Here is a 57671-nt window from a genome sequence, read left to right as displayed (position 1 = left end):
TAACCCGCACTGCGCCATTGCGACTGCTGGGATGCCAATTGCAGATATAATCGAGATAAATAATCCCAATGTTGTAAAAATCGTACGCAATCAAAAAGGTGAGGCTTTATATTTTTCTAGAGCGCCAATTCCTTTTCAACGAGATGCTAATACTTTCTCTGATGCGGTAAGGTGTCTTCGTCACATCGGGATTTATGCCTATCAGGCGCACTTTCTAAAAGCCTTCGCGCAATTAGCACCTGCCCCTATCGAACAATGGGAAGCGTTAGAGCAACTGAGGGCGTTGTGGTATGGTTATTCGATTGCTGTAGAAATTTCAGCTCAGATGCCACCTCTCGGTGTAGATACCTATGAGGATTTAGAAAAAGCGCGACTAGAATGGAACAATATTAGTAAGTTTTCTAGTTAATACGTCATTATTGCAATCAAAGAGGAATTAACATGAGATTAATTTTGTTAGGTGCCCCCGGTGCAGGCAAGGGAACGCAAGCAAAGTTTATTTGCGAGAAATTTGGTATTCCCCAAATTTCAACAGGTGATATGCTGCGTGCCGCGGTGAAAGCGGGTACGCCAATGGGTATTGCAGCAAAAAAAGTCATGGATTCAGGTGGCTTAGTCTCAGATGACATCATTATTGGCCTGGTCAAGGATCGCTTAACGCAGCCTGATTGTATTAATGGCTACTTATTTGATGGTTTTCCTAGAACCATTCCTCAGGCACAAGCCATGAAGGATGCCAGTGTACCGATTGATTTCGTGTTAGAAATTGATGTGCCCTTTGATGCCATTATTGAACGTATGAGTGGTCGTAGAGTGCATATCGCCTCTGGTAGAACCTACCATACCCGTTACAACCCACCTAAAGTGGAAAATATTGACGACGAAACTGGTGAAGAATTAATTCAACGGGAAGATGACAAAGAAGCAACGGTTCGCAAGCGCCTTGAGGTCTATGATCAGCAAACCAAACCCTTGGTTGAATATTATTCTAGCTGGGCAAAAAATGGCGATGCCTCTGCACAGATTTCGCCTCCAAGTTATCGCCAAATCGCTGGTACTGGAACGGTTGAAGAAATTACCACTAAGGTCTTTAACGCATTGGTGTAAAGCTGGCTGATTGAGCCTACTCAGTCAGCTCTCCTAGTGAATTGCCTTGCCGGAACTGACTACATGGACCGGCGTAAAAGAGGGAGTTGCATAGAAACTCCCACTAAGTTATCTGCCACACAAAAAATAATAGGTCTTCATATGAAAAAACTCCTTTTCCTCTTGGGTATATTGGGCAGCTTGTCGAGTTTTGCCCATGACGTCAGTGTCACTCCACCTAGTTACGGTGTATCCGCACGCTCTGAAATATACGCCATTCCCACCCTCACGATTAGTGATTCCCAATTTTTACAAGGGGATTCGCAAGGCAAGGCCGTTACCGTGGGTGGGATTTTGCGATACCCACCGAACCCCACCAAAGTTTCTAGTAAATTACCAGTCGTCGTCCTAGTACATGGCTCTAGTGGCATTGGTGCCAACTTAGATTACTGGTCTAATACTTTTTTAGCGCAAGGTTATGCCACCTTTAATTTAGATAGCTTTACTGGTAGAGGACTGAAAGTCGTCGGTCCGAATCAAGCACAGTTGGGTCGTCTGAATATGATTATCGATGCTTACCGGATGCTAGAAATTTTAAAAGCCAACCCACAAATTGATTCAAGCAAAATTGTTATGATGGGCTTTTCGAGAGGTGGGCAAGCCACCCTATTTGCTAGCAATCAGCGCTTTCATCAACTGTGGAACAAAAGCGGCATTGAATTTGCGGCCTACATCCCTTTTTATGCCGATTGTTCTACGCAATATCTTGGTGACGATACGACTACTGGCAAACCGATTCGTATGTACCATGGCCTTGGTGATGATTACAATCCAGTCGTGCCTTGTCGTGCCTATGTGGCGCGCTTAAAAGCAAAGAATCAAGATGTGGAGTTAAATGAATTTCCATTCGGACCACATGCCTTTGATTCGCCGATTGGTAAAAATCCGCCGGTGCCATCAACCAATGCACAAACTGTCCGGAATTGCCAAATCAGAGAAGAATCTACTGGTCAACTGATCAATCTTGCTACTGGGAAGTTATTCCAATATGCCGATACCTGCGTAGAAAGAAATCCGCATGTAGGCTCTGATGTGGAAGCCACGAAAATTGCCACCCAAAAAATTAGTCAGTTTTTAGAAAATTTATTTAGTAAAAATTAACGCAGCTCTTTGAGTGCGGACTCAAACGATTCGATATCTTCAAAACTTCGGTAAACCGAGGCGTAACGAATGTAGGCGACTTTATCGAGTTTTTTGAGCTCTCGCATGACCAGTTCGCCAATCCGTGAGGTGGGGATTTCTTTCTCACCCAAACTAATGACCTTCTCTTCTAACTGGGCGATTGCTGCCTCTAGCGCTTCCGATGAGACGGGACGCTTGCGCAGCGCAAGGCGCATCGAACCTAGAATTTTGTCTCGGCTGTAATCGACTCGACTACCATCTTTTTTGACTAAGGTGGGCATCGAAAGTTCAATGCGTTCATAGGTCGTAAAACGTTTGTCACATTTTTCGCAACGACGTCTACGACGAACTGCCCGACCGTCCTCAGACACTCTAGAATCTAGAACTTGGGTCTCTTCGTTAGGACAGAATGGGCAGTGCATTAGGGCTGATTACGCTCCGTAGACAGGGAAACGTTGGGTGAGCGCTTCCACTTCGGCACGAACACGGTCAATCGTCTCGGTACTATTGGGTTGATCAAGAATATCAGCAATCCAATTCCCTACCATCACCGCTTCTGGTACTTTGAAACCACGCGTTGTCATGGCTGGTGAACCTAAACGAATACCACTCGTTACAAATGGTTTTTCTGGATCATTTGGAATCGCATTTTTATTGACCGTAATGTGTGCCAAACCTAAAATGCGCTCAGCTTCTTTACCCGTAATATTTTTCGCACGTAAATCGACTAACATCACATGGGACTGGGTCTTACCAGACACAATACGTAAACCTCTTTGAACTAAAGTCTTTGCAAGGGCATCGGCATTATCTAATACTTGCTGCTGATAGACTTTAAAGTCTGGTTGTTGTGCTTCTAAAAAAGCCACCGCTTTAGCAGCAATCACGTGCATGAGAGGACCACCCTGTAACCCTGGGAAAATCGCTGAGTTAATTGCTTTCTCGTGCTCGGCCTTCATGAGAATCACGCCGCCTCTTGGACCACGCAAGCTCTTGTGGGTCGTTGAAGTCACGACATCTGCATAAGGCACTGGATTTGGATAAAGTCCTGCTGCGATTAAACCTGAATAATGCGCCATGTCGACTAGGAAAATAGCACCGACCGCTTTAGCAACCTTCGCAAAACGTTCAAAATCAATGTGCAATGAATAGGCCGAAGCGCCAGCAATAATCAATTTTGGCTTGTGCTCATGGGCGAGACGCTCCATCGCATCATAGTCGATTTCTTCCTGAGCATTTAAACCATAAGACACACTGTTAAACCATTTGCCGCTCATATTGAGAGCCATACCGTGTGTCAAGTGACCACCTTCGGCCAAACTCATGCCTAAAATCGTATCGCCAGGTTTCAAAAAAGCTAAAAAGACTGCTTCATTGGCCGAAGCACCGCAGTGGGGTTGAACGTTGGCAGCATCAGCGCCGTACAACGCTTTGAGACGATCAATCGCTAATTGCTCAGCAATATCAACGAACTCACAACCGCCGTAATAACGTTTACCGGGATAACCTTCAGCATATTTGTTCGTCAGTTGTGAACCTTGTGCCTCTAGCACTGCTGGTGAGGTATAGTTTTCAGAAGCGATTAACTCGATATGTGCTTCTTGGCGGCCATTTTCTGATTGAATTGCTGCCCAGAGTGCGGGATCAGTTTTGGCTAGGTTGTGACTTCTTTCGAACATGTTTGGGTTCCTTGGAGGTTTAAGCTAAAATTTGATGAGACAAACATGATAAAACTTAACGGTTCATCTACAAAAGACCTTTATTTTAATAGTTTTTCAATAAACTGAAATAATTAAGTCAGTTTTTGTCATGATTGTTTGAAAATGTTTAGTAATCTTGCTTTCTACAACAGTTATCCAAAGGTTGGTAAAGCGTGTTTGCAAAGCGTTTAATTTTTTAAATATTACTCACCGTAAGATTCCCTATGCCAGTACAAGAAGATCTATCCATCATCAGTCTCGTAATGCATGCCAGTATTGTGGTGCAATTGATTCTTTTACTATTAGTTAGCTTATCGATTGGTTCATGGTCGATTATTTTTCGTAAAGGTATTTCATTAGGGGCAGTACGTCGTCAAACGGAAGCGTTTGAAAAAGACTTCTGGTCGGGAGGGGATTTAAGTACCCTACTCGAAGCGGCACAACGCAATCAAGGCAAGCATGCCAACTCCTTACAGCGGATTTTTCAAGCGGGGATGCAAGAATTTTTAAAAGGCAAAGATATCGATCCAGCTAGACGCGCCATGAAAGCCGCCTACCAACGCGAAATGGATGCCTTAGAGGCGAATCTACCTTTTTTAGCATCGGTCGGTTCTGTCTCTCCCTATATCGGTTTATTTGGGACTGTCTGGGGGATTATGAATTCTTTCCGAGGTTTAGCCAACGTGCAACAAGCGACTTTAGCGAGTGTGGCCCCTGGGATCGCAGAAGCCCTAGTAGCAACAGCCATTGGTTTATTTGCCGCGATTCCAGCAGTGGTTTTTTATAATCGTAGTGCTTCTGATGTGGATCGTTTAGCGATCCGTTTTGAAACCTTCATCGAAGAATTTACTAACATCCTCCAGCGACAATCGAATGGCAAGTATTCAGCGTAGTTCTAGAGGCGGCAAACGCCGCGCAATGTCCGATATCAACGTCGTGCCTTACATCGATGTAATGTTGGTATTGTTGGTCATCTTTATGGTGACCGCACCCTTCGTGAATCCTGGGGTCGTAAACTTGCCGAGTGTGGGTGGTGCCAAGATACAACCCCTGCCACCCATTTTTCTGAACATCAATGAACGTGAAGAAATCAAGGTGAATGAAAACGGACAAGCAACGAAAACCTTAAATAAAGCCCAGTTAGGTGCTTTTGCCCGTGAGATTGCCGATAAAAACCCTGATCAGCCAATGGTCATTGCTGCCGATAAATCGATCAAATATGAAGTAGTAATGGATGTCATGTCCAATCTAAAAGAAAACGGCGTAAAACGTGTTGGTCTTGCTGTCAAAGGTAAATAATTGATTCTTAAGCGATTCATGCGCCATGCCTGCAACTAAACGGACCTCTCTTCAACACCAAAACTGGGACTATCGGGAACCTGGCGCGAAGAAAGCCTTTTTACTGAGTTTGGCAGCTCATAGCTTCCTGGCACTGATGCTTACGGTAGGTATCAACTGGCGTACTAGTTCAACCCCAGCAGGAGTTGAGGTAGAACTATGGGATGCTCCTGTACCAACCCGCCAAGAGGTGCCTGAGGTGGAAACAGTGAAATCCAGTCCGAGCGTGGACGAGAAAGCCGAAATTGTCATCCAAAAGAAAAAAGAGCAACCTAAACCTGAGAAACCAAAGGCTGAGAAAAAACCAGTCGCGCCACCCTTAACTTTTAAACCCATCGAAAAACCCGTTGAAAAGCCGAAGCCTAAAGTGGAGCCGCCCAAGGTTGAACCTCCAAAAGTAAAAGAATCACCAAAAGCTAAGGCGACCGTTGATTCCGCCAAAGAACAGAAAGAAGCAAAAGCCAAGGCAGATGCGGAAAACGATCGTCTCGACCGAATCGAAAAGTTGCGGGCACAAGCTGGTTCTGAGGGGGGTGGCACTGGTGGGATGATTGGTTCAGGCGTAGGCACTGGAGGGACTGATGCGCCCGGATTTGCGGATAAGGTCCGTAAATTTATTCGACCAAAAATCACCTTTAACCCAGCGAATGTGGTGGGTAATCCAGCGGTCACGATTCAAGTTGAACTTGCACCGGATGGCCGCATCATTAACCAACAACTGATTAAATCCAGTGGCGTTGGCGATTGGGATAATGCCGTCTTAAGGGCGCTCGAACTAGCCGGATCTTTACCAAAAGATGATAACGGTTCAGTACCAAGACAAATTCGATTGATTTTTAGGCCAAAAGACTAAGCGGACAAGCTTTCATTACCTCACAAAAGCATCCTGAGTGAAAAAGCCCTGCTTTTCACTCATTTTTTTTAAGAAGGCAGTTAAAATAGTCTAATAGAGTTTACCAATAGTGGTTATAACTAAAACAGTAGCACTATAAAATTGATCGCCTGGCAGATCAATCACAGCGCAAGTAGTTGAAGAGCATTAGTAAAAAGGAAAAGGTGGTTCGATGAACTCATTGAAGTCGAAATATCGTTTTATAAAAGATCGTAGTACTGCATTTTGCATCCTCTGTTTATGCCTATCATTCGGTATCGCCAAGCCTAGTTTTGCCCAAATGCAAATTGAAATTTCTGGCGTTGGACAATCACAGTTCCCGATTGCAGTTCCTAGTTTTACGGCCGAAAACAACCTTACCTCAAAAGTCACCGACGTCGTCCGCTCAGACCTTGCCAATACTGGTAAATTTTTTAATATTGACCCAGGTAGCACCGTCCAAGGTATTACCGAAAATCCTGATTTATCTTTTTGGACGGCCAGACGTGCGCAGGCCTTAGCGGTTGGTGATGTCAAAGCCCTCGCTGGTGGCATGTTTGAAGTGACTTATCGTTTATATGACACCGTAAAAAAAGAATCCTTAGGTGGCACCACGGTGCAAGTGGGTAGTCAAGATATCCGCCGTGCTGGTCACGCTATTGCGGATGATATCGTCCAACGTTTAACCGGTGAGCGTGGAATTTTCTCTACTCGCTTGTCCTACATTACGAGAAATGGTAAGCAATTTCAGCTCATGATTTCTGATTCTGATGGGCAAAACTCGCGGGTAGCACTCACCAGTATTGAGCCTATCATTTCCCCAGTCTGGTCACCAGATGGCAAAAATGTGGCGTACGTTTCTTTTGAAACAAAAAAACCAGTGGTTTACGTGCATGAGTTGTCGACCGGCAAAAGAATTGTTTTAGCCAATCAAAAAGGCAATAATAGTGCGCCAGCCTGGTCACCTGACGGGACGAAGTTGGCAGTTTCTTTATCCAAAGATGGCAATACTCAGATTTATAGCGTCAATGCCGATGGTTCGAATTTGAAACGTTTGACCAGTGGCTCGGCCGTCGATACAGAACCACAATGGTCAAAAGATGGCAGGTCGATTTATTTCACGAGTGATCGTGGTGGTTCACCCCAAATTTATCGGATGAATAGTGATGGTGAAAGCTTTGGTCCGGCCACACGCGTTACTTTTAAACATAGTTACGCAACTAGTCCGAGAATTTCTCCCGATGGCAAAAATTTAGCCTATATCGCTAGGTCAGGCGGGTTTAAGCTACAGTTACTCGACCTCAAAACAGGTGATGTCGTGGGCCTCACTCAAACCAACTATGATGAAACCCCGACTTTTGCAGCGAACGGTAAATTCATTCTATATGCCACACGGATTGGCAATCGCAATGTGTTGGCGGCAGTCTCCATTGACGGTTCTGTTAAACAAGTATTGAGTATTCCAGGATCAGATGTAAGGGAACCAGCTTGGGGACCCTTTATGAATTAACGGAGTGGACAGCCAAATTTAATACCTTAGTCAAATTGCAAGCCATTATCATTAACTAGTAACGAATAAAATTTTTAACAAAACACTTTATGAAGGAATCTAACATGTCAAATCACTTCTTGTTCAATACCAACCATCCACAGGTTCGTCGTATGGCATTTTTTGTACTCGCCATCTTGACTGTTGGTCTTACAGCATGTTCTTCCGGTGTGAAGTTAGATGATGTCGACGAAGCTGCAAAGAATAACTCAAATGCAGCAGGCAGTGTTGATAGTAAATTTGCGAATCAACCTTGGAACGATCCAAAAAGTCCTATCTATAAAAAGAGTTTTTACTTTGACTTCGATAGTTACACGGTGAAAGCTGCTGATCAAGCCCTGATTGAAGCGCATGCAAAATTTTTAAAAGCGAACAGAAATTATCGTATTTCGATTCAAGGCAATACCGATGATGCTGGAACGAGTGAATATAACCTCGCCTTAGGTCAAAAGCGTTCTGAAGCAGTACGTAAGATGTTAAATTTATTAGGTGTTCCAGATGCGCAAATGGAAGCGGTTAGCTTTGGTAAAGAAAAACCAAAATCACCGAATACAGACGAAGCTGGTCGTGCTGATAACCGTCGTGCTGACATCGCTTATCAATGATCCCTATGTTACGTCTCAAGTTCCCGCAATTACTGGCAGTTGCTGCACTGAGTACTCTTGGGTATCAGAGTACTTCTGCTGCGATGTTCGAAGACAATGATGCGCGTCGCCAAATTAATGTATTAACTGAATCCGTCAAAAACTCCCAAAGAGCTATTTTTGATTTGACCAATTCTTTTGAGCGCTCTGTGCAAGAAAATGCCAAATTACGCGGCAGAATTGAAGAACTTGAAAGAACGGTGGATGATCAAAAGCATAATTTAAAGATTTACTATAGTGAACTGAATGACCGCATCAAACTACTCGAGCCTGTCGGTATTGAGATTGAGGGTGTCAAGGGTAAGGCGCAACCTGCAGAAAAAGAACTGTATGACCTAGCATTGATAGAATTTAAGGATGGTAATGCTGTCAAAGCTGAAGGGATGCTCACCCAGTTTATTAATGCCTACCCCAATAGCCCTTATTGGCCAGTTGCGCAGTATTGGCTATCGGTAAGCAAGTATGCGAGTAAAGACTATAAAGGTTCGATTGCTGCCGGTAATGCTTTAATTAAAGGCTTTCCGGAGCATCCTCGGGTGCCACAAACGCTATTAAATATCGCAAATTGTCTGTTTGAGTCCAATCAAAAGGCCGAGGGTAGAAAAACTTTAGAGTTGTTAATTAAAAGTTTTCCAGAGAGCAAATCAGCAGATACTGCACGCTTAGCGCTGAGCAAAATCAAGTAATCGCTTCTTTTCATAGGTTTTTCAAGATGGATGTTCTTCAACAGTTTGCGAATTTTGCTCCCAAAAAAAAGGGTGATCCTGCGGTTCTTTTACTGTCGGGTGGCCTAGACTCTGCGACCTTATTAGCCTTAATGAAAGCCTTAGGTTACACGCCTTATGCTTTGTCTGTTCGTTACGGTCAGAGACACTCATCCGAGTTAGATGCGGCCGTTAATATCGCGAAGATTTTTGGGGCGCACCGTCATGAAATCATCGATTTAGATCTGCGTCGCTTCGGTGGTTCTGCCTTAACTGACTCTCTGATTGATGTACCGACGAATGGTCAAGCCAACCCTCACCCAGAGCTTGAGGGTGAGATTCCGGTTACCTATGTACCGGCTAGAAATACCGTCCTCTTATCCTGCGCCCTCAGTTGGATGGAAGCATTGGGCGGTAAAGATATTTTCTTTGGTGCCAATGCCGTGGATTATTCTGGCTACCCAGATTGCCGACCTGCCTATGTCAAAGCCTTTGAAGCCATGGCAAATCTTGCTACCCGTATTGGCGTAGAGGAACATTCCATTCGGGTACATGCGCCAATTATTGATCTACATAAATCAGAAATTATTCAACTCGGCGTGGCTTTAGGGGTAGATTATGCAAAAACGGTCTCCTGCTATCAAGCCAACGCTGCTGGGCAAGCTTGTGGCGTCTGCGAATCTTGTCGCTTACGAAAGCTGGGATTTAGTGAAGCGGGAATGATTGACCCAACGATTTACCAAGACAATTCAGGCGCTTAAACAATCCTTTTTTTGTATTTCTTGTCAGACATCTCTGACACTACTTTAGGCAAATGCTTACTCTGTAACCCCCTATTTGCGGAGTTCGAATAGCCTTTAATAGTATCCATGAACCATGGATTTATTCTCATCGAATTGCTGACTGCCCTCATTATTATTTCTTATTGCTTGGGCACGAGTTTTAACTACCTCTTCGCCAGTCAACAGCATTGTAAGCGGCTTTATCTGGAATATGTCAAACACCTAGAACAAGTATCTACGGAAGCAATGCGCTTACAAGCGTTACAAACTCGCCGGAGGAATTCCCCTTGAATCTACTTGAACTCATGCTAAGTGTGAGCCTACTTTCCATCGTTGTGTCAGGTCTAACGCATGCGGTACCCATCTTGCAAAAAAGTTTTTTTGCAGAACGCACCTTGCGAGAAGAAATTGCGCAAGTGGAACAGGTCATCCAAATTCTTACCCGCAGTATTCAACAAGCAGGTTATGAAAATACGCTAAAAGTGCATGGTGGCGGTAAGTCTCAACGGCATGCGATGAAGGCGATTCAAGTGTTTAAACAAGCCGTCTTAACCACAGAGAAGGCTCCAAAATTTTCTGCACCGCAGTCCTATTTGGCTGGTCGTCGGCAAACGGATGCCCTATTGATTCAACATGAAACTGATGGACACTTTGATTGTGTAGGTCGAAAAATTACTGAAAAAAGAACCAGTGAGGGACTGTCTCGAATTGGATTTTTTATCCAGTTTCGCGGCAAAAAGAGCGCATCCGTAGGGACTTTAATGTGTCAAAGTTTAACGAATAAAGGTCAACCACAAAACGATGCCATCCTCACCGGTGTCCAAGATTTTCTAGTAGATCTAGAGGATGGCTTGGTAACCATCCAATTCATCATGGATTCCAATCGACATTACCAAATATCGATTGCCTTACAAAATTAGATATTCCATGGCGCTGACGAATCTTCCAGTAACTTCAGAGCATACCAAGGGGTTTATCTTACCCATGACGTTAGCACTCATCAGTTTGGTCGGGCTTTGGGGCACGATTCTACTGGAACAAATGCAGATTCAGTCAGCTCATATGGAAAAATCTCGACATGAAAAATTGATCTTTTATAAAGCGCAAGCGCATTTAAACCAATGCCTTACTCAACAAAATGTGGCGACCGCTACGGCAACCATCATTGATCAATGTTGCCTGTTTGAAGAGCTATCAACCATCAAAGGTAAAAAATCCTCTAGCCATTCGCAGCAAAAACTCTATCGCGTTTCGGTGCATCACCAACTCGTCCACCCCCTGAATAAAACTATTTTAGGCGCCGCACGTTTACAAACTAGCTTTATTCAATCAGCTCATTCTCCAGCACGTATCGCCATCTCTTGGCGTGAAATTTTCGACCTGTCATGGGAAAAAGAATTAAGCCGAGAAACTGCTGGCAAACCATTTATTTGGGATCAACTACCAATATGCCAACATCTTCTCAAGACACACTAACCAAGGGTTTTACGCTGCTGGAGTGCATGGCAGTGATGAGTTTAATGGCCGTTTTTTTATTGTTTGCCGGCCAGTTTTCTAGTGCGATTTTTGCAAGCTATCATGCCCGTAACGAAGTCTATGCCAGCGCACAAGCATTAATGTTTGACGCGCAGCACGTTCGGGCCAAAGCGCGCACGCATAAATCCACCGTGAGCATGATGCCCCTCTGTAACAACTCTTGGGAATCAGGTTGGATCGCTTTTCATAATCCGGAGATGTTATTTACCCCAGAAGAGATTTCAAACATCCTTTGGCAAAAAACAATTTCTACCCAAGTTACTACCCAAAGACCGCGCACGAATGCGCCCGTCAGTGGTACTCAATTTTCCGATGTGAGTATCAAATCTTATGCTCACCCCCAGTGTAAAAATCCCAGCATTCCGAACGAGACCCATGAAAAACTGCGCCATATTACTTTTAATGCTCTCGGGGCTGCACAAACTAAAAACGGTAGCTTTGTCGCGAATCGAATTGTCTTTTGGAGTAAGGTGTACCCTAATATTGAGTATCAACTCATCATGGGAGATGGGGGTAGGCTAAGACTTTGTAAACCAGAGGCTATCAATCCACAATGTAAGCTCTAGCCGAGCTTCTTTTGACACGCTGGCAAACACAAAAAAAGCCGATGATTGGAAATTTCTTCTAAACTATAGTCATTCTAGTAACCATCACGCTTCATTTCATCGCCAATGTCTCCCACGAGTTGGGGAATGATTTGAATTTAATATAAGCAATCAAGAACCTATGTTTAATCCCCAAGATTACTTTTTTATGCGTCAAGCACTCTTAGAGGCTGAAAAAGCACGGTTTATTAGTGACCCTAATCCAAGAGTCGGCTGCGTTATTGTGAAAAATCATCAAGTGATTGGTGCCGGCTTCACGCAAGCTGCTGGCTCTCACCATGCAGAAGTGATGGCCATTCATGATGCGAAGCAGCGTGGTCATGACACCACTGGCGCCACCGCCTATGTCACTTTAGAACCTTGTTGTCATTTTGGCAAAACTCCGCCTTGTGTTGATGCGTTGGTAGCGGCGGGGATTGCGAAGGTGCTGGTCGGCGCAACCGATCCGAACCCTTTTGTGATGGGCCAGGGTATCGAAAAATTAAAGAGTCACAACCTAGAAGTTCGTGTTGGTTTGTTGGCAAAAGAGTCCATTGCTCTCAATCCAGGCTTCATGAAACGGATGCAAACTGGCATGCCCTGGGTGCGCTTAAAAATTGCCTCTAGCCAAGACGGTATTACCGCCTTAAGTAATGGTCAAAGTCAATGGATTACGGGTGAGCAAGCCAGGCTGGATGGCCATCGTTGGCGTGCGCAAGCGAGTGTTCTTTTGACAGGAATCGGCACAGTGCTAGCCGATGATCCACAATTAAACGTTCGTGGTCTCGCCGTAACACGTCAGCCACTGAAAGCCATTATTGATTCAAAGCTTGAAATTTCACCAGCCGCAAAAATATTAGCCACTGGTAATGCCATCATTTTTTGTGCCACTCACGATACCGAGAAAATGTCTCGACTATTCGCCGTTCATCCGCACTTAAAAATCATTCCCGTGCCCAATGCATCCGGGAAAGTGGACTTAGCTGCCGCCTTAAAATATTTAGCTGATCAATTTCATGCCAATGAAGTGCATGTAGAATCTGGCTTCAAACTCAATGGTTCTTTGCTACGTGAAGGCTGTGTGGATGAAATCCTACATTATCAAGCACCGATTTTATTGGGGCCTGGCATTGGGCTCGCCAATTTGAACACCATCCATGCTTTGACGGATGCGTCTCGGTGGCAGGTCCTTGATCGCGTCAATCTAGCAAGTGATCAACGCACTCGCTTAGTCCGTTTAATCCCTGATTAAACGCTAGACCAATTACAACAAGTCTCTTCATTTAGAGGATAATATACGCATGTTTACTGGAATTATTGCTGCAATCGGAAATATTGCCTCTGTGCAACCCCACGGTGATGGTTATCGCCTGAAAATTGATGCCCACACCTTAGATCTTTCAGATGTCATTTTGGGCGATAGTATTGCGATCCAAGGTGCCTGTATGACGGTGGTTGCGCTCAGCCCAACCGAAAATACCTTTGAGATTGATATATCGGCCGAATCTATTCAAAAAACCATTGGTCTGAATCAAGTAGGTCCCGTTAATCTAGAAAAAGCCCTACGTTTAAACGATCGCCTAGGCGGACATCTTGTTAGTGGTCATGTGGACGGTATTGGTACAGTGGCAGTTTTTGAAATCGTCAAAACCAGCGATGCTAGCAACCCGCATACAACGAATGAGGTTCAGGCAGACAATACTACCTCTTGGCATTTAGCCATCGACGCGCCGGAGTCTTTAGCCAAGTATTTTGCTTACAAGGGCTCGATTGTGGTCAACGGCACCTCTCTGACTGTCAACTTGGTGGAAGATTTGCATAACAACCATCAGACAGTTTGTAGAGTACACATTAATTTAATTCCTCACACTCTGGAGCACACCACTTTGCAATATTTAAAACCTGGGGATCATGTGAATCTCGAGGTCGACTTAATTGCCCGGTATGTGGAAAGAATGATGAGCAGTTCTATAACAGGACTGAAGTAACTTAACCCAAGAAATCATTGATATGACCAATTTTTCAAACTACCTAAGTTCCACCGAAGAAATCATCGAAGAAATGCGCAGTGGCAAGATGGTGATCCTCGTGGATGAAGAGGATCGTGAAAACGAAGGCGATCTCGTCATGGCCGCTGAACATGTAACTGCCGAGGCGATTAACTTCATGGCGAAGTTTGGGCGGGGTTTGATTTGTCTTACTTTAACCAAAGAACGTTGCGAACAATTACGCTTGCCGCTCATGGTAAGAGATAACGGTGCCTCGATGGGCACTAACTTCACGGTATCGATTGAAGCCGCTACTGGAGTAACGACGGGGATTTCAGCAGCGGATAGAGCGCATACGGTTCAAACAGCCGTTACGAAACACGCAAAGCCGACTGACTTAGTACAACCAGGGCATATTTTTCCGTTGATGGCGCAACCAGGTGGCGTGTTGATTCGTTCTGGTCATACTGAGGCAGGATGTGATCTTGCCGCGATGGCTGGTTGTGTAACAGCTGCTTCGGTGATCTGCGAGATCATGAAGGATGACGGCACCATGGCCAGACTGCCAGATTTAATTGAGTTTGCGAAAGAACATCAATTAAAAATTGGTACGATTGTCGATCTGATTAAATACCGTAGTCAAAATGAAAGTATGGTCAAACGCGTTGGCCAAAAGATGCTCCAGACGATTTGGGGTGAATTTACTTCTACCCTCTATCAGGATCTATCGAGTCATCATTACCACTTAGCATTGACGAAGGGCAAGCCCCAACCCGATAAAGTAACTTTAGTGCGGGTTCATGAACCGGCGATTCTGTTGGATGTCATCGCTCAAACCTCCAAATACCATTCTTGGCCCTTGGACGCTGCCTTAAAAAAGATTGCCGAGTCAGAAAGTGGCGTTGCTGTGTTACTCAATGTATCTTCCCATAAAACTTCCTTCCACCAGTGGGCCGAAGAATTTGTTGAGCCATTGCCAGATGACCAGACGGGTCCAGCGATCCGTAAGGTGGATTTTAGAACCTACGGAATTGGCGCACAAATCCTCAAAGATCAAGGTGTTGGCAAAATGGAATTATTAGCTAAACCAGGTCCAATTTCAGGAATGGCCGCTTATCAATTAGAAGTTGTTGGATATTCAGCGCCAACGCTTTAAAATAGTCTTTTCAGATTCGGTAAATTAGACTTTGTTCTGATTTACTCTTTTCATCAACACTTTTCGGAGATATTTTCTATGAGTAACCCTATTTTGGATGAGAATATTCCAGCGCAGTTAAACGAAGTTGATTTTTTAGAGCCGAATTTAGAAGGTTCGGAGTTACGCATTGCGATTGTGCAAGCCAGGTTCAATGAAAATATTTGCCGTGAGCTCACTTCTAGTTGCGTGAAAGAATTAGTACGTTTGGGTGTATCTACGGACGATATTTTATTAACTACTGTTCCAGGTGCCCTAGAAATCCCTCTCGCTTTGCAAAAACTGGCTGAGTCCAGCGAGTTTGATGCCCTCATTGCACTTGGTGCTGTGATCCGTGGTGAGACCTATCACTTTGAACTCGTGGCGAATGAATCGGGTGCTGCGATTACACGCGTTGGTTTAGATTTAGGTATTCCAATTGCGAATGGTATTTTGACTTGTGATACTGATGAACAGGCCTTAGCCCGTGTAGTTCAAAAAGGTGCTGATTGTGCATTAGCTGCGGTTGAAATGGCAAACTTTTGCTTAATCATCCAGGAAGGCGAGGATGCATAATCCCTATTTGACTCAAGCCCATAAATTAATCTCCTCGACGCAGGTTAAGCGCTCCTTAACCCCTCGTCGCAGAGCTCGTGAGTACGCTTTGCAGGGCATATATCAGTGGTTAGTCGTACGCAGTTCTGGTAGTCTGCCGAGTCAATCTTCGATTGAACGCCAACTAGCAGAAGACCCTGGCTTCAAAAAGGCGCAGGATGAGCTCTTTTATGCCTTATTTGATGGTGTTTGTAGCAACTTAGAAGCCTTAGAAGCAGAGATCCTAAAACATATTGATCGTCCTGTGGAAGAGTTATCTCCGGTTGAATTATCTACTCTACTCATTGGGGCCTTTGAGCTTAAATTTGATTTAGCAACACCCTACAAAGTCGCGATTAACGAAGCGGTTGAACTCGCGAAAACCTTCGGTGGTACCGATGGTCACAAATACGTCAATGGTGTGTTGGATAAACTGGCCAAAGATTTACGGGCTTTAGAGATTAATAGCTAAATTTTTTCTGCAAAGTGTATCGTTAATCGGTAATTGACCCTGTTCATTTGTTTACCTCATTAGTCAAGGTTTAAATCGTATTGGGTGATTGACTTAGATTATTTGCATTGCTTTATCAACTCTTACTCCATGGTTGTCGTTACGATTTTCGATTGGTATGTTGGATGTAAATAAGTTTTTAAGAGGGTTTTGAATGCGCATTTCAGAGCAGACAGCAAACATTCTGACAAGCTTGGCAAAAAAACACTTTGGCGACGACGCTCCAGTTCGTCTATTTGGATCACGGACAAATGATAATGTTCGTGGCGGTGATATTGATATTCATATCATCGCACCCAAATCATCATTTCGAGATGAACTCTCTTTTCTCGCAGAAGTGGAAGGTCAACTTGATGAGCCGAGTGGATCTGAGAGTGGATCTGAGAGTCCTTCGGGATGTAACTTTACTCATCGATCAAGTGGCCATCAATGAAGGCATACTTTTGCATGGATAACAAGCTTTCGGTTGTCGGGAGCAAATGAATTAGGAACCACCAATAGATACCAATACGGATCTCCTAAATTCTGAAGACGCATTCTTTAAACTACATTTGTTCCTATCCAGAATGATAGTCTGCTGTATTTAAATCAAGAGTCAGTTAAATGAATACCTAGAAACTTGAAAATACCTTGAGATTGGCTTTGCTGGGCTTGAGAGACATCGGCTGACTCAAGATCCCTATTATCCCGTGGCACTGATCCACCGAGGAATCCAATTAAGGTATCCCGCTCCTGCAGCACCTTGCTAGCATAACCACCATCGCCAGCATGAGCACCACCCACATAGAAACGCAAGCCACCAGGCAGGTTGCCTGCTTGCGCGATAAAGTATTTCAGGATGTATGCACCCACACGAATATTTGCCTCAGGCTTAAAGGCCGCTTGGACGCCGCCATATGGCGTAAATTTATTCGCATGAATACTCGTCATCACTTGCATTAAGCCCTGCGCTCCGGCCGGACTTTGTACAATCGGATTAAAGTTCGACTCAATTGCCATTACCGCGATGATTAAAACAGGGTCAATGCTGACCTCTTTCCCAACAATCACGGCATGGGAGATATATTTTTTGAGGACATTCACATCAACTTTGTATTTCTCAGCCATTAAGTTGGCTACTTTGCCTTGATTAATCACTGAATCAAGTAAGCGCGTGTCTTGGGCCTGTGGATCAATTTTACCAAGATGAATCTGATTGGCTAAGGGGGCAATCGAAGGCACAGACAGTTGCATGATACTGGGCTCTATCAAACTTGGTTTGACATTCATTTGACTAGAACCTAAATAACTAAAGATCACTGGACGAATACCTGCTTCGCCTGGTTGACTCAAATCAAATGCGTCGGCATTCTCAGCGTCCAACTCATCACTCCAAGGCAGTTGGCGCAGGAAATCATTTCTAAGTGGTTCATTCACCGCAATACCCGTTACCAGGAATACCGCTATAACGGCGGTGCTTTGGATGAATTGCTTCGTCGAGATGGCAAAGGACAAACGCGTGGGGAGATATTTCTTCAATAAGGGATGGCTAACAAAGGCTTTTTGAAATGTACGAATGCGATCGCGCTTGGTTTGCGATCTAGCTTTTAATGCGGCTTGCTCATTCAATTGTTCCAAAAATTTCTTCATTAACTCTTTACTAGTTAAAAACAGAACTTGATGTTATGGAACTCTTTATATCAAGTCAAGCATAAAGAAGTACTTTGTTATACCAAAAAGTAATCAAATTGATGGGTGAGTGTCGTATGTTGATGGTCACTAACTACTTTTACCTAGAGATTCAAAGTAGAATTTATGTTAGTGACCACTAATTTTATGATCTGAAATTATCTGGATTTCTACGAGATATTTCGATTTTTCTCATATTATGGGAAGAAATTAGGTTCTTGATATTGACTTTTAACAACAAAAAATTTAAAAGGCGTCCTCCCTATACCTCCTTTAAATCCCTTAACAGAGGATATTGATGGATCTGGTTGTCAATCAATGGTCTGTTTTTATCACAGTTTGACAAACATCAGATCCCAAACACCATGACCCAGTTTGAGGCCGCGATTTTCGAACTTAGTAATGGGACGATACGCCGGGCGCGTCGCAAAACCTAAAACCTCTCTACCGTCTTCTAGCCGCTCCAGCTTTGTTGAGGTATTTTTAATCTGTGGATTTTGAGAAAGCACTTCTAACATTTGATAGGCGTACTCTTCCCAATCGGTTGCCATATGAATATAAGCACCACTTTTTAATTTAGGTAGAATTTTTTCGATGAAACCGGGTTGAACCAAGCGTCGCTTATTATGTTTTTTCTTATGCCATGGATCTGGGAAGAACAAATGAAAACCATCCAAAGAAGCATCCCCCAACATATATTCAATGACTTCTACCGCATCATGTCGAATGATACGGATATTGTGAATGCTTTCCTCACCGATGCGCTTGAGTAATGCGCCAACGCCAGGTTCATGCACTTCGATTGCCAAAAAATTATCATCAGGTCGAATCTTTGCAATATGGGCGGTCGTTTCACCCATGCCAAAACCTATTTCTAAAATATACTTAGGCGGTAGGTTTGCAAAAGCCTCACGCCATTGAATGGGTTCTTTGCTAAAGGGCAACAGAAACTGAGGACCCAACTCATCCAAGGCTTTTTGTTGACCAGAAGTGGTCCGACCAGCACGCATGACAAAGGACTTAATGCGACGAGGCCACAGAGAAACTGCCGAAGTGGAGGCGACCTCCTCACCTGCTAGACGCGTAGTTTCGGCTGCTAGTTCGAGTATTTCAGCTGGAGTTTTTTCTTTTTTTGGTTGGGTCATAGTTGGTACGCTATCTTAAAACAGCATCACTTTTATATATCAAGCCGTCCAATTTACTATACCGAGTGCTGAAGTGGCAAGAACAACGATGCCAAATACAATCCGGTACCAAGCAAATGGCCTGAAGTCATGATGACTGACATACTTAATTAACCAACGCACACAAAAAAACGCAGAGATGAAGGCTGCCACAAAACCAATGGCCAACACTGGGCCGAAAGTAGACCAGTCCATACCACCAATTTCTTGTCTCAATTTATAAATCTCATATACGGTTGCCCCAGCAATCACTGGAATCGCCAAGAAAAAAGAAAACTCCGTTGCCACTTGTCTTGGTAAACCAAATAACATGCCGCCAATGATGGTCGCACCTGACCTAGAAGTACCCGGGATGAGTGCGGCACACTGCGCAAGACCCACTTTAATGGCATCTTTAGGACTCAAGTCTTCTACATTTTCAATGCTACGCAAAATCACTTTCCGATTTTTTTGCTTAACCGACTCTAAACGCTCCGCCCACAAAATAATCAAACCACCCACAATAAAAGCGGTCGCCACCGGAATCGGGGCAAATAAATGGGCTTTAATCATTTTGCCAAAGACGAGGGCCAAAATAATCGCTGGTAAAGAGGCAATAATGACATTCAACGCGAAGCGATTGGACAGAGGCCTTCTCCCAAGTCCAGCAATCACACTAGCAATTTTCGATCTAAATTCCCAACAAACCGCAAGAATGGCACCTAACTGAATAATCACTTCAAAGGCTTTACCCTTGTCATCATTAAAGTTGAGTAAATGACCCGCTAGAATCAAATGCCCTGTACTAGAAATCGGTAAAAACTCAGTTAAGCCCTCAACCACCCCTAAAATGAGTGCCTTTAAAACGAGAACAACATCCATATTGTTTCCTATTGGTTGAATGAACGATTGAAGCATCAACGGTTCAAAAATTGATGACAGCTCATTTTTAGTCAATTTTTAAACCGTGAGGTGGAATTGAACATGAGTACTGTGTGTATTTTAAACGGCTTGTTTTACAGTTTGCCTGCAGCTTGACACTGCAATCCGCAAAACATGCTTATTCGTAACGCAAGGCGGCAATAGGTTGCATTTTGGCGGCAGTTTTGGCGGGATAGTAACCAAAAAAGATCCCAATGGTTGCAGAAAAGCCCACTGCCAACAAAATCGATAAGATCGATAAACTAATATTCCAAGCTGCCAGCCAAGCCACTAAGAGGGAGATGCCAACCCCTAATAGCACACCGATACCCCCCCCAATAGTGGACAGTGTCATCGCTTCGACTAAAAATTGCGTCATGATATCTTTACTGCGTGCACCGACGGCTAAACGCAAACCAATTTCTCGGGTTCTTTCGGTCACTGAAACGAGCATGATATTCATAATGCCAATCCCACCGACTAGCAAACTCACAGAAGCAACGGCGGCGAGTAACATCGACATAATACGGCTAGCAGCTTCTTGCGTTTTTAAAATCTCGGAGAGATTTCTGACTTGGAAGTCATTTTCCATTGTGGGCTGAATGCGATGACGTTGACGAAGTAACTCGGTAATACGATCTTCCACATACTTCGTATCGGCACCATTGTGCGCTTTTACCAAGATGGTTCCAACCCTAGCAATCCGACCACGAGGTTCGCCAAACAAGCGTGCCCGACCCGTCGTCAGTGGCACAAAAATGACATCATCTTGATCTTGCCCCATGCCACTTTGTCCCTTACCGTCGGCAACGCCAATAATCTCAAAAGGAATTCCCCTGATTCGGACCATTTCACCGATCGGATTATCTTCCCCAAATAGCTGGGAAGCGACCGTCTTACCAATAATTGCCACTTTGCCGAAACGGCTAATTTCACCTTGATCAAAGAGTCTTCCCTCAATCAGTCCCCACTCTCTGGCTTCAAAGTAATCGTTATAGACACCTTGAATGGAAGTAGCCCAGTTCGTATTGCCAAACACAACCTGCGCATTGCCTCTCGAGACGGGCGCTGCAACCTGTACTTCAGGGATTTCTTGTTGGATCGCCTTGTAATCTGACTCTGTTAAAGTTTGTGCGTTTCCTAGCCCCAATCGAGCACCGGACTGAATCACTGAGCCAGGAATGACGATCAGCAGGTTCGAGCCCAAGCTCGCAATTTGCTCTTGCACCCGCTGTTGTGCTCCACCGCCGATGGCAATCATGGCAATCACAGCCGCAACCCCAATCACAATCCCCAGCATCGTTAGTACAGAACGCAATTTATTGACGCGTAGTGCTTGTAAGGCAATGATTAAGTTAACAGAGTTCGACATAAATAGGGTCTTTACAGAACAGGAGGAACACTGGCATGGTGTTGATGTTTAACCTCAATAATCTTGCCATCTTTAAAAACCACTACATGGTTGGCATAGGCCGCCACATCCGGTTCATGGGTCACCACAATGACGGTCATCCCCTCTTGATTGAGCGATTTGAGTAGGTCCATAATCTCCACAGTCATTTTGGAGTCTAATGCGCCAGTGGGCTCATCTGCCAAAATCAAATCAGGATCATTGACTAAAGCGCGAGCGATCGCAACGCGCTGTTGTTGTCCACCCGAGATCTCACTTGGGGTATGACTTAATCGATCTCCTAGGCCAACCTGAGCCAGCCTATTGCGAGCATGCTCCTTTTGTTCTGTCTTCGATAAGCCGGCGAGTTTGCCAGAGCGAATGTATTGCAAGGGCATCGCGACATTATCCAGTGCAGTAGTTCTCGCCAGTAAATTAAACTGCTGAAAAACAAAGCCAATCCGTTGACTACGAATATCAGCGAGTTCATCAATGGTCATCTGACTCACATTTTGACCAGCGAGTTCGTAGGTACCACTGGTGGGCGTATCCAGACAACCAATCATATTCATGAAGGTAGACTTGCCAGAACCCGAAGCGCCAATAATCGCGACAAAGTCCCCCTGTTCAATATCTAAATCCACCCCGTCAAGAGCTCTGACTTGTTGGATGCCATCGCCGTAGGATTTAACGAGTTGTTGGGTATGTATTAAGGGCATAAAGAGGCTTAGAACATCCGTGGGCCGCTAGGCTTGGCCGCACCTGCACCAGCAGCTTGACCTTCAATGCCGCTAATCACCAAATCGCCGACTTTTAATTGTGCCTCTTTCGCATCGCGCAGTGGCAAAATTTCAGAATATTCGCCATCCGTTAAGCCTAAGCGAAAGGCTTTACGCACTGGTACTTCTTGATTGCCCTCTTTTTCTAAGACATAGACACTGCGGAAATTACTTTGGCCACTCCCAAAGCGAGAGGATCGTGATGAGTTACCACCTGCGAAGCCGCCAGTAGGTCGATCGCTAGAATCCTTTTTAGCGCCGGCGACTGCTGAGGCACTCTCTTTACTTGCCCAAAATTTCCACCAAGCTAATTTTTCTGTCGTTTGATCTTTACCCGTCTTATTAGCACTAGCTGACTTATCTGAGGGTGGCATTCTAAAACGCAGGGCTGTATTTAAGATCTTGAGCGCCTGTTCTTTCTTCTCCACCACAATGCGGGCGTTGGCCGTCATACCAGGTAACAGCTTTAAATCTGGATTATCTGCTGTGATTAAAACGGTATAAGTCACCACATTTTGGATATTGACTGGTGCTTTACGTACTTGTTTGACCTTGCCTGAAAATATTTTATTGGGGAAGGCATCCACCGTAAACGTGGCCTCTTGACCCTCTTCAATCCGTCCCACATCCGACTCATCAATTGAAGTTTCTACTTGCATCTCTGCCAAATTTCTAGCGATGATGAAAATCTCTGGAGATTGCAAACTCGCGGCTACCGTTTGCCCCACTTCCACACTCCGTTTGACCACGACACCGTCCACTGGGGAGCGAATCAGGGTGTCATCGAGGGATTTTTTAGCGAGATCAAGGGCACCAAGCGCCGCTTTCATGGTGTTATCGGTGGTAACTAAGGCTTGTTTGGAGATAAAGCCTTGTTGCATTAAAGAAAGATTGTATTCATGGTTCTTTAAGGCCAATTCATAATTGGCAGCGGCCTGATCATAACGCGCCTGGAATTCGCGTTGATCAATCTTGGCAATCACCTGACCTTGTTTTACTTTATCGTTAAAGTCCACCGTCAACTCACGAATCATGCCAGACACGCCCGTTCCTACGGTCACAGAGCGGACGGGGTTGAGGGTACCGCTAGCCCGAATATTCGCGACAATCGGCCCTTCCTCGACCGAAACGGTCAGGTACTTCGTTTGATTGATCCCTAAATACTGCTTTGCGAACCACCAAGTAAGAAAAGCGCAGCCAAGGACGATACAAAGCAGAAGTACCCATTTAAGCCAAGATTTTGGTTTTGCTTGATTTTGTGACATAAGTATATTTAGGTAAATTTAGTATTTTTATTGTAGCCACAAGATGTAACAAACATTGTCATATTATTAACTTTATTCAATTTTTATTAAATCAAGGTTTATTTCAAGCTCAACTCCATTAAAATAGTGCTTACTTCAGCCACCTCTTTGACTCAACACTTTTACCTTGAACAACTTTTATTACTGATTGCATCATGACTATTAATACTACGAACTTTCGTCACAAAATGATCGAACAACAAATTCGTCCTTGGAGTGTTACTGACCTACAAGTGTTAGAAACTTTAAATGTCATTAAGCGAGAATTTTTTGCGACAGAGGCGCAGTTGCCCTTAGTCTTCTCAGATATCTTTTTGCCGATTTTAGACACTGCCGAAGTCATGTTAGAACCTAAGATTGAAGCGCGAGTCTTGCAGGCACTCAAACCCAATGGTCGAGATATCGTGTTAGAAATTGGCACTGGCTCAGGTTACATGGCAGCACTACTAGCTTATTTTGCCAAAAGTGTCACCACGGTTGAAATCTTGCCAACCCTAGCCGACTTTGCCATCTCGAATCTGAATAAGTGCCGCATTCCCAATGTCAAAGTAGAACTAGGGGATGGTTCTGAGGGTTGGCATTTGGCTAGCAACAATACCTATGACATTATTTGCATTTCTGGTGGTTTAAAGGATGTGCCGACTGCTCTTCAACATCAATTAACGATCGGTGGCAGGTTATTCGCTTTTGTGGGGGAAGCCCCGGTCATGAGTGCCGTCCTCATTACTCGCCTCAGTCATGATTACTTCCAAACGCAAGCCTTGTTTGAGACCTTAGTACCGATGTTGACATCGCAGCAATCCCAGGCCGAAGTATTTGAATTTTAAGGGCTTCGTTTTAAGCCTCTGTAGTATGAAAAGGAATCTTTAAACATCGTTTTTGGTGATTTTATTCTTTGAGATTACAATGATTAAAAATTAAACAGGTGATTGAAAACCCTGTTTTGAGACTGTTTTTGGCATTTTTTGCAAATTAGATGCGTTATAGAAGGCTAATTTAACAATAACTGTAAATTTCCTTGTTACATTATTAATTGCAAAAATAATTGTTTGAAAATCTGGCCGAGTAAAGATAGTAGGTATTTACTTTAATGTGATGTATTTGAGAAGACTAATAAGAGACATTCGAATGAAGCAAATTGTATTGAAAAAATTAAACTCAAATTTAACCAATGATTCTTTCGGGAATGCTCCACTAGTTCGATCAAGTTCTGCGCAAGTCTCGCCATTTCGACTCAACGCTTGGGCAGTCGTGATTGCCTTGCTGTCAATGCAAGGAATGAGCGCGATGCAGGTGATGGCGCAAGTGAAGCAGGCGCAGAGCGCAACCGTGAGTGCGATGCCGACGGCGACCCCAAACAGTTCACCGAACACCAGTGTGCAAACCTACACCTTGCCCAGATTGGTAGACGCTGCCAATCCGCAAGCTAAAGATTTAATTCAGCTATTTCAGGAAGCAGCGCAATTCGACCCGACCTATAATGCTGCTAAATATGCCTACACCGCTGGTAGAGAAACTTATTGGCAAGCTTTTTCTGTTTTACTACCGCAAATTACCGGTTCGTATTCGACACAATCCACCGATATTCGTTACGATCCAAACTTAAATAATGTAGCGAACCGCAAAGACTACGTTTTCTCTAACTCCGGTTGGACCCTTTCTCTGAGTCAACCCCTTTTTAACTGGGCGATCTTTGAGAAATACAAGCAAGGTGACTTGCTCACGGGTGTGGCTGAAGCCAACTTTGCACAAGCCCAACAAGACCTCATCGTCAGAGTATCTCAAGCCTACTTTGATGCCCTGACCGCTCAAGATACGCTTGATTTATACCTGAATAAAAAAGGTTTAATTAACGAACAGTTGGAACAAGCGAAAAGAAATTTTGCAGTAGGTACCGCGACCATTGTGGATACCAATGAAGCCCAATCTCGCTATGACCTTGTGATTGCTCAAGAAATCGCCGCACAATCTGACCTACTCGTGAAGAAATCGGCGCTGGAGCAAATTGTTGGTCAACCGATTATGGCCATTTTGCCATTGTCCAAACAGGCTAAAGTCGAGACCTTAAGACAAGAACGTGTTGTTAAATATCTGGCTGATTCAAAAGGTAAATTAGCTACGAACGATATTATTGAAGCGCTGCACTTAGCGACTGGAAATACGATTGAAGATTGGGTCAAGCAAACCGAGGACGTGAATTACAACGTGATCGTTAGTCGCCTCAATACGGAAATTGCGAAGAGTAATTATCGAAGTGCCCAAGCGACGCGCTTACCCGTGGTCTCCTTACAAGCATCAACCGGCTATAACAACTCCTTAGGGAATGCGACGAGTTCAGCACCAAATACCTATTATGCAAATCAGATCGGTTTGCAGGTATCAGTACCCATCTTTACTGGTGGTTTAATTTCTTCAAATGCGCGTCAAACTGCAGCGCTTTATGATCAGTCACTGTCTACCCTTGATTTTGTGAAGAAGAGTAATGCTGTAGCTTCCAAACAAGCATATCTCGGCTTTACCAATGGTATTGCGCAAATTAAAGCGTATGAAGCCGCTGAAAAATCAGCACTGACGTCCTTACAATCCAATCGTACCGGTTACAACGTGGGTGTGCGGATCAATATCGATGTGTTAAACGCGCAGGATCAGTTAATCACTACCCAGTCTTCTTTGTATAAGGCTAGGTATGACGCCATCATGAATGGCCTCAAACTCAAGTCTTTAGCAGCGATTTTGACGGATGAAGATGTGCTTGCCGTGAATAAGTTATTACACTAACGGCTGGCAACTTTAGTCGAAGAAGTCATTTGCACTAAGCCCGATGGCAGAGCGAGTAGTGGGCTCAAGCGAGCAACTGCTGCACTGCCAATAAGACTTCATCGACAGTAGGTGGTGTTCTCATATCACCCAGATTAATCACCTGAGTACTCCAATAGCCCTCTGTTTTCCACCGCGGTGAATCGATATAGAGTTCAATCGTGGGCAAATTTAATACCGCACTATAGTGGGTGAGTCCAGTATCGACGCCGATGGTGAGGCGAGCTTGCGCAACCAAGGTAGCAGCCTGGGCAATCGTAAAAGCTGGCGGTAAGTTCGCACCAGGCACTTGCGCGACCAAGCGTTCACTAACGACTTTCTCAGCAGCATTGCCCCAAGGAAAGACGGGGGTAAGTCCTTGACTCACTAAATACTGAGCAATTGCCACCCATGCTGCTTCATTCCAAGCTTTTGCAATCCTTGCCGTCGCATGAAAACACATGACATATTGGTTTGCTACAAAACCTAAAGGATTGGTTTGACGACGTAACTGCGTCAGGTATTCGCTGGGATAAAACTGCGGGGGAGCGATGTCACGACTCGGCCACGCCGCTTGCAAACTACTCGCCAGAATCGCCCGTGAACGATCGACCGCATGCAACTGAAAAGGCACCTGAATACTTTGATCGTAAAAGAATCTAGCCATCGGCTCATATCCGGAATATTGAGTTTGATTACCGATACCATACACACTGGTCGTGACCATCGACTGTTTTGCGAGACTGGCAATCAACGCTGATTTGATGAGACCCTGTGTTTCTACAATGACATGCCAATGCTTTGATCTGAGGGCTTTTTTCATCTTGATAAAAGCGGCAATCGCTTTTTTCACCCGCCCACGGAACAGATCTTTTTTAGCACGACGCAAACAGACGGGAATAACTTCATCAATCCCACGTAGCTCAGGGGTTGACTTCAGGGGCTCTAGTAAATGGACGTACCCTTCTTCTACAGCCCAAGCAATATGTGCGTCAGGGTACTGCGCACGAATGTCCCAAACGACTGGTAAATTGTGGAGCACATCCCCAAGAGAAGAGAGTTTGACAAGCAGAATATTCACGCGGCTACTCTTTTTAAAATTGTCTCAACGGCACTCTGCGGCGTGACTGTTGTCATCGCTCTGGTCGGTATAGCTTGAGCTTGCCAATCTTGTTCAATCCGTTGAAAGACTTGCAGGATTGAAGCAGGATCTAAGGTATGACTTATGTAAGCGCCTCGCTCAGTCAACATCTCATCAAAAAAGGGATTGCGGTTGGTGATGCCCCAAATGGGCCTTCCAGACCAAAAATAATCATAGGATTTTGACGGGATATATTCTGCGCACCATTCATAATCACCGTGGAGTAATAAGAGTACATCCGCTGCCCGCATGATTTCCATCACGCGCTCGCGACCGGTCTTAGCGGTTACTGGATCATTTTCGATCCGGCCATGCGCTTGCACAATGTCCTCTAAATGCAACTGTTGGATAGCATCGACACTCGCTTGGTCGAGGGCTGCACCATAAACATCAATTTGTAGGCGACTCTTGATCGTAGGATTCGCGTCTAACAAAGGGGCAATGGCTGCAAGCACCGGTGCTAATGAGCGATCGTTGGCGAGAGAGCCAAAATGCGCAATGTGTAACTTGGCCTGATAGAGATGATGGGTCGGTAAGGGCTCTTCGCAACCAGGTGGCAATGCGCCAGGCAACACTACAAAGCCTTTATCACCAAGCACGGGGTGACGCAATTTAGCATAATCGAGTGCGCCTTGTGTAAACCACCAGACTTGATCCGCATCCCGACAAATGAGACCTTCTAGACGTTGCAAAAAACGCTTATCCTTGGACTTACGAGGTGCTGTACCGTTATCCTGTGGCTCATCCCGAATCACCATCGGATCATGGATTTCGGCAATCCATTTTTTACCAGTCAATTTCTTGATCAGATAAGCTGCGTAATGGGCTGACCAAGCACCGCCAGAGGAGTAGATCAGTTCAATCTGCTCTTTTTTGATGATTTTCTCGCCACGATGGGCCGCAGCAAAGGACCAGGAGGACTGACTAGACAAGCCGATCAAGAGTTTTTCTAGGGCCGTAAAGGGCAGTAATAAAGCCGAGACGAGTGGCGTAAGGATTTTATACATCCAACCCCGACCATACTTGGTTGCCACATAATGGCGAAAATCAAAGCGCAGACCCGCTGGTCCCCAAGGAAGTAACTGATAGTGGGGAAAGCGGCTATCTTTTTCTCCGGTAATAGCTGACAAGACAATGGGTTCAATCCCAGCATCCATCAGATAAGGAATTTTATCGGTCACAGTCAGACTAGCTGCCCGACCATCCATGTTAAAACCATGAGAGATGATGAGCCACTTTTTCTTTAGAGTATTTGCTTGCATAGCTTATTTTAACGAAGAATGTGGCGATGAGCTTCTTTATCCTTGCGTCTATCTGCTTTAGCGCAATCTATAAAGCTAGCCAGGATTACGAGTTAAGCTAATAGCTAAAGATTTTCAAACGAAAGTCATTCTAGGACTGCAACATTCCTGAACGACTTCAAATAATCCTTTTTTAGAAGGCTTTCTCCTAATCTCAATTTATTTTAAAGTATCTTGCATCCAATGAATTTAATTAACCTATAAATACTCACAGAAGTGGCCGAGTAAAATTTTCAAATATTCCATCAACCTCAAGCTCCAATAAATTGATTGTAATGACGTTGATGGGATGAATAGCCCATCTCCTCCATATCTTCTATAATATCGACATGCACACGACCCCAATAGTTCTTTACTGCTGCACCTTCTCTAAAGATTTAAATAGAGTCAAAAGGCTCATGCATAGTATTGCAAGACACAACTTAGATAAAATTCCCGTATATATTTCTGCACCTAGTAAAGATATTGAGTTATTTAAAAATGAGTTAGCTTCATTCCAATATACCTTATTGAACGAAGAAACGATTCTGAATCAAAATCCTTTGATTAACCAATCCTTCTTATATCAACAAAGAGGATGGATTCAACAACAAATTATTAAATCAGAATTTTGGAGATTAAACGTATCCGATAACTATTTAGTGATGGATTCTGACTGTATCTTCATTAAGGACTTTACAACATTAGACTTTATCGCTCAGGATCATATCCCTTACTCAATCGTCCATGAGGGTCGCGACATCTTACAAGCTACTGAACGTTTTGGTCCTAAGAAAGCTAGAGAAGGATTTTTAAATGATCGTTTACCCATCAAAGAAGCTTTGGGTAGATCAGGACCTGTAGTTTATGATTTTGGATACGCTCCTTTCTTATGGAGTAACAAGGTCTGGCAATCACTTGAAACAAACTATTTGATACCTGAGAAAAAAAATTTCTTAGATATCATTCTAGAGTGCGACTCTGAGTTCACTTGGTATGGCGAATCTCTCATCAAATATCAAGCCATTCCAATTTACCCTAGAGAGCAACTTTTTAAGCACTATCACTATGAACACCAATATTGGCAAGATAAGTCATTCGGTTATTCAGAGGATATTCTGAAAAAAGATTTCTTGGGAATTGTCTATCAATCCAATTGGCAGACTTGGGAAGACTTTGGAAAACCTCAGAAAAAATTAAGCTCACGCTTATTAAGGTCATTAAAACGACAATTGAAGTATCTTCAATTTAAATTAAAAACATTTTAATGATCTCTATTTTGCATGATTGACCTTCAGCAAGTAACTCTTTTTTGTGTGGACACCAGATATCCTGATTTGTCCATTTGGGCGATGCAAAGATGCCTCAGCCAAGCAACATTCAAGGATGCTATTCTAGTAACTGACCCCAAAAGAGTCACCCATTGTCCTCCAGGAATTGCTATCATCGAGGCCCCTCCAATTCGGTCCATTGAGGAGTACTCTTTATACCTCCAAAGTAATTTAAGCTCTCATATCTCTGGAACGCATATGCTGGTGATGCAATGGGATAGTTTCATTGTGGATCCAAATTTATGGGATAGCCGTTTTCTGGAGTATGACTATATTGGCGCTCCATGGCCTCACCACCCAGAAACACCAGTTGGTAATGGAGGCTTCTCTTTACGTTCAAAGAAGTTATTTGAAGTAATACAAAATCCTCAATTTAAGAAATCTCATCCTGAAGATCAGAGTATTTCTATCTTTAATCGATCTTTTTTAGATAAAAACACAACGATTCGTTTTGCTCCTATTGAGTTAGCAAGCCAATTTGCCTTTGAACGAAGTGGCTATCATGCCTTTGGCTTTCATGGATTTTTCAATTTTCATTTAGTACTAAACGATATCGAGCTTGAACAGTTTATAGAGATGATTCCCTCAGATTTATTAGGGAAAATTGATACCTATGATTTAATCCAACAATTACTCATCGAGGATCGATGCTCTCTGGCAAGGCAACTTCTAAAAAAATCCTCTCCGAAAGGAAAGATGTGGAAAAAACATCTGCGTTATTGGATCTTGAATATCATAAAAATAGGTCTCCAATAAGCGTGCTTGATAGTTCCTTTTCAAGTCAACTTCGTATTACAACGATGATCATCATTTAACTGAGGATGGAGCCATTTTAATCAAGGCCGAATTGAAATTAATATTAAATGGCAATTAGTTAAAAAATCTTCAACTTCTCAAGAATTTTTACGAGAGATTACAAAGATTTTTCTCTAATATGATTTTCAATTGATCTGGTACAGCATTAGCTTGTTTTTCAAATATCATTTCACGCCCATAAAGATCTTGATGACTATGTATGATTTTTTCGATGTTCTCAATGCTCATATCGCTAAAGGAGTTTAGTTTTTCAACTTCTACAATTGCATTCATTTTTTCTTGAATCTTAGATGGACTCATGAAGTAAGAAAAATGATATCCACCACCTTCAATGAATGGCAACTTTTCTCTCAAAGAACGCCACTCATGCGGTTGATGTAGACTAAATTCTTGCAAGGGACAACATAGGGTACCAGACCAAGTCTCTTTTTGTTCTGCAATATCCATTCGATAGTAAAACATCTTTTGTCGCAGAGTCTGTGCTGTAGTCAATTCAAGTTTGCCCGCAATCAAATTCTCTATCAATTGAATATTCGGAAATTCATCTAAGTCGCCAAAGAGAACAAATTTGGTTGAAGATAACTCCTTCTTGTAAGTTCTAAGCATTTCTGCAATGGCATTCCTTTGTGCATTTTGAATCTTCCACAAATATCTAGAACGTTTATTGTAATAACGCAATGAGCGATATCTCCATGTAATACTCCGGAGATTAATATCCAAAGGCATATAGGATATTTTTTCAGAAAAAGGTAAATTCGTTAATTGTTCTTTTAAAAAGTGGGGTTTAGTTTTGCCAGCAAAATCAATGTTGGATTCGACAATTAAAAATTTATTAACATAAGGTCCGAGGTATTCTAAGCGAGCCTTTAACAAGTCGATCTCGTTATAAAATAGGAAAGCATCCACAATATTGTTCATAAATTATTTCCTAAAAAGCTATCAAAGGTTCCAATTATGATCTGGTCACGTCGAATGTATTGTAATCGCCGTAAAGAATAAATTCATCTGCCGAATCAATCATTTTAAATACCACTCCATGACCTGTAATTAAAGTGGACAACGGTATTGTTTTGAAACTTCTTGATTAGTCATATTTTTTTAACTAATAGTTTATATATTTGTTTTTTGAAATTTAGCGCAAACATGTTAGGTTGTTAAAATTAAAGTTGTAATAGAAAAATCTTTACTTGAAATGCCATCTGTTTGATAACTGACCTTATGAATTGCAAATCAATTTACTCAAGTTTAGTTAATAGTCTTGATTGATTCTTGGCAGATATAGCTCTCCCAATAGTCTTTAAAACTCTTTATCGTTTCAAAATATTTAGTATTTAAATCTTGCATAGAATCCATTAAAAGATGAAGCGTATCATGGGCCCATGTTATGTCGTCATGACCATATGCAATACCATGGAGACGATGATTTTTTTTCAAATTTTCTTGCGAAAACTCGCCAGAATCATCAGGAATGACAATCACTTCACAACCACATAATGCAGCTTGCACAGCAAGAAAAGTTGATGGATCGTAGGAAATGAATGTCTTGATACTATTAAAATATTGCGCTTTTTCTTCGTCTGATAACCTGATCAGCAAATCATCAACCCTAAGAAAATCTCTAGGATGCTTATCATGAGGCTTATTAATACCTTTTCTAATAATATAAGCTCCGCCATTTCTCTCTAGATGATGGTTGGTATAAGTCTGCAAATGCGTAGTCATATCAATGGAAGTTAAGACGCCTTTAATTTGCCCTTTAAAGAGTTCATTTACAGTATAAAAATTGTTATACAAAAAAAGATGCTCATCTAGGGAGTACTTTACGTAACCTAATTCTTCTTTTGGATTCATCATTATCCATCTAGCAATATGTTTACCCTCAAGAGGATTACCGGGTTCATTCTCAGCATAAATAACGACGGTATTATTTTTATCTAAATATCGCCAAACAAAACTTGGGTAAGCATAACGAACTTTACGGTTGATTTTTCTAGTTACAGTCGGAATCTTAATCAAGAATCGGATTCCAATGATAATTTTCAAAAAAAAATATCTTGTATCTAAATCATTTTTCCAATTTAAAAGATTTTCAAGTGGCCGGGCATACCACTTAGGATTAGTGATATTTGTGGTTATATAAACCGAATTAACTCCACACTTGTGAAGAGCCTCAGAGAGGTAATGAAGTGCACTATATCCACCAGAGTTAGGGCTGTATGCAGGGCAATAAATAATATAATTAATTTTCATAAAATCCTTATAGAGTTTGTATCTCTAATGGTCTTCGTTCTGTTTTCTCGATCTAATGGTTGATTTTTTATTCATTAAGTTCCACAAGTTTCTAACTTTTGCTTTTAGTGAATATATATTATTCTGAGTCTTCTCGTCTTTTGAGTAATTCAAAACTATCGACAAAGATCTGGCAATATCAGACCAAACTCAACCCTGTTTACTGAGTTAATCAAACTCTACAAAACTCAATAAATTCCTCTTATCAATGGCTAGATAAATACCGCAATGAGTTTTCAAATAATTAGTCGATACGGTTATGATATTTTCATTTAATTTCTGCTACCAAGAGCGTATATTGAGAATAATTTTTTATAAACGGAAACTTCGTAAGAACCTCGTCAATTTTTTTCAAGAACGTAAAGTTGGTTACTAAAAATAGAGGTAAAAATCTTACATAGTTATATTCAATTAATTTAAATCCCGAATCATTAAATTTTTTTTCAAAATCATTTCTTGTGCAGTATTGAATATTTTTTTCAATCTCCCACTTAAAGTCTTTATTATAAAAAGGCATTAGCCTCCATATTGGACATTTCCCATTAGGCTCAATACCAATAATTTTGCCTTTTTTACCGCCACTATTTTTTAGAATCTTTTTAAGACACAGTAAGATTGTTTTAGTATCGTCATAAGTTAAGTGATGAAATACATCTCCAAAAAAAATAATGTCGAAATATTCGTTATTGATTTTTTCACAGACTAAACCAATATCACCAGCCTCTGCCAAATCAAAATTTAAATTTAGTCGGCTCAGTCTTTTTTTAAGGGCAGTCACAGAATTAGATGAAATATCAGTAAAACTAACATTAAAACCCAATGTGATCATGTGTTCAGTAAATCCGTATTTACCATTCCCACAGCCAAAATCCAATATTTTAGAATTTTTGTCGATTTTTTCTAAGTATTTCGTTAGTATTTTTTTGTTGAATACAGGTGTTAAATTTTCCCCCCAATAATCCTCATCAGTATATGAATCAAAATATTTTTCTTGGATTGCTTTATTTGACATAATTTATTTAAATGTAAACCTTAGGTTTCCTATATAAGCTGTGATAATCAAAATGATAGTAACTAAACCTTGAGCAACCCAAAAGCGTATCTCCATGATATCAACAAGAACCCATAAAAGAATAATGCCAATCATCGTCGTTGAGCCATAAAGTATCCATGCTTTAATGTATTCTTTTGTCCAATTGCCTTTTGTTTTGAAAACAAAAATTTTATTGGTTACATAAGCCATAGAAATAGCTAATACATTGGCTATGAAGCCGATAATAATTACATTAAAAATCACGCCTAACCAACCATAAATAAGTAACCCTGCAAAATACCCAAATAAAGTATTCCAACCGCCAACAATTAAGTATCTAGCTTTTTCACTAGATAAAGTCTTTTGAAATATCACTCTCAGTTTAGTATTAATCATTTTCAAAAATATAATAATAATTCTTGGTGTGACCTAAACTCATCTCTATCTGTATTAATATAAATTTGCATTTATCTTTCTTGATTATAGGTTTTATGGCTAGATATATACTACGACTTCTAGCTTTAAAAAGCTCCCCATCATTACGATTCGTAGTGCTTCCATTGTCTTTACTCCATAGCATTTGGAGGCCGGTTCTTTCTTTCAAGGGGAGACCAACTAACATTGGCTGATTCAAATCATTCGAGGCTAATGTTGATGAATATACTGGACGATTTTGATTAGCAAAGAGTTTTCCAGTTGAGAGCATGAATAAAGCTAATTTTTGTTGATCTTCAATACTAATATTTTCGTGGAGAATACCGCCTTCTTGATTATCTAATTTATAAAGCCCAGGAAGATTTTCACTGTAGGATTTTCCTGCTTTATTTAAGTATCCCATCTGTAATTTAGATAAATGCTGTGGAAAATCTTCTTCATGCAGAATGCTGACATGAATATTTTTAATTTCATGTATTTCAGATTCAGTTAGGACATTAAAAGGAATTAAATTGAATGATTTAATTCCTTCATCCCAGTCAAAATAAATACTTCTTGTTTTTATATCAAAGTCTTTATCCGTTGTGTACAGAATTTCACTTTTTTTCCTATGCTCAACTCCAAGTTTTGAAGTTTTCAAGTCTGGCTGATAGAGCATATGTGTATTTGATATTGGCGATTTCATCTCTAACAATGCAGTGGGCTTATAACCTGCTATGTAAATCAATGAATCAGCATATATAGGTTGCTTTCGCAATAAGATGCGACTGTTTATTAAATCAGAAAATCCAGGTTCAACTAGTTCATTCGGCCATGTCCAGTCGACCCCCATCTTAAACTCACTGGGACTTTCGACTTTTCCAGGAAGTAAACCTCTTAATGGGTCAACTGAAAGCGGTATGAACTCACCACTTTTATTAGAAGGTTTTAGCTCCAAAAGATTTTTATAAAATTGAGTCAAAAGATTTTCAGTCGAGCTATCAATTCTTAGTCCGTCAAAGCTTGAATTCAAATTTACTTTTATTGAATCCTTATTGTATGCATGTTGTTTATTACTCCATCCTTGAACCTGGAAGTAATTTTCATGAATTGCAGATATTAAAAATATATAAACAGGCAAAAAAACAACTAGATATTTTTTAATCCCCTTAAAACTTAAAGGATGTTTTCCTAGCAATAAGCCAATCACAATAAAGGTTGGTGCCATAAATAATTGCGTATGAAATGGATGTGGAAGTGGAAAACAACCAAACCAACCGGAAAATGCAGCCAATACAATTAAGCCTAAAACTTCTTTATTTAATTTTTTTAATCCAAAAAAATTTGCCTGGAATATAAAAACTTGAAAAGTAACTACGATTAATATGAACGGGCTAAGAGCCCAAAAATTAGAATGGTGTCCTAAACCTCTCGAGATCGGGAAAAGTATTTTGAAATAGTGCTTCAAGCCAGAAGCATTTTGACTTTCTGCTGCAAAGTATTTGTTAAATAAAAAAACATCCTTCCACCAATCAATAATTGCTGATTCGAAGTATAAATAGCCAAGAAATGGAATGGTCGCGAGTAATCCACCAGTAGCATATCCAGAAAAAATTCTAATATATTTAACTCGATCAAATTTACTCGAGAAAGAAAATCCGACGTTCAGCCCTATCCAGATTAAAACAGCTATTACCTGAAAAGCTGCTACTTGTTTAAACCAAAACCCTAAGGAAAAAAATATACCAGCGAGCAAACTAAAAACTATTGGTTTTTTTCGGATAGCTAACTGAAGGCAAAATAGACCTGCCATACAAGAAAACATCATATAAACTGTTGACCAAGGATGGTAACCATTCATCACCGGCATATAAAATGGACTCAGCAATGTCCAAAGAATACTCAGTAAAAGTCCTGATCGCCTGTAGCCCTCAAGAGCACAAGATAAATAAATTAAAAGAGCAATGAATGCAAAAAATAAAACTGTAACTTGTTTTAATGCGACTATTTTTAATCCTAAAATTCCTAATGTCGCACTATGAAGTAATACCGTACCCAAGTTGTACTGGTAGAAGAAGTCTTTGTAGGGAGTCTGGCCAGAATAAAGATTTCTAGCTGCATCAAACATGAGTAAATCATGGTGAAGATCTAACCCGAAAAATGCAACAGAATACTGCATATAGAAAGCGAAAGAAAACGCTACTATTGGAAAAAAGTATCCTAAATATTTCTCAATAATAATTGCTTTAGAAAGATTTGCATAATCAACAATCTTCACTTAAAAATTCACTCTCTCTTTTTCAATAACAAGGGGGCGATTGCGAGCATGATTAAAGATTAAACCGACATATTCACCAATTAGCCCAAGACAAAATATTTGTACCGATGCCAGAAAAAACATACCAATAATTAATGGCGCAGAACCCAATACAAATGAATCCCAATAAAGTATCTTAAATATCAAATATATGATTGCCGCTAAGAAGCTAATAAACGATATTGCTACTCCCAGGATTGTCATTGCCCGTAATGGTATGGTGCTACAACTCGTTACGCCTAAAATTGCATAATCAACTAAATCATAAAGTTTAAGTCGCGACTTCCCATTCTTACGTAGCGGCTGTTCATATTCTACAAATGCCTTTTCAAATCCAATCTCAGAAACTATTCTTCTAAAATAGGGGTTCGGATTCACTAGGGAGCGCATCACCTTCACGGTTTTAGCGTCAAAAAGGCCAAAGCCTATAAACCCATGGTAATGCTCAATAGGAGACAATTTGCTCATCAAACTATAGTATAAATTTCGAACAAACTGCAACCTCTTCGGTTCTGACATTTTTACACGCAAACCTAAAACCATGTCGTAGCCATCCTCCCACAATTCAACAAATTTTTTTATTGTTGATACTGGGGTTTGCAGATCGGCAAGTACTGGAATAACGGCATCACCAGTTGACTCTAAAATGGCATGATATGGAGAATTATTTGGTCCAAAGTTTCTTGAATTAACGATGATTTTTACGCGCTTATCTTCTTGTGCAATTTTTTTTAGAATATCAACTGTTTTATCTTTAGAGCAATTATCAATAAATAAATGTTCATAGTCATAATTTGGCAAATCTGTACAAAAAAACTCTTTTACAGCCAAATAGCACTCTTGAATTCCCGCTTCCTCATTAAAAGCAGGAGTCATGATAGTAATTTTTTTTAACTTAGCCTTAACGTCAAAAGCCTCAGATTGCATAAATAACGCTTTCTAACCCAGTTTCTGAATAGTGTCTGAAGTAAAACTTATAACTTGGATTAATTTCACGGATAACATCAACAAGGCGCCACAGGTCAGTTGCGAAATGATAGGCGGCAATCGCTAATTTAGGTTTAGAACGTTGTATAGTCTTTGTAGCACCAATTAAAGCATCTTTTTCGGAACCCTCAATATCCATCTTTATGAGAATCGGATCTTCTTTAACCACGGAATCTAACTTTTGGACGGGAATAATCAAGTCACCAACCTCACTAAAAAAACCATTCGTACGCCCAGACGCTGAAAATCTTAACTCACCGTCTTTGGAATAAGCTCCTGTCGGTACATACTCAATACCTTCAAAGTTTTTTAGTCTAATCTTAGCCCGTTCCAAAATAGTTTCATCAGGCTCGAATAGATATATCTTCTTGTATACGCTCTCACCAAATTGAATATACTTTTCTACAGTATCGCCATCATATCCACCCAAGTCGACAAATATGCCATCCTGAGAGTAGGAGATTAACTTTTCATCAAAGTACTGTCTGTCATATTGATCAGAAACCGCATCAGCATAAGCGGCATCATATTTCAATCTATACTGAATTAATCCATCATGAACTTCTCGCGACTTATCATCTATTAAAGATAAAAACACTCCCAAATGACGAGGAATATTTTGCGCAAAGTCCTCTTGAATTCCAATGTATGGAATTTCATGGGGATATAACTCAGGATCAATTAATGATAGTACTGGATAAGGTAAGTAATTATTAAAGCCATTAGCCTTAAGCTGCTTTGCAATACTTTTTGAGAATCGTGTTGTAGCAATAATGATCGGAGTTTGCTTATCAGTAAGCTCTGCCAATGAAATAACTGGAATGTCTGCAACTTTAGTGCCATGCTTTGAGGTTCCATTATCAATAAAAGTCAGGACATTTCCTCCTGAGGAGATTAGACTTTTTGCAACAAATTCACCAAGGCGCTGAGCATTAAAAACTGCAATACCTTTTGCATTTTTCATTGCTTCTAGAGCGTCCCTATATTGATCTAATATCATTGCCTTAAATTCATCAGCAGAATTTCCATAACAAGATAACAATTGAGTCATCCCAGGGTATTTATTCATTTCCAACAATGTATCAATTTGAGAAAGCTCATCGATAACCACAGCATGGGGGTCGGAATTCCAACCACTCTCTTTGCGCTCATAAACACGAAGAATTTTTTTATCGCCAAAGTCTTCATGTTGAGTATCTGGCGAAACGACAAGAATAAAAACACTATCTGTATTGTTTATTTCATCAAGGGAATGAATCAAGCTTTCACTTTGAATAGAGTCAATGGAGTGATTCCCTTCTTTGAGCCAAAAGATCTTTCCTTCTTTGGTAAATTGATTGATGACTGCTCGCAGACTAGGACTAGACGCTAATGATGTACCAATAATAAGTTTCATGTATTTTCGCTCAATTTATTTTTGTAATTCCAAAACGATGCAGTGAATGATCAACAAGATGCCAAACATCTTTTTCAGTTAATATGCGGGGACTCTCTTTGCCAACCCAGACTTTGTCTGAATAAACTCTATTAAAAATATGCTCACGTGCACTAGCTAAAGTGGGTTCTACTTTACTTACAGCTTCAGTGATTTTTACATCTAGAGAGACTTGGTGAAAAATAAATTCCCACCAAGACATGACATCTTGCAGTGTTCTAAAATTTGAAAATGCGGGTAACAACCTTAATTGTGCAATAAGAGATTCTTCTAAACTTGAAATTTCTGCTAAATACTGTTCGATAGCGGTTCTGAAAAAGACAAAAAGAGTTTCAGCATGGCTTAATGTAGTTAACTCTAAGAGCGCTCCCGCAGCCTCATGAATACTTCCGGTACGTATATTAGAAATTGCTACTCCGGCTAAGGATGCGCCATAGAGTAATTGCTCATGGACAAAATCATTCCTTTGCTTTTCATTTACCGCCGAGTGAATAGCATTCATGATTTTTGGAATCCCATTTAAGGAAAACATCTCACCAAATATTGATGTTTCATGTTTAGCGATTAGGGTTTCAAATAAATGTATAAATGCATCAAATGCACAGCCTACAAGTGCTGCTGAGGACATACTAGCCAAAAATAATGGATCCAAGAAAATCCAATCAGCGACAATCTCCCAGGTTTTTCCATACACTTTTGCGTGAGTAATTTTGTCGTAAGTTACATAATAGCGACTAGATTCAGCGCCAGAACCAGCGGTGGTGGGAATTGCAATATAGAGTGGACGAATTGAGTCAGCTCTTCTGGATAAACCCAGTTTTGGGCCTACTCCCACACCTTCTAAAGAGCCAAATAATGCATAAAGAATAATTGACTTTGCAAAATCAGCAGCACTGCCTCCACCTATTGATACCACTACCTCGGGTAAGTTACCAATTTGGTCAATAAAACTCATTACATCTTGGGCAAAAGGAGCTCCTTCTATCACCCAAATATGACATTTTTTGTTCGCAAATTTTTCTTTAATTTCATCTAATAATTTCGAATCAGCAAAAACACAATCCACCACAATCGCAACTGAATCATGTTTACTAATTAGTTCAACCGCTTTGTCAGAGACTCCTGAGCCAATAAAAATTCTTCCTGGGAAATAAAATCGCTTTTCAGTATCATTATTGAAGAAAGTTTCAATATTCATTAGAAAGCCTCATGAATTTAAATGCTGTTCAAACTGCTTAATACTGTTACAACAAATGACGTCTTCATTAGAAAGCAAATTGTTGTCCTGATAACCCCAAGTTGCACCAAAAAACTTTAGGCCATTTTTCAAGGCAGACTCATTATCTTCCGACCTATCGCCAACATAAATTCCAGAACTCCTATCAATTTTTTCGGAATCTAGTAATGCTGCTAACATCATGGCTTTATTAGCATATGATGGAGAACTTGAATCTAAAGCATAAATACTTTTAAAGTGTTTTGTCCATCCTAAATGATCCAAAATCAAAGTTGTTGGTAAAAGTCGTTTATTCGTCGCGATATGTAAGTTAAAGCCAAGAAGGCCACAAGCTTGTAATAGTTCACCAACACCATCAAATGGTACCGTTGATTTATAACCATCAAAGTCATAATGTTTTTTGAAATCTTCAGCCAACTTTATTACATATTCTGAATCATGAATACCGGTAATACGCGACAGAGTTTGAGCCAAAGGAGGACCTATCAGTTCAGAGTTTAACGCGCAGAGTGGTTCAATATTATTTGATTTTAGAACGCGCTTAAAACACTCTAAGATGCTTGGGGCCGAATCAATTAAGGTGCCATCCAAATCAAAAATAATGTCAGTGATTTTAATGCTCACTTTTAACTCCAGACTTGGTAGGTTTAATATAGTTTTGTGCTGTTAATTCAATTGCCTTAGTTAATGGCACTGTAATTTCCATTTTAAGTTCTTGCTTAATTTTCTCAATATTTGGGAGATATTTATTACGGATATCACCAGCTAAATCAGTTGAGCCTCTCACTTCAATCCTCACCTTTTCAGATAGAGTTGAGTTAACTAACTTTGCCAAATCAAGTATATTTATTGCTTGATCTGATCCAACGTTGTAAGCATTACCAGATGCGCCACGCTCCATTAAAACGAGTAGCCAATCAGCTAAATCATCCTGATATAAATAAGATCGTATTGGACTACCATTACCATTAATAACAATAGTATTGCCGTTTAATGCATCTCGAATAAAGTTACCAATCGCAAAATGAACGTCCAATGGCAAATCTGGGCCAAGAAAGGCAAAACATCTTGCTACTACAATTTCTAAATCATACTTTTCTGCATATAAACTACATAAATGTTCAGCTAAGCGCTTAGCAACGCTATACGCATTAGATGAATCAAGTGGATTTGGCATCCCCAAATAAGACTCTGGAAATGACTCCAAATGAGATGGCAGTGCTCCATATACCCCGCCAGAGCTTGTTAACAAAAATCTTTTTGCTTTGACCTTTATTGCGAAATCCAAGATATTTCGTGTCCCAGTAACGATTTGATCAAAGCGTTCAAGTGAGTCCATTTTCGGACCAAGAGTCGAATCAGCTGCGGCATGAAGTATATGAGAAAACTGCTGGCCTTCTTTGGTGATATGTTCTAAACTTTGCAAAATATCACCTTGGCAAAAACGCAGCCATTTCTCTTTCGAAAACTCAGGATAACTATTTAAAAAAGCATCGGGATTTCGGGTTAAAACCGTTACAGCAGAATTCCTTAAATCAACATGACGACTAATTTCCAAAATACGGCGCAATAAAGAACGACCGAAAAAACCCGTACCTCCAGTTATAAAAAGGGAAGAGTTATTTAAGAAATTTGCAGTAGATGTGATCACTTCAGTCACATTAACCTCTGACCAATCGCGATCTATCATCTACGCCATCAAGCATTTCTTTTTCAAGTTGCTCAAGTGGTAACAGTGGACTCATATCTTCAAGAGGCATAGAAATAATAGATCCATCAGGCTGTGGCATTGCCGCCACTTTAGGTGACAGTACTTCATCACTCTTGAGGTGAACATTTAATAATCTTGGTCCAGCTCTTCCAAACGAACTTGCTAATTGTTCCGTTGATGTAATATCTTCAGCAAAAAGTCCCATTCCTTTAGCAACCTCAACAAAGTCTGGGATATACAATCCAGAGGATGGGCCCGTACCTAAATATCTCTCCTCAAAATAGTTTCTTTGAGTGTTACGAATCGATGCATATCCGCCATTATTCATCACAACAACCGTAATTGGCAGATTTAGCGCTTTTAAGGTTGCTAGTTCTTGAAGGTTAAGCATTAGGCTACCATCACTTTCGACGCAAACAGTTGGAATCCTTCCTGCTCCAATACAAGCACCTATGGCTGCGGAAATGCCATAACCCATAGATCCTAATCCAGATGTTAAAAACATACGCTGGCCAACTTTATTACGATATACCGTATAAAAAACCTCTACAGCCAATCCAGAACTCCCGGTTATCACTAACTGATTTTCAGGGATAGCATTAGAAATAGTTTCAACAAAATCATAATGACTAATCGGTCCTTTCGCCTCAAAGGTTCGTCCATCCAATGGGGTATAGGTCTTTTTCCAATCAAGACATTTAGCACGCCATGCGCTCCAATCTGAATGAGTTATTTCAGCACTTAAACGCCATGCGTCAATAAAATCTTTAGCATCAGCCAAGATAGGTAAAGCAATCTCCATCTGATGACGGTCTAATTCATTTTGATCAACATCAACAACAACTTTTTTAGCATTACGTGCAAAACCCTTTGGATTATATGCAGTAATAATATTATCCAACCTACAGCCGATACTAATTAGACAATCAGAATTTTGTATTGCAAAATTTGGTGCTCTAGCTGCAACAACACCAGGGCGACCAACATAAAGTGGGTTATCCCAGGCAAGAAGGTCGGAGGCATTCCAAGTAAACACACATGGAATACCTAGGCTCTCAACCAACTCTCTAAACTCTTTTGCCGCTCCAGCGATTCGAACTCCATGACCAGCAAGAACTAGTGGTCTCTTAGACGTTGAAAGTAACTCAGCAAGATCTTTCAGAGCATGAGATAAATCAACTTTAGCGTTAGTAATTGGTGGTTCAAATCCTACTAACTTCTCTGGGTCAATTGGTGCCGCCTGAACATCCAAAGGAACATCTAGCCAGACTGGGCCAGGTCGTCCTTCACGCATATGCCAGACAGCTTCTTCAAAACACTTTCTAACGTTTTCAGGTGAGTCAATAGTTACGGCGTACTTAGTAATCGGCTCTACCATCGAAATGATGTCAACCTCTTGTACGCCACTTTGACGTAAGGGTCTTCCACGCAGTGCATCAGGACGCTTCACTTGGCCAGACAATACAAATAAAGGTAATGACTCAATCCAAGCACCTGCCACAGGAGTTAATACATTTGTTGCGCCTGGACCTGTAGTCACCATAGCAACGCCAAACCCAGATTCATGTGTTCTACCATAGGCTTCAGCAGCAATTCCACACGCTTGCTCGTGATGACAGGGAATTGCTGTGATACGGGACTCACAAGCAAGGGCATCATTCAAATACATCGCACCCCCACCAGGCAAAAAGAAAACATCCTGGATACCAAGGTCTGCAAGGCGATTTAACAAATAATCGGCAACGCGATAAACTTTATTGGGTGTGTCCATTAAACCCCCATCCAATAAGTAAGTAAGGATTTACGATTCTGATTTTTATTAATTGATTCATCTGTATAAAAGGAATCATTTTTAAAGTGTGTTGATGAAATCTCCTCAACTACAGCACCAGTTACAGATCGAAAAGCATGGCGCACTCCTGGCATAACAGTTACGACATCTCCGGGACCTAAAATTTGTACCTTACCATCTAACTGTAACTCGAGCTCCCCGTACAAAACATGAAATGTTTCTTCTTTTTGATTGTGGTACTGTTCTGGGTGAAATTGGCCTGGCAAACTCACCAATAACTTCTTACAGTAATCTCGATTAACGACAGTCAACATGACTAATCCAAACTCATCAAATTTATCAATTCCATAATGATGGGAAATTTCTAATTCAACGCCTCCAGGAACTATTACCTTTCCTTCGTGGAGAAGGTTTTTCACACGCTTGGCAATATCAAGAATTTTTTCTCTAGTATTTATAAGTTTGGAGTTATTTGGTCCAATTGCTAGATTGGCATCAATATCAGCAGTAGCAATAAATTCAGCATATTTAGAATAATCATTCGCCGTAAATTGCGTATCGTTTGGCGGGAATGCGAAGAAAAAATTATCGCGAGTAACTCTCTCTCCAGCCTTGATAGAATGCTTTGCAAACATTCCTCTTCTTAATGCGCGTAAACTATCTTTTTCCGCTTTATTTTCTGGCAAGCGAGAGTCACCCTCGCCACAAACCATCACTGTATATGCTGCGGCAGATAGCCAGGCATCTGCCTGTTCTGGAGTTATCGAATATGCGTTAATTGGATATTTATCTGTAACTAAGCCGACATGCTTTTCAAAAATGCTAGCGCCCTTAGCAATTGCTATTTTTATTAAATCAGTGTTTCCAGGATTTTCGTGAGTTGAAAAACCAATCCGAACATTTGGATATCTTTTTCTTAAGAAATCAATTTGCGATAAATGCATTTTTTCATCAGCAGTTGGATACTCCCCCACACAGTGCATGATGGCAAAATCTTTATTACGGTTTGATAAAAAGCTAATCACTCGATCGATATCATCAAGTGATGCTCCCGCAGTAGAGGCAATAATAGGCTTGTCTATGGATACAGCTCTTTCCAAAATTGGCCAATCGGTAAATGAGCAACTTGCGATTTTGATGATGTCTAAATTCTGACGCTCAATCATATCAAAAGAAACTTCATCAAACGAGGTGGACATCGCCAAAAATCCATTGGCTCTAATCTCAGCAATCAAGGTATCAAACTGCTCTTCAGAAAGCCTGGTTTCTTCAAAACGTTTGATGTATTTAATATCCATCCGACCTTTCAGATCCGGATGAACAAAGGAGTCTAAATGGCGGTATTGCAACTTAAAAGCAAATTTAAATTGTGGGTATTTTTTACAGACAGCGCCAAAAGCTCTAATTAATTCAATCCCATGACTAATGTCACCCATGTGATTATTGGCCATCTCTAGAACAAATAAGTTGCTAGGTAATCTACTCATAGTTGTACTTTCTTAAAAATTAACGCCCAAAAAGGTTTCGATTTGACTAACCGCGTACTCAAGCATCTCTGTTGTCAATGCCGGCTGAACACCAATCCAGAAAGTATTATTCATAACATTATCAGTATTAGTTAAATCTCCACTAATACGATATTGCGCACCCTCCATGTAAGGCTGGCGAGTCAAATTACCTGCAAACAGTAATCTTGTACCAACTTTATTTTGGTCTAAATAACTTGTCAAATCAACCCTAGAAACTGGACAAGCAGGTTTTAAAGTAATTGGAAATCCAAACCAAGAAGGATCAGAATACTCTGTAGTAACAGGTAACTGTAAAAAATCTTCACAAGACTTTAAGCGCTCCATTAAAAACTTAAAATTATCTTTTCTCGCTTGAATAAAAGCAGGCGCTTTTTCTAATTGCGCTAGAGCACAAGCAGCTTGCATATCTGTAATCTTCAAGTTATAGCCTAAGTGGCTATAGGTGTACTTATGATCATAGCCATAAGGCAATCCACCTAATTGCCAATCGAAACGCTTCCCACAAGTATTATCTTTTCCAGGGGCGCAGTAGCAATCACGACCCCAATCTCTGAAGCTTTCTGCGATTTGCTTTAGTTCATAGTTATTCGTAAAAACTGCACCACCCTCACCCATCGTAATGTGATGGGCAGGATAGAAACTTAAAGTACCAATATCTCCAAAGGTGCCAACCATTTGCCCTTTGTAGGTGGTACCTAGGGCATCACAACAATCCTCGACCAGCCAAAGGTTATTTTTTTTACATATCTCAGTAACTACGTCTAGATTAAAAGGGTTACCTAATGAATGCGCTAGCATAATTGCTTTTGTCTTAGGACTAATGGCAGCTTCAATTTTGCTGGCATCAATATTGTGAGTCAATGCGTCGACGTCAACAAACACCGGGACGGCACCAAATTGTAAAATGGGATTAACGGTTGTTGGAAAACCAGCGGCAACACCAATCACTTCATCGCCTTTTTGAATAGCTCGGTCTCCCAGCTTAGGCGAGGTTAAGGTTGAAAATGCTACTAAATTTGCAGAAGATCCAGAATTCACGGTAATGAGATGTTTAACGCCTATAAAGTCGGCTAGTTTTTTCTCAAACATTTCATTAAATCTGCCCGTCGTCAACCATCCATCTAATGAGGCCTCGACCATATTCTCTAGTTCTTTAGAGTTAATTAATTTTCCGGAAGGAGGAACAAGGGTTTGACCAGGAATAAAGTGCTTGGGCGCATATTCAATAGCAGCATACTCTTTCACTAAATCTAAAATTTGATTTCTGATTTTATCTTTAGCAAATTGATTGATTGAAATAGTAGTTTCGGTCATGATAAGTAATAAGACTTTTAATAAGAGGTATATTGATGGATTTGTTGCAAACTAAGATCTTGCATATTTTTTTGTGACTGAAAAGCTTTTTGCCAGTCAGTTATCTTTTCTATGGCTTGCTCGAGACTCCAACGAGGAAACCAACCAAGAGATTGCCGAGCTTTTGAACAGTCTAGCTGTAATGCTTGAGCTTCATAAGGTTGTGCGTTATTCTCTAATTCCCAACGTGCGTCAGTGCCCCACTGCTTAATCAATAATTCCACCAAACTTTGCACGGATCGAACATCTTCCTCCTTTGGTCCAAAATTCCAGCCACTCGCATAGGCTTTTGCGCCCTCTTCATACAGGGCTTGGGCTAAGGTTAAATAGCCAGATAAAGGCTCCAAAACATGCTGCCAGGGTCGGGTAGCTAAAGGATTACGGATAATTAACGCTTGATGATTTTCGAACGCCTTGATGGCATCTGGTATCAAACGATCTTCAGACCAATCACCGCCGCCAATGACATTACCCGCCCGTGCAGAAGCGATGGCAACAGAATTATCTTGCGAAAAATAGGAAGAACGATAGGCGCTAGTCACAAGCTCTGCACACCCTTTACTATTACTATAGGGGTCATGACCACCCATTGGCTCATTTTCACGATAACCCCATACCCATTCTTTATTCTCGTAACATTTATCTGAAGTAACCATGACAGCAGATTTAACCGTATTTAATAAGCGAATGCACTCTAAAACATGCACCGTACCCATCACATTCGTCGCATAGGTTTCAACGGGATGGTTATAGGAATATCGAACTAAGGGTTGAGCCGCCATGTGGATCACAATTTCAGGTTGCGCCTCTTGCATGGCCGCTTGTAACTGTTGAAGATCACGAATATCTGCTAGGTGTGATTTCTCGAGCATTTCCTCAATACTACAAACTTTAAAAAAACTAGGATTCGTGTTCGGAGCTAATGCATAACCAGTTACTCTTGCACCCATTGAACTCAACCAAAGAGATAACCATCCCCCTTTAAAGCCTGTATGACCCGTCAAGAATATTTTTTTACCTTTCCAAAAAGAACTTTGGATAATAGATTTTTGCATGAATTAATTCCAAACTTTCCAAGGAGCTTTTCCTGAGGACCAAAGTTCTTCTAAATGTTGTTTATCACGCAAGGTATCCATCGGTTGCCAAAATTCATGATGTAGGAAAGCCTCTAACTGATTGGATGTTGCTAATCGCTCCAAGGGGGTGCGCTCCCAAATAGAACTATCGTCTTCAATTAAATCAATGACTTTAGGAGAGAGTACAAAAAATCCACCATTAATATACATGCCATCACCATGGGGTTTCTCTACAAAGTTTGTTACAGAAGTGCCATTTAAATCCAAGGCTCCAAAACGACCTGGGGGCTGAACAGCTGTCACCGTTGCTTGTTTCCCATGTTTTTTATGAAAGGCAATTAGTTCTGCAATATTAATATTCGCAACCCCATCTCCATAGGTAAAGCAAAAATCTTCATCGTTGACATAGTGACGCACCCGCTTAAGCCGTCCACCAGTTTGAGTGTTTTCTCCAGTATCAACCAAAGTCACCTTCCAAGGTTCAGCAAACTGTTGATGGATTTGCATTGAATTATGGTCCGACATGTCAAAGGTCACATCTGACATGTGTAAGAAATAGTTTGCAAAATATTCCTTAATCACATATCCCTTGTAGCCACAACAGATCACAAAATCATTAACCCCATAAGCAGAGAAGATTTTCATAATATGCCATAAGATAGGTTTCCCACCCACCTCAACCATTGGCTTTGGACGTAAAGACGTCTCTTCAGAGATGCGAGTACCCAAACCCCCAGCAAGTATTACAGCTTTCATAGGCATTGACTAAAAAGTTTAAGTAAATTGTTAAAGTAATTCGATGATAACTACAATGATAGGTGTTTACTAACAAAAACTTCTGCAATTATTAATGCATTAATAATACAACATTAATATTTAACCGTTTTGGCGCATCTTTTGCTTGATCTTCTTCGGCATTCAGAATGGGAGTACCACTAGCAGGTAACTGCCAATCAATGTTTAGATTTATATTATTCCATTAAGTGCACTTTTCACTAATGGCGTGCCAATAATCTTTCATTTTTTTAAAAAGTGTACTTTTTCAAAAAGCTAAGCGCAAATTACTTAAGAATCTAAAGTAGGCTATCATTCACTGCACTTCGTTCAACGCCTGTCCACCAACGAAATGTTTAAGAACTCGCCAAGAATGATATGCTTTTTAAAACATAAATTACAAAACAAAGCGTGATGCTGATATTTTTTGAGATAAGTGCTTCACAATGAATTGTTAAATTACATTTGAAATACCTTATATAAGTCTCAATCAAACAGTGGTGCATTCCGAAAGAATAAGCCATTCGCATCTTTTTCATTTTGCAAGGGCGTTACTCCACTCGGCATGTGCCAATCAATCTTGAGCTCGGGATCATTCCAAATAATGCGTTGTTCACTTTTTGGATCCCAATAATTGGTGACTTTATATAAGAAATGAGCACTAGGTGACAACACAAAAAAACCGTGCGCACAGCCCGCCGGAACCCAGAGTTGCTTATGGTTTTCGGCAGAAAGCTCAACCGCTGTCCACTGCCCAAAAGTGGGGGAGCTTTTACGGATATCGACCGCGACATCAAGTACGGTGCCGCCCGTGACTCGGACTAGCTTACCCTGCGGTTGCTCCATTTGATAATGCAGTCCTCTTAAAATATGCTGTGCTGAAAAGGAGTGATTGTCCTGAATAAAGGGATCTGTTACGCCAGTTTTTTCAGTAAACTCTGCTTGATTAAAGGACTCATAAAACCACCCTCTCTCGTCACCAAATACTTTTGGCTCGATGATTAATACATCAGGAATTTCTTTGGTAGGAGTAACGGTAATCGGCATAGGACTATTTTGTCTGAGGAGGTTATGGAGGATTGGCTTAAATTTTACTGCTTTATCAAACCTTGTTAGCGCACTTTTTCAGTGAGCATATTGAGTAAATATTTACCGTAGTCATTTTTTTTAAGGGGCTCAGCTAATTGCTCGACATCATCCGCACTAATCCATTGGCTACGATAAGCAATTTCTTCAGGACAAGCGACCATTAAGCCTTGGCGTTTTTGTAAGGTGGAGATAAAGCCAGCCGCCTCATGCAAAGAGTCGTGCGTGCCTGTATCGAGCCAAGCATAACCACGTCCCATGATTTCGACACTGAGCTGATTATTCTTTAAATAGGCTGCATTGACATCGGTAATTTCCAACTCGCCGCGCGCACTAGGTTGGATGGACTTGGCAATATCGCACACCTGGTTGTCGTAAAAATAGAGTCCTGTGACAGCGTAATTACTTTTCGGTTGGAGGGGTTTTTCTTCGATAGAAAGGGCTTTAAACTGGGCATCGAAATCCACTACGCCATATCGTTCCGGATCCTTAACGTGATAAGCAAAGACGGTCGCGCCAAGCTCTTGGTGATTGGCATTATGTAACTGGGCAGCAAAGTCATGACCATAAAAAATATTGTCCCCGAGTACTAAGGTACTCGGATGATTACCCACGAAATCACGGCCTAAGATAAAGGCTTGGGCTAAGCCATCTGGGCTCGGTTGGACTTGATATTGAATGTTGAGTCCCCACTGTGAGCCATCACCCAATAAATACTCAAACAGAGGTGTGTCATGGGGAGTTGAAATTAACAAAATATCCCGAATACCCGCTAACATCAGCGTGGTTAATGGATAGTAAATCATTGGTTTGTCATATACAGGCATTAACTGTTTGGAAACTGCTTGAGTGACTGGGTACAGTCTAGTCCCTGAGCCGCCAGCAAGAATGATGCCTTTACGTTGCGAAGATGGATTCATATCAATTATGTGGTTGGTGAAATGGTTTCGGTGGCTTTGAGCATCTTAACTTTTTAATTTTTGCGTGACATAGTTCACCACGTAAGCCTCTACCTGCGCTTCCCAATGGGGATACTCGGCACTAAAGGGCATTGCTGCCAGCGCCTCTTTGAGCTTTTGATGATTCATTCGTGAATTTTGTGGTCTGGGTGCTGGAAGTGGATAATCAGTCGCTGGGATTGGCAAGATGTTTTCAGGCTTCACTAAGATGCCTTCACCAGCCTGTCGCGCTATTTCAATCGCAAAGACGGCTAAACCATGCCAGGAGGTTTCTCCATCGACCACCGTATGGTAAATACCGGCAGGTGTATTTGAAAAAGTGAGTTGCAGGGCGATTTGGGCCAACCAATCACTCGAAGTAGGACAACCCCGTTGATCTTGAATGACCTTTAGTTCCTCTTTTTGGTTAGCTAAACTGAGCATGGTACGGATAAAGTTTTTACCGTCACCATAGACCCAACTCGTGCGCAAGATGTAATAGCGTGGTCCGACAAAACCTTCTACTGAATCCAGCGTATTATTTCTAACTCCAGCAAATGCTGTTTCAATTGCCTGTTCTCCCAAGAGTTTGCTTTGTCCATACACACTCAGAGGGTTTGTTGCGTCATCTTCCAAATAGGCCGACTCTTTAAGACCATCAAACACATAATCCGTTGAGTAGTGAACTAGAACTCCTTTAGAAATGGTCGCCACATATTTGGCCATCAACTCTACTGCTTTTGCATTAATCTGATGCGCAGTAGTTTCATCCGACTGTGCCAAATCCACCGCGGTATAGGCAGAGGCGTTGATGATGATCTGTGGTTGATAGTGATTCAGGGTTTGAATAATGGCAAGCTCGCTGGCTAGATCACATTCACTTCTCCCTAGAAAGACTACTGGCAGGTGGAATTCTTTGAAGAGTTTTTGTAAAGACCGGCCCACTTGACCATCTTTACCAAAGACTAAGATGGGATGACTCTGCAGGTCGAGATGATCTTTTAATTGATCCTTCAGACTTGACGCTATTCCTGAAAATGACATTTTATGAGTCCAATCTTATTAAAGTGAGGAAGCACTTACTCAGTTATTTAAGCAGATTTCATTTGGTTTTATTGGCATACTGTTGATCAATCCAATGTTGATAATTGCCACTGAGAACACCTTGCGTCCACTGCGTATTCGATAAGTACCACTCTACTGTCTTACGGATCCCCGTGTCAAAAGTTTCTTGAGGTTTCCAGCCTAATTCGCGTTCAATTTTAGAAGCATCAATGGCGTACCGACGATCATGACCTGGTCGATCTTTGACATAAGTAATTTGGTCCGCATAACTGCCATGAGGTTTAGGCTGGATTGAATCCAAAATTTGGCAGATGGTACGCACTACTTCTAAATTAGTTTTCTCGTTCCAACCGCCAATATTATAAGTTTGCCCTACTTGTCCTTTTTCTAGAACACGGCGAATCGCACTACAGTGATCTTTGACATACAACCAATCCCGAATTTGCTGACCATCACCATAAATAGGGAGATTCTTACCATTGATAGCATTGAGAATCACCAGAGGAATCAATTTTTCTGGAAAATGATAGGGGCCATAATTATTAGAGCAATTGGTTGTGAGTACTGGCAGGCCATATGTGTGATGCCAAGCTCTCACCAAATGATCCGACGCTGCTTTAGATGCTGAATAGGGACTATTGGGCTCGTAGGGATTAGTTTCACTAAAGGCGGGGTCTGTGGGAGCGAGTGTGCCATACACTTCATCGGTGGAAACATGTAAGAAGCGGAATGACTCTTTAGGGCCTGAGGGTAACTTTTCCCAATACGCCCTCACTGCCTCGAGAAGATGAAAAGTGCCAACGACATTCGTTTGAATAAACTCACCAGGACCAAGAATCGAACGATCCACATGGGACTCAGCTGCAAAATTGACTATGGCAGTAATAGCGAATTTTTCGAGTAAGTCGCTGACTAACGAGATGTTCCCAATATCTCCTTGGATAAAGTGATAACGAGGATCATGTTCAACGGATTTTAAAGTTTCAGGATTACCCGCATAGGTCAACTTATCCAGATTCACTAGACCAGAGACCTTTGGATTCGCTAAATAATCCAAAACAAAATTACCGCCAATAAAACCTGCTCCACCTGTTACAAGAATCATCTCATTCCTTATGTAAAATTTCTAATTAGCTGTTTGATGTTTTCTATTATGTTTTAAGTATCTTCGATTGAGATGAAAAATAATCATTTCATCAATAATGAAAGAATGTTGAAGAAAACACGCTTCAAGTGTATTTTACTCTTGAATAAACAGCGATTTTGGCTAATGATGATTCAGTAGGTAGCTGGAATTGACTAGGATCAAATTTTCAATAAAAAATCTTGATAAGCAATTTTTAAGCCTTCTTTCAAAGAAACTTTGGCATTCCACCCCATCTTCTGGAGTCGAGAACTATCCATGAGTTTGCGGGGTGTACCGTCGGGCTTAGAGGTGTCAAAGGTAATTTGACCTTGATAACCAATGGATTGGCCAACTTCAAGGGCTAATTCTTTGATGGTGACATCAGAGCCAAATCCCACATTAATGTGGGATTGCATTGGCGTCGTATTTTTTTCGTAGGTTTCTTTATCTAAATCCATCACAAATACGCTGGCTGAGGCCATGTCTTCAACATATAAGAACTCGCGCATGGGTGTGCCGGTTCCCCAAATAGCGACTTCTGGAGCATTCGCCAGCTTCGCTTCATGAAAGCGTCGAATTAAGGCAGGAATCACATGGCTATTTTCTGGATGGTAATTATCTCCAGGGCCATACAGATTGGTTGGCATGACGGACCGATAATCAATTCCGTGCGACTGGCCATATTGTCGGTTGTAGCTCTCACATAATTTGATACCCGCAATTTTGGCAATGGCGTACGGCTCGTTGGTAGACTCAAGTTTACCAGTCAGTAAATCACTCTCAGACATCGGTTGGGGAGCTAAGCGCGGATAAATACAACTCGATCCCAAAAACAGTAGTTTTTGTACGCCATGCAAAAAAGCTTGATGAATAATATTGGCTTCCATCATCAAGTTCTCATAGATGAACTCTGCTGGATAGGTATTATTCGCATGAATACCACCGACCTTAGCAGCTGCTAAATAGACTTGCGTGGGTTTTTCTTTCTGAAAAAAAGTGGCAACTGCTTGTTGATTGGTAAGATCTAATTCTTGATGCGTTCTTGTCAGAAAATTGGTAAACCCTTGTTGTTGAAGGTGTCTCACAATCGCGGAACCGACCATACCTCGGTGGCCCGCCACATAAATTTTTTCTGAGAAGTTTTTCATAAGCTTTTCGTGTTTACCCAACCAATAGAATTACACAGGAGAAATTAGCGCTCTAATCCAACGGAGACTTTGTAACCATGCTCTTTCAATAAAGCACTTTGTCTGGCTTGATCTAAATCATTGGCAACCATTTCTTCAACCATTTGATCTAAGGTAATTTCTGGTATCCAGCCTAATTTTGCTTTCGCTTTGGTGGGGTCACCGAGCAGGGTCTCTACTTCGGTTGGTCGATAATATCGTGGGTCAATCCGCACAACCACATCACCCACTTTTAATGCTGGTGCTTTGTCCCCTTCAATACTTGCTACTTGGGCATACTCAGAGGCACCTTCGCCAATGAACTCTAGTGTGAGACCTAACTGGGTGGCACTCTTTTGAATAAATTCACGCACGCTATATTGAACACCTGTGGCAATCACAAAATCTTCGGGCTGATTTTGTTGGAGCATCATCCACTGCATCCTGACGTAATCTTTAGCATGACCCCAATCTCTTAAGGCATCGATATTTCCCATGTATAAACACTGGTCTAAACCTTGCGCGATATTGGAGAGGCCGCGCGTAATCTTTCTGGTAACGAAGGTCTCGCCACGACGCTCAGACTCATGGTTAAATAAAATACCATTACAAGCATAGATACCATAGGCTTCACGGTAGTTCACCGTAATCCAATAAGCGTACATTTTGGCGACAGCATAAGGACTTCTTGGGTAAAAAGGAGTAGTTTCCTTTTGCGGAATTTCTTGTACCAAACCATACAGCTCTGAAGTGGAAGCTTGATAAAAGCGGGTTTTTTTCTCAAGACCTAAAATCCGAATCGCTTCTAAAATGCGCAGTGTTCCTAGTGCATCGACATCTGCAGTGTATTCAGGAGATTCGAACGAGACCGCAACGTGACTCTGCGCACCAAGATTGTAAATTTCATCAGGTTGAGTTTGTTGTACGATGCGAATCAAATTACTCGAATCAGACAGATCTCCATAATGCAATACAAAATTACGATTATCAATGTGTGGATCTTGATAAATATGATCTACTCTTTCGGTATTTAAGGAGGATGCACGTCTCTTGAGACCATGCACGATATATCCTTTTGCTAATAGAAACTCAGCTAAGTAAGATCCATCCTGTCCGGTAACACCGGTAATTAATGCGACTTTTTGCATATGATGAAATAAAGATTAATGAGATTTAAAGAATTATATGTTTTTTTTACTACTTGAATGAGATTAAAAGCATGATTGAAGGGAATTTATTCATAGTATGAATACTATTAGTGATTTCATATGGAATTTCAATGGTTTTTTGGAATACACTCAATCAACAATTGCATCCATTAGTGAGTAATCAGATTCTAATTCCTCAATGTTGACTAGTAGTTTGACTCGTGGTTATTGCAAATCATCTATTTGGTTAAGGCTCTGTTCTCAACAATTGATTCCGGGACCTTCCCAAAAACACCTGACTAGCAAGTACTTTGGATGACGATCGATTTCAAAAGTTTCTAGACTTCAACCCTGAAGGTGCCAATGATATTAAAGACTTTGATGCTGAAGTTTCACACGAAGGCGTAACTAATCATTCCTCCTCCCCTAACCGGAGAAAAAATACTACTATCTAGTCAATACCTTGTTCATTGATTACAACGGACCATTCATCATTTTTTAAGTGTTGTGTTTCAGTAAGATGTTAAGGGGTGTTTCGGATTTATAGAGACAAATTAACAACAACTTTAATCATCATCACTATTTAAATTCGATTCATCGATCCCTTTGGAGAAAAGGCCAACGAGAATACCCAACAGAACAACCGCTATCATGCTTCCAAAACAGTCCACTAGCCAGTCATCGAAGCTTGGGTCACGCGTTGGCACTAAAAATTGCAACAACTCATCAACTGCACCTAAGCCACTTGCAATAAAAAAAGTAGTGATCATCCTTGAAAAGACATGATAAGCCAAGCCTCCAAAAAGAAGTGCTGACAGAACAAAATATGCAAAAAAATGCAATATTTTGTCATTAAAGGTCCATATCAGGTTTCTTTCCAATTCGCCAAAAGAGGCGAAGACAAGCATTGAAAGAAAAAAAACTGAAGCGGCCAACAGGTATAGATTGTGCTTTAAAGATTTTGTATTTTGCAAAATTTTTCCCGGTGCTTTACTTGCTTTATGATTGGAACGACTGATAGTTACATCATTATCCCTGATAAAATTTTACATGAACCTCATAATCCTTCATCATTCGATGGTTTATTGAAGATAAATTCAGTTACTTGAAGATACGTTTTTCACTTGTTGAATGGCAATAAATTACTGACTATTTTTTTGCCATCTCCACGTATCCTCGCACATTTTAAGAATATCGTGTTTGGCAACCCAGTCTAATTTACTTTTTGCTTTTTCTGGATCTGCGTAATACTCTGCCAAATCCCCACTTCTTCGTTCGACAATTTCATACGGTATTGTTTTACCTGAGGCCAACTCAAAAGCCTTTATCATTTCCAAAACACTGTAAGCACGGCCAGTTCCAAGGTTGACAGTGATGACTTCTTCAGTCTGCGATAGCTTATTTAGGGCCTTTAAGTGTCCACTAGCCAAATCTTCTACGTGGATATAGTCCCTAAGGCCTGTGCCGTCTGGCGTTGGGTAATCATTGCCAAATACTCTTAACTTTTCTAACTTGCCAATAGCGACTTGGGCTACGAATGGCATCAAATTATTAGGAATACCTGCAGGATCTTCTCCAATCAACCCGGAAAAGTGCGCTCCCACAGGATTAAAGTAACGCAGCAGTGCAATCCGCCAAGTTGGATCGGATTTTTTAAGATCTAGCAATATCTTTTCTACGAATAATTTAGTTTGCCCATAGACATTAATTGGACTAGTTGGCAAATCCTCGGTGTATTTGGCAACACCGGGATTGCCATATACCGTCGCAGAAGAGGAGAAAACAATATTTTTTACTCCAGCCTCAGTCATTTCTTCAAGCAAGCAAACACTGCCAGAAACATTATTATCGTAATACTTTAGGGGCTCTCTTTCAGACTCTCCAACAGCTTTAAGACCTGCAAAATGGATTACTGAATCAATCTGATGAACTTGGAAAATATTTTTTAAAATATGAGCGATCTCGAATGTCGCCTTTAGCAAAGTAAACTTGCTTACCAGTGATTTTTTGAATCTGATCAATGACTTCGACTTTGCTATTGCAAAGATTATCAATCACACAAACTTCTAAACCAGCTTGCAAAAGTTGTACTACCGTGTGCGAACCGATATAACCAGTGCCGCCAGTAACAAGTATTTTTTTCATCATTTATCGTGAAACCATTCACTTCAAGTTGTAATTTAACGGGTTTACTTTCAACTCTTAATCTTTAAATTTTAATTCATTGGAGCAAAACTTATGTTTTGAATTACCTAACAGTCAAAACTATGATCTTGCCCCTGAGAAACGTACCTCTTAACTATATGAAAAAATGATATAAATATAGTGATGGAGGTGTCAAATGGTGGTGAAACGAACAAGGG

General features: G+C 41.2%; 57 protein-coding genes (1 of these 57 running past the window's edge). 23 read left to right on the top strand and 34 right to left on the bottom strand.

Going from position 1 to position 57671, the window contains the following annotated elements; all coding sequences use genetic code 11:
• The 3 genes from kdsB to B8983_RS00270 all read left to right on the top strand — a co-directional run.
• Positions 1-409, top strand: partial view of a 3-deoxy-manno-octulosonate cytidylyltransferase gene (gene kdsB, locus B8983_RS00280; RefSeq protein ID WP_084281859.1) — the 3' portion only. 359 nt of this gene lie to the left of the window's left edge; 409 of the gene's 768 nt are visible here — the last part of the coding sequence; its start codon lies off the left edge, out of view; it ends in the stop codon at positions 407-409.
• 32 nt (positions 410-441) lie between these two features.
• Complete coding sequence (adk, locus tag B8983_RS00275; RefSeq protein WP_084281858.1) at positions 442-1107, top strand: adenylate kinase; 666 nt, start codon at positions 442-444, stop codon at positions 1105-1107.
• Positions 1108-1248: 141 nt separating this feature from the next.
• Positions 1249-2247, top strand: a complete 999-nt coding sequence (locus B8983_RS00270) for a dienelactone hydrolase family protein (protein WP_084281857.1) — start codon at positions 1249-1251, stop codon at positions 2245-2247.
• Here B8983_RS00270 and nrdR read toward each other — a convergent pair.
• Together nrdR and glyA are read right to left on the bottom strand one after the other, a co-directional pair.
• Positions 2244-2690: a transcriptional regulator NrdR gene (gene nrdR, locus B8983_RS00265; protein WP_084281856.1), complete on the bottom strand. Its 447-nt coding sequence runs from the start codon at positions 2688-2690 to the stop codon at positions 2244-2246. The two genes, B8983_RS00270 and nrdR, sit on opposite strands and share 4 nt — an antisense overlap.
• Before the next feature lie 9 nt (positions 2691-2699).
• Positions 2700-3947, bottom strand: coding sequence for a serine hydroxymethyltransferase (glyA, locus tag B8983_RS00260; RefSeq protein WP_084281855.1), 1248 nt, complete (start codon positions 3945-3947; stop codon positions 2700-2702).
• A 245-nt stretch (positions 3948-4192) separates the two neighbouring features.
• Here glyA and tolQ point away from each other — a divergent pair, with 245 nt between their 5' ends.
• The 16 genes from tolQ to B8983_RS00180 all read left to right on the top strand — a co-directional run bounded on the left by tolQ (position 4193) and on the right by B8983_RS00180 (position 16676).
• The gene (gene tolQ, locus B8983_RS00255) at positions 4193-4861 is read left to right on the top strand and encodes a protein TolQ (protein ID WP_084281854.1); all 669 of its coding nucleotides are present in this window, start codon (positions 4193-4195) and stop codon (positions 4859-4861) included.
• Positions 4842-5267 carry a protein TolR gene (gene tolR / locus B8983_RS00250; RefSeq protein ID WP_084281853.1) on the top strand — a complete coding sequence of 142 codons (426 nt, stop codon included), beginning with the start codon at positions 4842-4844 and terminating at the stop codon, positions 5265-5267. The genes tolQ and tolR overlap by 20 nt, the downstream gene beginning before the upstream one ends.
• Before the next feature lie 25 nt (positions 5268-5292).
• On the top strand, positions 5293-6159 hold the full coding sequence (locus B8983_RS00245; RefSeq protein ID WP_084281852.1) for an energy transducer TonB: 867 nt from the start codon (positions 5293-5295) through the stop codon (positions 6157-6159).
• A gap of 211 nt (positions 6160-6370) precedes the next feature.
• Complete coding sequence (tolB, locus tag B8983_RS00240) at positions 6371-7687, top strand: Tol-Pal system beta propeller repeat protein TolB (RefSeq protein WP_084281851.1); 1317 nt, start codon at positions 6371-6373, stop codon at positions 7685-7687.
• Positions 7688-7791: 104 nt separating this feature from the next.
• Entirely contained in the window at positions 7792-8331 is a 540-nt protein-coding gene (pal, locus tag B8983_RS00235; RefSeq protein ID WP_084281850.1) for a peptidoglycan-associated lipoprotein Pal, read from the top strand.
• A 5-nt stretch (positions 8332-8336) separates the two neighbouring features.
• Positions 8337-9056: a tetratricopeptide repeat protein gene (locus B8983_RS00230; protein ID WP_159460769.1), complete on the top strand. Its 720-nt coding sequence runs from the start codon at positions 8337-8339 to the stop codon at positions 9054-9056.
• 26 nt (positions 9057-9082) lie between these two features.
• Complete coding sequence (queC, locus tag B8983_RS00225; protein ID WP_084281848.1) at positions 9083-9835, top strand: 7-cyano-7-deazaguanine synthase QueC; 753 nt, start codon at positions 9083-9085, stop codon at positions 9833-9835.
• A 308-nt stretch (positions 9836-10143) separates the two neighbouring features.
• Positions 10144-10776 (top strand): hypothetical protein, encoded by a 633-nt coding sequence (locus B8983_RS00220; protein WP_084281847.1) that lies wholly within the window; start codon positions 10144-10146, stop codon positions 10774-10776.
• A gap of 7 nt (positions 10777-10783) precedes the next feature.
• The gene (locus tag B8983_RS00215) at positions 10784-11332 is read left to right on the top strand and encodes a hypothetical protein (RefSeq protein WP_084281846.1); all 549 of its coding nucleotides are present in this window, start codon (positions 10784-10786) and stop codon (positions 11330-11332) included.
• A complete protein-coding gene (locus B8983_RS00210; protein ID WP_159460768.1) occupies positions 11305-11958 on the top strand; it encodes a pilus assembly FimT family protein in 654 nt (217 codons plus the stop codon). Before B8983_RS00215 ends, B8983_RS00210 begins: the two co-directional genes overlap by 28 nt.
• 160 nt (positions 11959-12118) lie before the next feature.
• Positions 12119-13228, top strand: coding sequence for a bifunctional diaminohydroxyphosphoribosylaminopyrimidine deaminase/5-amino-6-(5-phosphoribosylamino)uracil reductase RibD (gene ribD / locus B8983_RS00205; protein WP_084281844.1), 1110 nt, complete (start codon positions 12119-12121; stop codon positions 13226-13228).
• 49 nt (positions 13229-13277) lie between these two features.
• Positions 13278-13964, top strand: coding sequence for a riboflavin synthase (locus B8983_RS00200; protein WP_084281843.1), 687 nt, complete (start codon positions 13278-13280; stop codon positions 13962-13964).
• A 22-nt stretch (positions 13965-13986) separates the two neighbouring features.
• Positions 13987-15120 (top strand): bifunctional 3,4-dihydroxy-2-butanone-4-phosphate synthase/GTP cyclohydrolase II, encoded by a 1134-nt coding sequence (gene ribBA / locus B8983_RS00195; protein WP_084281842.1) that lies wholly within the window; start codon positions 13987-13989, stop codon positions 15118-15120.
• 78 nt (positions 15121-15198) lie between these two features.
• A complete protein-coding gene (ribH, locus tag B8983_RS00190) occupies positions 15199-15714 on the top strand; it encodes a 6,7-dimethyl-8-ribityllumazine synthase (RefSeq protein WP_084281841.1) in 516 nt (171 codons plus the stop codon).
• Positions 15707-16204, top strand: a complete 498-nt coding sequence (gene nusB / locus B8983_RS00185; RefSeq protein WP_084281840.1) for a transcription antitermination factor NusB — start codon at positions 15707-15709, stop codon at positions 16202-16204. The genes ribH and nusB overlap by 8 nt, the downstream gene beginning before the upstream one ends.
• Before the next feature lie 193 nt (positions 16205-16397).
• The gene (locus B8983_RS00180) at positions 16398-16676 is read left to right on the top strand and encodes a hypothetical protein (RefSeq protein WP_084281839.1); all 279 of its coding nucleotides are present in this window, start codon (positions 16398-16400) and stop codon (positions 16674-16676) included.
• 155 nt (positions 16677-16831) lie between these two features.
• On the opposite strand, the gene B8983_RS00175 is transcribed toward B8983_RS00180, so the two are convergent.
• The 6 genes from B8983_RS00175 to B8983_RS00150 form a co-directional block, all read right to left on the bottom strand.
• Positions 16832-17872, bottom strand: coding sequence for a lytic transglycosylase domain-containing protein (locus B8983_RS00175; RefSeq protein WP_084281838.1), 1041 nt, complete (start codon positions 17870-17872; stop codon positions 16832-16834).
• 371 nt (positions 17873-18243) lie between these two features.
• Complete coding sequence (trmB, locus tag B8983_RS00170) at positions 18244-19056, bottom strand: tRNA (guanosine(46)-N7)-methyltransferase TrmB (RefSeq protein ID WP_084281837.1); 813 nt, start codon at positions 19054-19056, stop codon at positions 18244-18246.
• Positions 19057-19095: 39 nt separating this feature from the next.
• Positions 19096-19956 (bottom strand): undecaprenyl-diphosphate phosphatase, encoded by an 861-nt coding sequence (locus tag B8983_RS00165; RefSeq protein WP_084281836.1) that lies wholly within the window; start codon positions 19954-19956, stop codon positions 19096-19098.
• 178 nt (positions 19957-20134) lie between these two features.
• Positions 20135-21367, bottom strand: coding sequence for an ABC transporter permease (locus B8983_RS00160; protein WP_084281835.1), 1233 nt, complete (start codon positions 21365-21367; stop codon positions 20135-20137).
• Positions 21368-21378: 11 nt separating this feature from the next.
• Positions 21379-22104, bottom strand: a complete 726-nt coding sequence (locus B8983_RS00155; RefSeq protein WP_084281834.1) for an ABC transporter ATP-binding protein — start codon at positions 22102-22104, stop codon at positions 21379-21381.
• An 8-nt stretch (positions 22105-22112) separates the two neighbouring features.
• Positions 22113-23429 carry an efflux RND transporter periplasmic adaptor subunit gene (locus tag B8983_RS00150; protein WP_084281833.1) on the bottom strand — a complete coding sequence of 439 codons (1317 nt, stop codon included), beginning with the start codon at positions 23427-23429 and terminating at the stop codon, positions 22113-22115.
• 200 nt (positions 23430-23629) lie between these two features.
• Here B8983_RS00150 and B8983_RS00145 point away from each other — a divergent pair, with 200 nt between their 5' ends.
• Complete coding sequence (locus B8983_RS00145) at positions 23630-24295, top strand: protein-L-isoaspartate O-methyltransferase family protein (RefSeq protein ID WP_439650331.1); 666 nt, start codon at positions 23630-23632, stop codon at positions 24293-24295.
• Between the two features lie 301 nt (positions 24296-24596).
• Complete coding sequence (locus B8983_RS00140) at positions 24597-26246, top strand: TolC family protein (RefSeq protein ID WP_159460767.1); 1650 nt, start codon at positions 24597-24599, stop codon at positions 26244-26246.
• A 64-nt stretch (positions 26247-26310) separates the two neighbouring features.
• On the opposite strand, the gene waaC is transcribed toward B8983_RS00140, so the two are convergent.
• Together waaC and B8983_RS00130 are read right to left on the bottom strand one after the other, a co-directional pair.
• Positions 26311-27345 carry a lipopolysaccharide heptosyltransferase I gene (gene waaC / locus B8983_RS00135; protein WP_084281831.1) on the bottom strand — a complete coding sequence of 345 codons (1035 nt, stop codon included), beginning with the start codon at positions 27343-27345 and terminating at the stop codon, positions 26311-26313.
• Positions 27342-28667: a glycosyltransferase family protein gene (locus B8983_RS00130; protein ID WP_084281830.1), complete on the bottom strand. Its 1326-nt coding sequence runs from the start codon at positions 28665-28667 to the stop codon at positions 27342-27344. The genes waaC and B8983_RS00130 overlap by 4 nt, the downstream gene beginning before the upstream one ends.
• A 368-nt stretch (positions 28668-29035) precedes the next feature.
• On the opposite strand from B8983_RS00130, the gene B8983_RS00125 reads away from it, so the two are divergent.
• Together B8983_RS00125 and B8983_RS00120 are read left to right on the top strand one after the other, a co-directional pair.
• Positions 29036-29953 carry a DUF6492 family protein gene (locus tag B8983_RS00125; RefSeq protein WP_255372793.1) on the top strand — a complete coding sequence of 306 codons (918 nt, stop codon included), beginning with the start codon at positions 29036-29038 and terminating at the stop codon, positions 29951-29953.
• A 15-nt stretch (positions 29954-29968) separates the two neighbouring features.
• On the top strand, positions 29969-30772 hold the full coding sequence (locus B8983_RS00120; RefSeq protein WP_084281828.1) for a DUF5672 family protein: 804 nt from the start codon (positions 29969-29971) through the stop codon (positions 30770-30772).
• Positions 30773-30919: 147 nt separating this feature from the next.
• Here the strand turns inward: B8983_RS00120 and B8983_RS00115 are convergent, their stop codons facing one another.
• From B8983_RS00115 to B8983_RS14255, 24 genes are all read right to left on the bottom strand, one after another.
• Positions 30920-31750, bottom strand: coding sequence for a glycosyltransferase family 17 protein (locus B8983_RS00115; protein ID WP_084281827.1), 831 nt, complete (start codon positions 31748-31750; stop codon positions 30920-30922).
• Positions 31751-32077: 327 nt separating this feature from the next.
• A complete protein-coding gene (locus B8983_RS00110; RefSeq protein WP_084281826.1) occupies positions 32078-33082 on the bottom strand; it encodes a hypothetical protein in 1005 nt (334 codons plus the stop codon).
• Between the two features lie 307 nt (positions 33083-33389).
• Complete coding sequence (locus B8983_RS00105) at positions 33390-34133, bottom strand: class I SAM-dependent methyltransferase (protein WP_084281825.1); 744 nt, start codon at positions 34131-34133, stop codon at positions 33390-33392.
• A 3-nt stretch (positions 34134-34136) separates the two neighbouring features.
• A complete protein-coding gene (locus B8983_RS00100) occupies positions 34137-34550 on the bottom strand; it encodes a GtrA family protein (RefSeq protein ID WP_084281824.1) in 414 nt (137 codons plus the stop codon).
• The gene (locus B8983_RS00095; protein ID WP_084281823.1) at positions 34543-36846 is read right to left on the bottom strand and encodes a glycosyltransferase family protein; all 2304 of its coding nucleotides are present in this window, start codon (positions 36844-36846) and stop codon (positions 34543-34545) included. The genes B8983_RS00100 and B8983_RS00095 overlap by 8 nt, the downstream gene beginning before the upstream one ends.
• Positions 36847-37812, bottom strand: a complete 966-nt coding sequence (locus tag B8983_RS00090) for a glycosyltransferase family 2 protein (protein WP_084281822.1) — start codon at positions 37810-37812, stop codon at positions 36847-36849. It abuts the gene before it with no gap.
• The gene (locus tag B8983_RS00085; RefSeq protein ID WP_084281821.1) at positions 37802-39268 is read right to left on the bottom strand and encodes an FkbM family methyltransferase; all 1467 of its coding nucleotides are present in this window, start codon (positions 39266-39268) and stop codon (positions 37802-37804) included. Before B8983_RS00085 ends, B8983_RS00090 begins: the two co-directional genes overlap by 11 nt.
• A gap of 10 nt (positions 39269-39278) precedes the next feature.
• The gene (locus B8983_RS00080) at positions 39279-40505 is read right to left on the bottom strand and encodes an iron-containing alcohol dehydrogenase (RefSeq protein WP_084281820.1); all 1227 of its coding nucleotides are present in this window, start codon (positions 40503-40505) and stop codon (positions 39279-39281) included.
• A 9-nt stretch (positions 40506-40514) separates the two neighbouring features.
• Positions 40515-41168, bottom strand: coding sequence for an HAD family hydrolase (locus tag B8983_RS00075; protein WP_159460766.1), 654 nt, complete (start codon positions 41166-41168; stop codon positions 40515-40517).
• Positions 41158-42234 (bottom strand): NAD-dependent epimerase/dehydratase family protein, encoded by a 1077-nt coding sequence (locus tag B8983_RS00070; protein ID WP_084281818.1) that lies wholly within the window; start codon positions 42232-42234, stop codon positions 41158-41160. The genes B8983_RS00075 and B8983_RS00070 overlap by 11 nt, the downstream gene beginning before the upstream one ends.
• Positions 42206-44026: a thiamine pyrophosphate-binding protein gene (locus B8983_RS00065; protein WP_084281817.1), complete on the bottom strand. Its 1821-nt coding sequence runs from the start codon at positions 44024-44026 to the stop codon at positions 42206-42208. The genes B8983_RS00070 and B8983_RS00065 overlap by 29 nt, the downstream gene beginning before the upstream one ends.
• The gene (locus B8983_RS00060) at positions 44026-45534 is read right to left on the bottom strand and encodes an N-acetylneuraminate synthase family protein (RefSeq protein ID WP_084281816.1); all 1509 of its coding nucleotides are present in this window, start codon (positions 45532-45534) and stop codon (positions 44026-44028) included. The genes B8983_RS00065 and B8983_RS00060 overlap by 1 nt, the downstream gene beginning before the upstream one ends.
• Before the next feature lie 12 nt (positions 45535-45546).
• Complete coding sequence (rfbH, locus tag B8983_RS00055) at positions 45547-46890, bottom strand: lipopolysaccharide biosynthesis protein RfbH (RefSeq protein ID WP_084281815.1); 1344 nt, start codon at positions 46888-46890, stop codon at positions 45547-45549.
• 17 nt (positions 46891-46907) lie between these two features.
• A complete protein-coding gene (rfbG, locus tag B8983_RS00050) occupies positions 46908-47984 on the bottom strand; it encodes a CDP-glucose 4,6-dehydratase (protein WP_084281814.1) in 1077 nt (358 codons plus the stop codon).
• Between the two features lie 3 nt (positions 47985-47987).
• Positions 47988-48761, bottom strand: coding sequence for a glucose-1-phosphate cytidylyltransferase (gene rfbF / locus B8983_RS00045; protein WP_084282178.1), 774 nt, complete (start codon positions 48759-48761; stop codon positions 47988-47990).
• Between the two features lie 504 nt (positions 48762-49265).
• Positions 49266-49826: a dTDP-4-dehydrorhamnose 3,5-epimerase gene (gene rfbC / locus B8983_RS00040; RefSeq protein WP_084281813.1), complete on the bottom strand. Its 561-nt coding sequence runs from the start codon at positions 49824-49826 to the stop codon at positions 49266-49268.
• A 65-nt stretch (positions 49827-49891) separates the two neighbouring features.
• Positions 49892-50785 carry a glucose-1-phosphate thymidylyltransferase RfbA gene (gene rfbA / locus B8983_RS00035; protein ID WP_084281812.1) on the bottom strand — a complete coding sequence of 298 codons (894 nt, stop codon included), beginning with the start codon at positions 50783-50785 and terminating at the stop codon, positions 49892-49894.
• A 45-nt stretch (positions 50786-50830) separates the two neighbouring features.
• Positions 50831-51847: a dTDP-4-dehydrorhamnose reductase gene (gene rfbD, locus B8983_RS00030; RefSeq protein ID WP_084281811.1), complete on the bottom strand. Its 1017-nt coding sequence runs from the start codon at positions 51845-51847 to the stop codon at positions 50831-50833.
• A 58-nt stretch (positions 51848-51905) separates the two neighbouring features.
• Entirely contained in the window at positions 51906-52973 is a 1068-nt protein-coding gene (rfbB, locus tag B8983_RS00025; protein ID WP_084281810.1) for a dTDP-glucose 4,6-dehydratase, read from the bottom strand.
• 200 nt (positions 52974-53173) lie between these two features.
• A complete protein-coding gene (gene fcl / locus B8983_RS00020; RefSeq protein ID WP_084281809.1) occupies positions 53174-54142 on the bottom strand; it encodes a GDP-L-fucose synthase in 969 nt (322 codons plus the stop codon).
• 44 nt (positions 54143-54186) lie between these two features.
• Positions 54187-55308, bottom strand: coding sequence for a GDP-mannose 4,6-dehydratase (gmd, locus tag B8983_RS00015; RefSeq protein WP_084281808.1), 1122 nt, complete (start codon positions 55306-55308; stop codon positions 54187-54189).
• A 566-nt stretch (positions 55309-55874) separates the two neighbouring features.
• A complete protein-coding gene (locus tag B8983_RS00010; protein WP_084281807.1) occupies positions 55875-56282 on the bottom strand; it encodes a VanZ family protein in 408 nt (135 codons plus the stop codon).
• Between the two features lie 168 nt (positions 56283-56450).
• Positions 56451-57290 (bottom strand): UDP-glucose 4-epimerase GalE, encoded by an 840-nt coding sequence (galE, locus tag B8983_RS00005; protein WP_255372792.1) that lies wholly within the window; start codon positions 57288-57290, stop codon positions 56451-56453.
• Positions 57226-57456, bottom strand: coding sequence for an SDR family NAD(P)-dependent oxidoreductase (locus B8983_RS14255; protein WP_255372791.1), 231 nt, complete (start codon positions 57454-57456; stop codon positions 57226-57228). The genes galE and B8983_RS14255 overlap by 65 nt, the downstream gene beginning before the upstream one ends.
• Positions 57457-57671: the final 215 nt, after the last annotated feature.

Source organism: Polynucleobacter kasalickyi, from assembly GCF_900176405.1.
Classification (GTDB): domain Bacteria; phylum Pseudomonadota; class Gammaproteobacteria; order Burkholderiales; family Burkholderiaceae; genus Polynucleobacter; species Polynucleobacter kasalickyi.
This window is presented reverse-complemented; position numbering and strand designations above follow the sequence as displayed.

Bases quoted from the DNA above. Each gene is read 5' to 3' on its own strand.
- adk (WP_084281858.1), top strand. From the start codon at position 442: ATGAGATTAATTTTGTTAGGTGCCCCCGGTGCAGGCAAGGGAACGCAA.
- B8983_RS00270 (WP_084281857.1), top strand. From the start codon at position 1,249: ATGAAAAAACTCCTTTTCCTCTTGGGTATATTGGGCAGCTTGTCGAGT.
- nrdR (WP_084281856.1), bottom strand. From the start codon at position 2,690: ATGCACTGCCCATTCTGTCCTAACGAAGAGACCCAAGTTCTAGATTCT.
- glyA (WP_084281855.1), bottom strand. From the start codon at position 3,947: ATGTTCGAAAGAAGTCACAACCTAGCCAAAACTGATCCCGCACTCTGG.
- tolQ (WP_084281854.1), top strand. From the start codon at position 4,193: ATGCCAGTACAAGAAGATCTATCCATCATCAGTCTCGTAATGCATGCC.
- tolR (WP_084281853.1), top strand. From the start codon at position 4,842: ATGGCAAGTATTCAGCGTAGTTCTAGAGGCGGCAAACGCCGCGCAATG.
- B8983_RS00245 (WP_084281852.1), top strand. From the start codon at position 5,293: ATGCCTGCAACTAAACGGACCTCTCTTCAACACCAAAACTGGGACTAT.
- tolB (WP_084281851.1), top strand. From the start codon at position 6,371: ATGAACTCATTGAAGTCGAAATATCGTTTTATAAAAGATCGTAGTACT.
- pal (WP_084281850.1), top strand. From the start codon at position 7,792: ATGTCAAATCACTTCTTGTTCAATACCAACCATCCACAGGTTCGTCGT.
- B8983_RS00230 (WP_159460769.1), top strand. From the start codon at position 8,337: ATGTTACGTCTCAAGTTCCCGCAATTACTGGCAGTTGCTGCACTGAGT.
- queC (WP_084281848.1), top strand. From the start codon at position 9,083: ATGGATGTTCTTCAACAGTTTGCGAATTTTGCTCCCAAAAAAAAGGGT.
- B8983_RS00215 (WP_084281846.1), top strand. From the start codon at position 10,784: ATGGCGCTGACGAATCTTCCAGTAACTTCAGAGCATACCAAGGGGTTT.
- B8983_RS00210 (WP_159460768.1), top strand. From the start codon at position 11,305: ATGCCAACATCTTCTCAAGACACACTAACCAAGGGTTTTACGCTGCTG.
- ribD (WP_084281844.1), top strand. From the start codon at position 12,119: ATGTTTAATCCCCAAGATTACTTTTTTATGCGTCAAGCACTCTTAGAG.
- B8983_RS00200 (WP_084281843.1), top strand. From the start codon at position 13,278: ATGTTTACTGGAATTATTGCTGCAATCGGAAATATTGCCTCTGTGCAA.
- ribBA (WP_084281842.1), top strand. From the start codon at position 13,987: ATGACCAATTTTTCAAACTACCTAAGTTCCACCGAAGAAATCATCGAA.
- ribH (WP_084281841.1), top strand. From the start codon at position 15,199: ATGAGTAACCCTATTTTGGATGAGAATATTCCAGCGCAGTTAAACGAA.
- nusB (WP_084281840.1), top strand. From the start codon at position 15,707: ATGCATAATCCCTATTTGACTCAAGCCCATAAATTAATCTCCTCGACG.
- B8983_RS00180 (WP_084281839.1), top strand. From the start codon at position 16,398: ATGCGCATTTCAGAGCAGACAGCAAACATTCTGACAAGCTTGGCAAAA.
- B8983_RS00175 (WP_084281838.1), bottom strand. From the start codon at position 17,872: ATGAAGAAATTTTTGGAACAATTGAATGAGCAAGCCGCATTAAAAGCT.
- trmB (WP_084281837.1), bottom strand. From the start codon at position 19,056: ATGACCCAACCAAAAAAAGAAAAAACTCCAGCTGAAATACTCGAACTA.
- B8983_RS00165 (WP_084281836.1), bottom strand. From the start codon at position 19,956: ATGGATGTTGTTCTCGTTTTAAAGGCACTCATTTTAGGGGTGGTTGAG.
- B8983_RS00160 (WP_084281835.1), bottom strand. From the start codon at position 21,367: ATGTCGAACTCTGTTAACTTAATCATTGCCTTACAAGCACTACGCGTC.
- B8983_RS00155 (WP_084281834.1), bottom strand. From the start codon at position 22,104: ATGCCCTTAATACATACCCAACAACTCGTTAAATCCTACGGCGATGGC.
- B8983_RS00150 (WP_084281833.1), bottom strand. From the start codon at position 23,429: ATGTCACAAAATCAAGCAAAACCAAAATCTTGGCTTAAATGGGTACTT.
- B8983_RS00140 (WP_159460767.1), top strand. From the start codon at position 24,597: ATGAAGCAAATTGTATTGAAAAAATTAAACTCAAATTTAACCAATGAT.
- B8983_RS00130 (WP_084281830.1), bottom strand. From the start codon at position 28,667: ATGCAAGCAAATACTCTAAAGAAAAAGTGGCTCATCATCTCTCATGGT.
- B8983_RS00125 (WP_255372793.1), top strand. From the start codon at position 29,036: ATGCACACGACCCCAATAGTTCTTTACTGCTGCACCTTCTCTAAAGAT.
- B8983_RS00120 (WP_084281828.1), top strand. From the start codon at position 29,969: ATGATTGACCTTCAGCAAGTAACTCTTTTTTGTGTGGACACCAGATAT.
- B8983_RS00115 (WP_084281827.1), bottom strand. From the start codon at position 31,750: ATGAACAATATTGTGGATGCTTTCCTATTTTATAACGAGATCGACTTG.
- B8983_RS00110 (WP_084281826.1), bottom strand. From the start codon at position 33,082: ATGAAAATTAATTATATTATTTATTGCCCTGCATACAGCCCTAACTCT.
- B8983_RS00105 (WP_084281825.1), bottom strand. From the start codon at position 34,133: ATGTCAAATAAAGCAATCCAAGAAAAATATTTTGATTCATATACTGAT.
- B8983_RS00100 (WP_084281824.1), bottom strand. From the start codon at position 34,550: ATGATTAATACTAAACTGAGAGTGATATTTCAAAAGACTTTATCTAGT.
- B8983_RS00090 (WP_084281822.1), bottom strand. From the start codon at position 37,812: ATGCAATCTGAGGCTTTTGACGTTAAGGCTAAGTTAAAAAAAATTACT.
- B8983_RS00085 (WP_084281821.1), bottom strand. From the start codon at position 39,268: ATGAAACTTATTATTGGTACATCATTAGCGTCTAGTCCTAGTCTGCGA.
- B8983_RS00080 (WP_084281820.1), bottom strand. From the start codon at position 40,505: ATGAATATTGAAACTTTCTTCAATAATGATACTGAAAAGCGATTTTAT.
- B8983_RS00070 (WP_084281818.1), bottom strand. From the start codon at position 42,234: ATGATAGATCGCGATTGGTCAGAGGTTAATGTGACTGAAGTGATCACA.
- B8983_RS00065 (WP_084281817.1), bottom strand. From the start codon at position 44,026: ATGGACACACCCAATAAAGTTTATCGCGTTGCCGATTATTTGTTAAAT.
- B8983_RS00060 (WP_084281816.1), bottom strand. From the start codon at position 45,534: ATGAGTAGATTACCTAGCAACTTATTTGTTCTAGAGATGGCCAATAAT.
- rfbH (WP_084281815.1), bottom strand. From the start codon at position 46,890: ATGACCGAAACTACTATTTCAATCAATCAATTTGCTAAAGATAAAATC.
- rfbG (WP_084281814.1), bottom strand. From the start codon at position 47,984: ATGCAAAAATCTATTATCCAAAGTTCTTTTTGGAAAGGTAAAAAAATA.
- rfbF (WP_084282178.1), bottom strand. From the start codon at position 48,761: ATGAAAGCTGTAATACTTGCTGGGGGTTTGGGTACTCGCATCTCTGAA.
- rfbC (WP_084281813.1), bottom strand. From the start codon at position 49,826: ATGCCGATTACCGTTACTCCTACCAAAGAAATTCCTGATGTATTAATC.
- rfbA (WP_084281812.1), bottom strand. From the start codon at position 50,785: ATGAATCCATCTTCGCAACGTAAAGGCATCATTCTTGCTGGCGGCTCA.
- rfbD (WP_084281811.1), bottom strand. From the start codon at position 51,847: ATGTCATTTTCAGGAATAGCGTCAAGTCTGAAGGATCAATTAAAAGAT.
- rfbB (WP_084281810.1), bottom strand. From the start codon at position 52,973: ATGATTCTTGTAACAGGTGGAGCAGGTTTTATTGGCGGTAATTTTGTT.
- fcl (WP_084281809.1), bottom strand. From the start codon at position 54,142: ATGAAAAACTTCTCAGAAAAAATTTATGTGGCGGGCCACCGAGGTATG.
- gmd (WP_084281808.1), bottom strand. From the start codon at position 55,308: ATGCAAAAAGTCGCATTAATTACCGGTGTTACCGGACAGGATGGATCT.
- B8983_RS14255 (WP_255372791.1), bottom strand. From the start codon at position 57,456: ATGATGAAAAAAATACTTGTTACTGGCGGCACTGGTTATATCGGTTCG.